Genomic DNA, 57,671 nt, shown 5'->3' on the forward strand with positions numbered 1-57,671 from the left:
ATCGCCGGTTTCTTCCACATCACTCAACGCGCTGCACGTGAGATGCTGAAGCAGGGTGCAGGGCACATCGTCTCGATCACCACCAGCCTCGTCGATCAGCCGATCGCGGGCGTACCTGCCGCTTTGGCGTCTCTTACGAAAGGCGGTCTCAACTCCGTGACGAAGGGCCTGGCGCTTGAGTATGCAAAATTGGGCATTCGCGTGAACGCCGTTTCCCCTGGCATCATCAAGACCCCCATGCATGCCCCTGAGACGCACGAGTTCCTCTCCGGTCTTCATCCGGTGGCTCACATGGGCGAGGTCAGCGACATCGTCAAGGCAGTCCTGTTCCTTGAGGATGCCGGATTTGTAACTGGTGAAATCCTTCACGTCGACGGCGGCCAGAACGCCGGGCGCTGGTAACTAAGTGGGAGAGTGGATTCGGCAACCAATCGCCGGGTTCACCAGTGAAAGGCGACTGATCATGGAACTTGTTCTTGCTGCCGACCCTATGTGCTCCTGGTGCTACGGCTTCGGCAAGGAAATGGAAGTGCTGCTTGAGAGACACCCGGAAGCATCCTTGACGATCATCCTTGGAGGTCTGCGAGCAGGTGCGACCGACTTGCTGGACGACGCAGGCAAGCAATTCCGACTGCGTCACTGGGCGAAAGTCGAAGAAGCAAGCGGTCTACCTTTCAATCGGGAGGGTCTGCTGACTCGCGAAGGATTCGTCTATGACACCGAACCGGTGTGCAGAGCCGTTGTAGCGGCACGAATTTTGAAGCCGGACGCGGACGTATTGAGCGTATTTCGCGCGTTCCAGCATGCTTTTTACGTCGACGCTGTCGACACCACCGACGGCGAGGCTCTTGCCACAGTTGGCAGCGCCGCACTCACCTCGCTCGGCCATTCGGTCTCCGCGTTGGAATTTCTAGGAACCTGGCGCCGTAAGAGCACCGTTGAAGAAGCGGCGGCCGACTTTGCCACCGCGCGCGCGCTGGGCGTGACAAGCTTTCCGACTCTCTTCGTTAGAAAGGATGGAAGGCTTGCGCGGATCGGGGCCGGGTACGCGCAGGTAGACGCTCTAGAAAATCACCTGTCGGCAATGGGCTTTCAGAACCGGCCACGAAATTGAAGGAATTCCACATGCCTATCGTAAACATCCAAGTCACCTGAGAAGGCAAGACGCCATGGATGAGCTCGGTGAATTGAGGAAAAGGCACGGATCATTTGCTGGCGTCAGCAACGTCCTTCTTGAGGTCCTGAACAAGCCGCTGGCACCAACCTTCGTTGTCATAGAGGAAGTCGGTCTCGAAAACTGGGGCTGGGGCGGCTACCGGTAGAGGAATACAGAAAGCAACTTTCCGATGCCAAGCCTTCCTACGAAGCAATGCCTTTCCCCAACGCTGTTGTGACCGCCTCTTCCAGATCGTTCTCGCTGAATGGTTTGTAGAGGCAGTCCACTGCCCCTTCCCGGAGCAGTTCAGTCCGAAGCACATCGTCGTGGATCGCGGTGATGAAAACAACGGGAATACGAAGCCCTCTCCGCACGAGCTCCCGAAAAAGTTCAGGCCCTGACATTCCGGGCATTGTGATGTCGAGGACAATGCATCCGGTCTTCTGCATCGAAGTCGAGTGAAGAAACGCTTCTGCCGATTCGAAGGCTTCTGCCGGAAAGCCTAAGGACTTCAAAAGTGGCGGCAGGGACTCCCGTACCGACACGTCGTCGTCAACGACCGAAATCAAATCGTGAAACCCTCCCATATGCAACTCCGTTGCGCGACCCTCCTGAAGGATCGCAAGCCTCGTTCGACAAAAACGGCCGCCATGGTTTCAAACTAGGATTCCTTCAACCTGCAATACATTATACCTTGGTATCGGTCGGAGGATTATCAGCAGGGGAGTGGTCCACCCTGCTGTTCTGCCTCAATGTACGCCGCGTACCATTCAGGCCACGTCTCGTCGTGATTGCCTTCGTTTTGCGCTTCATGCCTGCCGTGTGCAGCCGCGGCTCTACGCAGCGCCGCGGCGATATCGGCTGCAGAGGAAAACATTGCGCCCCTCGGCTCGATACGACCCGCCAGTCGGGTCGTAACTTCCTGGAAAAGCCAGCCATTACCGTCCGGATCGCTAAATGATGCGAAGGAGCCATAACTCGCTCTGGATGGGTGTGGCCCCGGCAGCCGCGCATCGTTGCCCTGGTGGTGGAACACTCCGCCGGTATCGTGGAAGACCCCGCTCATTTCCGCGCCTCTGGCCGCAAGGGTCGCGTGAGCGATTTCGATGTCTGACACAACAAGATGGAGTCCCTGCGCTGAACCGGGCGCCGCTGAGGTCACCTTAGATCCAAAGATCACCGAACATTGGGATCCAGGCGGCGTGACTTGGACGACCCGAAAACCATTATCTCCGGGCACGTCTGCGTCGAGACGCCATCCCAAGCCCGTGTAGAATTTCTTGGCTCTATCCACATCCGAGACCGGGATGACCACGACCTCCAGTTTCATGTCCATTTCGGTCGCTGCTTTCGGTGCGACTGTCTTTGGTTGCTTCCGATCATCCATAATGAGCTCTCCTCGTCAGCTAGGGTTTCTGCCATCATGCTGCGCCTTTGGGCGCGCGGCGTCCATTGTCCAATGGTGTAGCTCTGGCCCATTGGGAGCGTCGCAGCGGAGAACTCGAAGGTGTCTAAGGCGCCACAAAAGCGTTCATGCTGGCAAGGACGCTGTCGCTCCATGAGCGAGTTCGCCAATCGGAACGTTCGCTTCCAGGCGATCCGCGAAATGGTCGATTCTGCTGTTCAGGGTTAGATCAAGGCGAACTCATCGCTCTGCCGTCACTTCCTCCTAACGTCGCGGACTGGGTCGCCTATGGGGCCGCAAGACAAGGGCTGCTGCCGAACCTGTCGCTCAGCGTTCCGGGTGGAAGTATCGGTTGAGGGTCGTCTGAGGGCCATCCGGGCGTTATCGCAGAGTAGAAGAAACGCCGCCCTGGGTGAGGCGGCGTTTTCCTTGATCTGGGGACGGCTGCGTCAAGCGCCGAGCTGATTGGCGAGATCGATCAGATCGGTTGCGATCACATCTATGAATTCCTCGGGTGTAGTATCGGCTGCGTGACCGGGGCCGAGTTCCAATGGACGTGGAATGTAGGCCGTCCGAAATCCAGCCTTCCTGGATGCCCGGAGATCCCACTTGTGGGCCGATACCATCAGAAGCTGATCGGCCCTGAACCCAGTGTAGTCTACGGCTAGTCGGTAGACGCGGGGGTCGGGCTTGAATGCCTTGTTGAGCTCACCTGTAAGGATCTCGTCGAAGGGAAGGCCGCTGCCCTTAACGAGGGCGGTCATCTGCGACATCGCAGCGTTGGTCAGCGTGGCGAGGGTGTATTTTTGTCGAAGTTGAGCGAGCCCGGCCTGTGCGTCACGCCAAGGAATCATCTGTCCCCAGACCGAGAGCAGCTCCTCTCGATGACTGTTAGTAAGAATATTCTGGACGCCTCGTTTCGCGAGTAGCGGTCCAAGCGCTTCGCGATAGACCTCGGTGTTGGAGACCCACGGACGTCTCTGCGCCGAAATCTCAACAATGATATCATGCGCTGCACTGCTCCAGTCGCCGGCAAGCGTCACCGCCCAGTCCTGCGCCAGTCCCAGCCGTTCCCCGATTGCCTTCGCCTTTGCAGATATGGGGTCGTAAAAGTCAAAAACCGTTCCCTGCATGTCAAAAGTAAGCGCCTTGACGCCAGAGAGATACGCGCTACTAGCAGCCCAGGACCAGCGCGGGGGAAGGGCTAGCGACGCGGCACTAATTAAGGTCCCAAATAAGAATGATCGACGCGATGGTCTGATATCGTCAAGAGGCGCGGAATCGTTGCTCATGTCGCATCTCCAACCTTTGTCCCGTGTTAGCGCCAGGTCTGTCGGGCGCCCGTCGACGTCCGGCAGACGTTCCCGAAATCAGATCGTCCGACTGAGCATCGCCACCCCGGCAGCGGCGTGCCAGTCTGCGGTTTCCTTTGGGTAAATGGTGCGGAACGGGCCGGTCGACTCCGGAATGAGTTCGACCATCTTGGCGATCATATCGTTCGGATCGAGACGCATCTCGTTCTTATCGATGAGCGCATCTGTCTGCGCCTTATACGAAGCTCGACTAGTGAAGTTGACCTCGTCATCAAGCCAACGATAGGCGGATTCGACCATGCGCTCGTTGAAGCCAGTGAAGTAGGGGCCTGGGTTGATGGTCTGGACCTGAATGTCGAATTCCCTCAGTTCCTCCTGCATTGCTTCGCTGATCGCCTGAAGCGCGTGCTTGGTGGCGGAATAGGAGCCGAGCATACCGGGGCTGACGACGCCGAGAATGGACGAGATGAAAACCACCTTGCCCTTGACCTTAGACTTGACCCAGCGTCGAATAACCTTCTGGGTAAGGTCCAGCAGCGCGAAGACATTGACTTCAAAGTTCGCCTTCACTAGCTCGAGCGGAATCTCAGCGATCGGGCCGCCTTCGCCGATGCCGGCGTTATTGACCAGAATGTCGAAATCGAGCTTCACCGCGGCAGCGATATCGAAGCGATCCAAGAGGTTCAGCTTCGTCACTGTGATGTTCGTCAGACCTTGCTCGACGATCGTATTGCGAAGCGCCGTAACCTGAGGCCATGATTCCACTGTCGCAATGACGGTGTGGCCCTTTTTGGCCAGGCCGATTGCAGCCCCGGCGCCCAGACCTGAGCCAGCGCCGGTAATCAGAATTTTCTTGGGCATTTTCGGTACTCCTGTTTTTGAAGTTGATTACGATCGCTGGACCTCAGCCGATGTAGCTGTAGGTCCACCCGATCGCCACGGCCAACGTGAGCGCCGAAAAGATCGTGCTCGCGATGATGGTTGAATTGGCTTCCACGGAGATCCGGTCGTAGCTGTTGCCGAAGAGGATGCCGAAAAACCCAGAGGGAAGGGCGGCCATGATCACAGACAACTTCGTGATCTCGATGGGCGCGCCAACGCCCCTGCATATGAGAAACGCCAGGATGGGCTGCGCCACGTTAGAGACGGCAACGCCAACCGTCGTATTGAGCGAAAGACGAAATCTGCTTTGGGAAAGAACTACGCCGGTCACAAGAAGACCCATGCCACCCGCGGCGACACCGATCTGGCGCAGAGATGCAGCCACGACGTCCGGCAGATGCAGTCCGCTCAGCGAATAGAGCATGCCGAAAACGGGGGATAGAACGATCGGCTTGGAGAAAGCGAGGGCGCAGGCTTTGGCGATCTGTGTCAGCCCTCCGGCCCCACTGGCGCCGGTTTTCGGTTTGTCGAGTTCGAGCAGCGCCAACGTCAACGGGGAGGGCAGCGTTGATCCGACTGCTATGCCTACCGCTACCGTGGAGAGGTGATCCGCCCCGAAGAGGGCCGTGATCACTGGGAAGGCTGCTGCTGCAAAGTTGGGCTGACCGACGGCGAGTGCCTGGAGAGCAGCTTCGCTCGAGTGCTGGCCCCGCAGGCGGCACTCATAACCGTACCAGAGCAGGTAGATGCCCATCATCACGATGCCCAAGGAGAGCAGGACCGGCCACTGGGCTACCAGGTCCCGCCACTGGGTTGATGCGGTGGCGACGAAGAGAGACGACGGAAGGCAGTAGTTCATCACGACGATGTTCAGTTCGGTCACGTGCTTGTTGTTGATGCTGCCAGTTTTGCCGGCGACGTAGCCAAGCAGCATGACGAAGAACGTCGGCGCGAGTGCTAGCGATAGGACCGTGATCATCGCGGACCGCCATCTCGGTAGAAGTGAGGACGCCGTGTCATCGTGCTGATTCCAGGGATTTTTTCTTCTCGTGGGGATAGAACGGTCGGATGAGAAGGTGTTGTGCACCCCCGCCTAGCAGACCGCCGACCGTTGGACCTACGATAGGCACCCACCAGTAGTTCAGATTTCCGGGGAGCGCGGCCCGGTCCCAGCCCGCCAGCCATGCGAAGAACCTCGGACCGAAGTCGCGCGCCGGGTTGATCGCCCAACCCTCGAGATAGCCCGCGGACGCCCCAATCACGGCCACGATCAGCCCGATAACGATCGCTCCGAAATTCGCACGAGGCGCGATCGTGTTAAATTCATCGGTGACCGCGAAGATGCCGAAGACGAGCAAAGCGGTGATGATGATTTCATTGACCAGCGCCTTCGCAGGCGTAACAGCCACGCCCGGCGATGTAAAAAACACTCCAGAGGCTCCACCGTCGCTCCGAGCGAGATGCTGCGCAGCCGTGTAATGATCGATGACCGCCGAATAGAGCACATAGACGATGGCGGCGCCGATGAACGCACCGAGGACCTGAGCGATCCAGTACGGAACGACTTTCTTCCAGGAAAAGCCGCGGAAGACAGCCAGCGCCAATGTCACCGCAGGATTCGCGTGCGTTCCGGAAACGGCCCCAGTGACGTAGATGGCGATCGAGACTGATAGGCCCCATGTGATACAGAGGCCCCAGTAAGCCGTCTTGTAGGGGCTTGGGTCGTAGAGGAAATACATCGCAGCGGACGAGCACCCGATGGTGATGATGATAATCAGCGCGACGGCTTCCGATATCAGTTCGCCGACCAGGTCGTGATAGCGTCCCATTTGTTCTGGCTCCGGGTTATCAACGCCGTGCTCCGTCCCGCGGACCTTTCTCATCGGCCACCAGGAAGTCGGACGTCTCTGATTGATGTGCATTTTGGATCGACGGCCCCGCGGGTCATCCGCGCTTGGAACGTGGCTCATGGCTGACGTCGGCGCGCCATTTGCCGCTCAGGTGTGAGAAAATTTCCGAGGCGAAAATCTGCGGCGCCTCCGTCGGCGAAAAGTGACCGACACCAGGCATGAACTTGAAGGAGAAGTTGCTCAGGAATTGGTCGAGCGTGTCTGACCATTCGGTCGGAAAGAGAGGATCATGCTCCGGCCACAATACCGACACTGGCTTGTCGAGCCGATCCGAAGGCGCTGGAACCGTCTCCATCGCATAATCCGAGACAGGATTTCCTTCGACGGTCCGGAACCAGGACACGCCCGCCGTGAAAGCGCCGGGCGCGGAGTAGACTTCGACCATGTGATCAAGCAGTTGCTCGGTGACAGTTGACCCAGGGCCGGACCATCCGTCGAGATGCACCTTCAGAAGCGCGCGTATCGCGTCTCGATTGCTATCGAATACTTGCTCCACGAGTTTTGTTCGGAAGAACGTCGCATGCCAGAACTCGTTGATGGCGGTGACCTCCAGGATCCGTCGTCCTACGCCTGGAAGCGGTGGTGCGAGGACAAGGGCGGCGATCAGGTCCGGCCTACGGCGTGCTACGGTCTGGACGGTGAAGCCGCCGATGTCGTATCCCACTAGCACGACGTCTCGCAGCCCGAGTTCTTCGATTAACGCGATGACTGCCTTGGCCTGGCCGTCTAGCGAAAGCGCAGAGGCTCCCTTGTCGAGGTGCTTGTCCGAGAGTCCGAAGCCGCGGAGGTCTGGAACGACCGTCAACGCGTGCGGCGCGACTAGCGCGACCAGATTGTCGTATTCGTGGCCATCGCCGGGCGAACCGTGGATCATGACCACCGCTCGGCCAGAACCATTCTTGCGGTAGGCCAAGCGGTAGCCGTCAGTCGGTTTTGTGTAGAGCATCGAATTCTCCATACGCTGTCGAGTGCAGGTGTCTGATGTCAAGATCACGATGGATAGAGTGGCCGAAACGAGGTGCTACAGCGATGGTACTATGGTGTCGGATATACGATGGTATCGGCTCCCTTCCGTCTTTCGACAGCACGTCACCGTAGATCTAAGACTCTCAACGTTCACCAAAGAGAGTAATGGTTGGATTTCGAAGAAATCAGTGGTTAACCAACCAGTCGATCGGAGTTTTGAAGGTTAACTCGATCATCATGCTCATTTTGCGCGGGTGAGGATAAGTTGCGAGGACGCTGAACGATGGGGCAAGCTGTGGTCGATGGAGACGCCTTCCAAGATATTGGTAGAACTCATCAAGACAGCGTTGCGATCACGAGACAGCCGCCACAATTCTCGCCGGATTACGTTACAGCCTCGGAGAGCGCCCGCGGAAGCGTTGGACTTAGAGGCGCTTGATCACCTGCCTCTCGCTCGGGCACGCAAAGAGGCCGAGCAATGGCGAGATAACATGCAGCCAGAATTTAGGGGCCGGGCCTTTTAGACCTGGTGCTCGATCGTGGGCTTGCCGATGCACGTGGTGTGATAAGACCATCTTGCGGTTTCGCATCGTCTTGGATGAGGGGAATGGACGCAAACGCCGGCCATTACGTGCGGAAACCCGCCCGAAGCCACTCCTGCCCGATTGAACCGCGCTGAACCTCCTGGGAGAATGCCGGACCTCGTAACAAGGGACGCGCTGAGGATGCTGCTGCGCTATCAAGCGTGCTGCTTCGTAGCCATATGGCGCGACCTCAGGCACCTCGAAATCGGCCCGCGCTCCTAGTGGCGCAGCGCTGCCCGCGCGATACTCGCCGCGAAACGAGGAGTCTCCTGCTCGTTATGAGCAATCCCGATCGGCAGGTTCTGCGAGCGGAAAAGGTCGAAAGGTATTCCCTGGCGATTGAGCAGGCCCAGCATTTCATCGGTCGCAAATGACTGCACATGCGTTGTCAGTTCGCAGCGATCTTCGCTGACCTTCTTGACCGTAAGCTCCCATTGAACATGGACGGTGGTCCTGCCGTACGGCGTAAAGACGTCGGAATCGGAATTTAAAACAAGATGGTCCTTCTGACTAAGGGTTTCGACGAAATGCTGCACCATCAAGCTGCCGCCGATCGTTTCAACATTGATGCAAACCCTTTTTCCGTCGGGGGTCTTCGTGGAGCCGGCTGCGACATGGGCAGGCGAGCAGCCCATGTACTCCTCTTCGGTCAGCCCAAAGCACCAGCTCGGAATGTCAACCTTTTCGATCGGTGCGTTGACGATGGCTGAGGACTTCACGTCAATGATCTGGTTCGCTTGCATTCCTCTTACTCCTATTTGAATGGGTGGCTCGCGCCGCCTGATAACAGGTAACGACGGGGCGGTTTGCAGAGCCTCGGCGTCAGGCGCCGCCGGTGGTCGCAAAGAACTCCCGAAGCCGTGCTGGTAGCCTTTCGCGCTGCTCCTCGGCGATCCAGTGCCCCGAGTTCTCAACCGACGATACCGTGACGTCTTCCGCGACCTTCAGAAGCATCTCCCGCGCGATCGGCAGGAAGAAACTTGCGGTGCCCCCGAGCCCGAAGACCGGCATCTTCAGCTTACCTCGTGCGGCGAGGATCTTACGGTTGTCCTCCGCGTCTCTCTCGAACGCCGGTAAGTTCCAGACCTGCCCTCATCGCTCCCGGCGCCATGTAGTCGGCGACGTAGCTCTCTACATCGGACAGCGAGATCACATCGGGTTGGCACTCAACCGGAGATAGAATGACCTGAGGTAATGGAACTCGTTTCCCGAAATCAGCATTTCCGTGACATTTCTGGACGCACCATGGAGATGAAAGTGCCAGAGCTTCGACTGGCTGAATTTCATGGTCGCCACGCTCTCCATGCCCTTGGTACCGGCTAGCGGCGCCTCATCATCACCAGGCGCTTGACAGCCTCAGGGAAAAGCGTCGCGAAGGCATATCCCACCGGCATACAAGGGTCATGACAAACAAGGGTGATCGGTTTGGATACTCCTATGTGGTCCACCAAGCCCTTGATAGCCGTTGCTATCCTCTGCTTGTCATAGCCACCCTCGGGGTTGGACGATCCGCCCGCACCTCGGTGCGCGACGACGAACCAAACATCCTCGCGAAGCGGCGCGATTACGTGGCGCCACCCCACCAGGTTTGCGGCCATCCGTGAATCAGCACCAGGGTGCGACCGTCGTCCTGCCCTCTCGGCACTCCTGAGGTGACATGGGGCAGCTAAACATCGGGCGCGCCGAACATGTTATGGTAGATACCTTGCATCTCTACCTCCTGAAAAACTGGCCAACCAGGTCAAAGACGCCGCAGATCTATCGGTTGGCCAAAGTCCCCGTATATTGACCTAGCTTCGCTTCCACGTCGGCTTTGGATTGAAGTCCCATGTTCATGAGTCTTTCAATATTGGCTTGGGCCGCCGGCCGCCTAACCGACGATATAAAGGCGTCCCATCCGGCGCCGATCTCGGGGTCCGTTGGAAGGCTTGCGTAGTCCACGAGCCGTTTTGTGTCTGCGATGGCATCGCGATCAAACCCCGAGATCCGCCCCGCGAGTCCGTCTACGAATGCGTCTAGCTGACTGTCCGGAAGTGACCGGTTCACATATCCGTACTTCTCGGCGAGCTCTCCATCGATGTCATCCGAACCGAGCAAGACCTCAAGAGCTCGCCCGCGCCCCATCAGACGGGGAAGCCGGGCCATAGGGCCTCCGCCCGGTACAAGCGCCGCTCCCACCTCCCATTGCGACAGGATCGCTTTTTCTCTGCTGGCGAACCTCATGTCGCTGGCTAGGGCCAACTCGCTCCCGACGCCTGTGGCACGGCCCCGGATTAGGGCGATGGAGACCACAGGCGCTTTGCTGATGCGGACCAGCATGTCGGGGAGGGGGTGAAGCCCAGTTTTACCTGAAGGGAGTTCGGTCGATGCCGAGAGCGGAGGGACGAAATCGTAGTGGGTCAGGAAAAAACCTGGCACCGAACTATCGAAAACCACCACTCTAAGGTCGGGATCGTTTTCGATGGCGGCCACGACCTTTTCCATCTGGGGGATGGTCTCCGGTCCGAAGATGTTGAATGGCGGGTTGTCGAATGTAACCCTCCAATACGCAGGCGATCTCTTTTCGATCCTGATTTCCGCCTTCTCAGACCGCAGAATGCCATTGCCATTGGTTGCGGTTGTCTTCTCTGGAATTGCCCGCTGACCGGACAATGCCAAAGCTGGAAGCATCAAGAGTGCCGCTGCAGTCACCAACCTGGAGGATACAGCTACGAGGTTCGTGGAATTTGCTGATCTTTTGTTCATGAGAAACTCCCATTTGTGCGTTTTGTGACACTTCACTGCATGTCGGTTTCGAAGACGAGCTCGACCTCGATCGGCATTCCAAGCGGGATACTAGAGACGCCCAGAACAATGCGGGGAGGTACCAGCGCCTGGCCGAACAGTTCCATAAGCAGATCTGATGCTCCGTCAGCGACCTTCGGGTGGTCCCGAAAATCCTCTGGTGCCGCGATGTAGACGCCAAGCTTCGCTATGCGGTTGATGTAGTCCAGCGAACCGAGATGTGCCCTCGCGGCTGATATGCCGTTCATGCAGGCAATTCGCGCAGCATCGTATCCTTCTCTGATGGATAGTTCCGAGCCAACTCGGCCCAGATAAATCGGTTCGTGGTCGACGACTGGCAGCATTCCGCTGAGGAACAGCAGTGCCCCCGACCTGACGGCTTCCGAGTATGTCCCGAAAGGCGTCGGAGCTGGAGGGAGCGTGATTGCCATCTCCCGAATACGGGTTTCGATGCTCGGGTTCACCATCTTCCGATATGTGCGCCGCTGTCCACGTGCAGCACCTCCCCGGTGATGTTTGACGATTCCGTGAGGTAGACGACCGCATCGACGATTTCCTGGACGTCCGTCACGACGCCCATCGGCGACAGCGTTCGAAGGAAATCCTTCTGCCGTGAGGCATGCAGCGGCGTGTCAACGACGCCGGGCGACACCGCATTCACTCGGATGTTGTCCATCGCGAATTCGAGCGCGAGGCTCTTCGTGATGGAATTGAGCCCACCTTTGGTGATCATCGGCAGCGATGCAGTCACACCGCGGATCGGATGATCGGCAAGCGAAGCCGTGATTGACACGATGCTCCCGCCGGATTTTTGCCGGAGCATCTGCCGGACGGCATGCTTTGTGAAATGTATGAAACCTTCGACGTTTGTGGCCGACAACTTGTGGAAATCGTCGATCGTGTAGTCCAGGAAGGACTTGGGGAAGAAGACGCCCGCGTTGTTTACCAACGCGTCGATCGAACCGAATTGCTCGATTGCGGCGAGCGCAGCCCGCTCCGCCGTCGATGGGTCCGAGACGTCGCCATCTAATAGCTCAAGATGACCGGCTCGGTCGAAAAGCTTGCTCTCGCTGATACGTCTCGACGTCGCGACTACATTGTAGCCTCTTTCAAGAAACGTTTTCACGATGCCTGCGCCAATACCTCGAGAGGCGCCTGTCACCACCACGGTCTTGTGTACGCTCATTCAGGCCTCCGTTTATGGCACGCCTCAACCCATGCCTCTGCCATGTTTCAAGGCAGTGCTATCAAGTGTTCTGACAACTCTCAGACGGGCGGCTCTCTGCTGGCCCGCCACGAACTTCTCGCTGGACGGCTCGTGGAGCTATTGTACCAAGGTGTCCCCGATACCTTCGGATTGGTAAGGGCGGATACCTTGGTGCAATAGACGCTGCACCGTTTCAGACCTACGAGAAGGCAAATACTCTCGAACGGAGCTGGACGATGAACGCATGGCCGGATAGACGAGCACTCGACCTGTTTGGGATTGAACTCCCAGTCATTCAGGCACCAATGGCTGGCGCTACGACCGTTGATATGGCTATCGCGGCAGCCCGCGCTGGGGGGCTGGGCTCCATCCGAGTGCGCTTTTCTCCGTTGAACAGTTGAGGGAGGCATTCCGGCAGTTTCGCTTAGCAACCAAGGCTCCTGTCAACGCGAATTTCTTTGCTCACGTGTCGCCGCCGGCGAATCCTACTGCTCAGATGCGTTGGCGAGCTGCGCTGGCGCCTTATTACGTGGAAGCAGGATTGGACCCGGCGGTCCCTATAGCGGCTGGAGGACGAGCTCCATTTGACAGTACCTTTTGCGAAGCCGTGGAGGAGTTTAGACCGGAAATAGTCAGCTTCCACTTCGGTCTGCCTGACCAGGTTCTGGTCAGGCGGGTGAAGGCAGCCGGCTCCAAGGTGATCTCGTCTGCCACTACCGTAGCCGAGGCGGTTTGGCTGGAGGACAATGGCGTGGACGCCGTGATCGCGATGGGATACGAGGCGGGGGGCCACCGGGGCAACTTTCTTACCCACGACATGGCAACCCAGGTTGGGACGATGGCTCTCGTGCCCCAAGTGGTAGACGCCGTCGATGTGCCGGTGATCGCCGCAGGAGGAATTGCCGACGGCCGAGGCGTCGCGGCGGCCATCATGCTCGGTGCCAGCGCGGTCCAAGTTGGGACGGCATACCTGTTCACGCCGGAAGCGAAGATCGCTGAAGTCCACTTGACCGCAATCGAGGCTGCTGGCGATGACGATACGGCTGTTACAAACGTGATGACCGGGCGCCCCGCCCGCGGGGTGATCAATCGCTTGATGAAAGAACTTGGACCGCTTACTGAGATAGCTCCCGACTTCCCGACCGCAGCCTCAGCATTAGCGCCGCTGAAGGCCGCGGCCGAAGCCGTTTGCAAAGATCATTTTACAAACTTGTGGGCTGGTCAGTCTGCCAGGCTGTCTCCTCGGCTTGGATCGGAAGAATTGACACGGCGGCTATCCGACGAGGCGCTTGCGGTAATCGCAAAGTTCTCCTTTCGTTGAAGCGGCTGCCGTAGCCGAACTCCTCGAAAACGGAAACCGTCCTCATTGAGCCTGTATGATCCTAATATCTCGTTCGACAGCGCCAGTTACCAGAGCCAAGGCTTCCTGGTAGGCCGGGCTGTCATGGGCAGCTTGAGCTGCCTCGACGCTCTCGAATTCGATCAGGACCGTTCGCTGATGAATGCCTGCTTCGTACACGAGAGCAGGCATACCCCGAGCGAGAACCCGACCTCCGCCCGCCTCAATCGCCGGCCCACTGAGCTTTGCGTAGGCCGCCAGGGCATCAGGGTTGGTAACGGAACGATACGTAGCTATCCAATAAGCTTTTGCCATGCTTGATCAGATCCTATTTCAAAGGGATCAGAGCCTTCGATTTGGCCACTGGCGTCGATCAAAAGCCCCAAGTTTACGTCCAAAGCCGATCTGAACGTTAAATGAACGATTAACGTGCTCCGGCTAACGAATCTCGTTCTCGTTTCTCGGCCGAGTGTCATCTGCGCCATGAAGCAGCGTTGCCATGTGCACGAGATCCGGCACAGATCGGGCGCCCATCTTCCGCATCATCTGGCCGCGATGCGCTTTCACGGTGATTTCACTTATCCCCAATTGAAAGGCAGCCTGCTTGTTCAGAAGCCCTTTCACGACGCAAGCCAGCACCTCTCGTTCCCGCTGACTCAGGCCTTGATAGCGGGCTTTAACGCGGCTGATCTCCTCGTCTTCGCGCACGCGAGCAACGCTTTGCTCTACGGCGCTACCGATAGCAGTGAGGAGGGCTGTAGTGTCGATTGGTTTGGTAAGGAATTCGAACGCGCCTGCTTTCATGGCACGTACTGTCATTGGAACGTCGCCGAAACCAGTGACGAATATTATTGGAACCCTGCGACCGTGCGAGGTGAGCATTCCTTGTAAATCTAAACCAGTTAGGCCCGGCATGTTGACATCAAGTACAAGACAACTTGGAGGCTCGGCCGGAGAACTGTCCAGAAAATCCTTGGCGGACGAGTAGGTGGCGGGTTGCCACCCCGCCGATGCAATTAGAAGTTCGAGCGATTCCCGAACCGATACATCATCGTCGATAACGACTACCACCGCCTTGCCGGACGGGGCGTCGAGACGAGGACGTGTGCGGTCTTGGCTTGCGGAACTCAAACTGTACACTTCAAGTACTCCTCGAAACCGGCTTCGCTCCTTCAACGGCGAGAGACCGGACGGCAAGACGGAAGAAGAGTACCGATATTTTAGAGCATTTGCGAGCGCGTTGTCCGTCGGTCTGAGGTCTGCGACTTTTTTTGGCGGCGAGAAAGAGCGCTGAGGATTCGTGCGAAAAGCCAGGCAAGCAACGAGGGACGGCGTGTCGCTCAATACTAAATCCCCGTGAATACTGGACCATAAAGGCGGTCAATTTCCGAATCGATAGACCAAGTGCCTGGCGGCGTTTATCGACGCCGCGCGCATCATCCACCCCGTTTGCGTCCGCCGGCTTGACAATCGGCTTCCTGCCATCTTGTGCCGCGGGGATTGGCGCTGTTCCTTGAACGATCATTGCTTCCCCAATCGAAACTATATCGCGGTCGAATCTTGGCCACGAGGCCCTCACTCCGCAGCCATTATCCCCGAGTTTTGCCTCGCTTCAATTGTACGATGGTGTTGGTCGATCACCGATCACCCGTAGGCCGAGACACGTTTGTGTTATGGATAAACTTCGAATTTTTTAACATCGTTCTCCCCCTACAGTCGTCGAAGACGCTTTCACGAAAGAGGACATGCAATGCAATGGCACCTTGTCGAAATATGTGGAAATGAATCAAAAGCCGGCGATGGAGGGCCGCTGGATGCACTTATCGAATTTTACCGGTCCTTCAATGAAAAGGATCTCTCAGGGCTGGAAGGCGTCTGGTTAGCCGGCCACGACCCGAGCATGGACAATCCAATCGGCGGCATTCGTCGCGGCTGGCGTTCGATCGCTGAAGGCTACACGAAGCTGTTCGACGGCCGAGCGGAGGTCAATGTGACGTTTCATGACTTCACGAGCCAAGGCGGACAGGATTGGCATCTTTTCGTTGGGCGCGAACGAGGAGAATGCAGAACACCAGAAGAGCGCATGGACCTGGCGATAAGGACAACGCGATGGTTTGTACGAAAAGAGGGCGCTTGGCAGCTGCTGCATCATCACGGATCCATTGACGACCCAGATATGCTTTCTCGATATCGCCGCCTCATATTCGGGGCGGGAAAGATAACGTCAACGTAGCTCGGTGAAAGAGCGGATTGTATCCAAAGTTTCAGAAGAGAGTGGATACGGACAGTGCACTAAAACTATCTTTCTGCCCATGCATCCTCGTCAACGACTGCCGAAACGAATCCGTCGGGCGCCGCGTGGCAGATTGTGCCCGATGCTGCCGATGAGTGGAAATGGCCAGGCGCCGGCGCCGAGTGCCGTCATCAAATGATCGGCGTTAGTCGGGGGATACGCAGGTGTCGGTGATCGGAGGTGTTTCTGGAGCACGACACAGACGGTCACCTCCGACCTCTCGGCGATATTCATCGACGAGGGCTCAAACAGAGGCGCAACCGTCGGATTTTCACGTCCGCTCGCTTCGGCTTGAGATCTCATCCACTCGCGACCGCGGAAGAGCCGCCCCCGGCGGAGGGGGACGGCCCAGCGGACCTTGGGAGGATCGTCCGCCACCTCCGGCGTAAGGGAGGAGGGCCGGAGTACTTCTAGTCTTCGTCTAGTCTCCGGTAAGGGCCCGGGCGACCGATAGTACCTTAGCGCCGGCAGCCTTCATCCGTAAGTGAACTAAGGTATTGCCGTGCGATACCTCGGGATCGACGTGGCCAGCTTGGCCATGTCTAGTAGTGTGGGTGCGGTATTCGAGCAGGTGCCGAATCCTTGCCGCGATTGAAGTTGGATGCCGATCCGGCCTCTGTTCCAGTTCTTGCCGGAATCGAGACTCCGCCTCCATCCGCTTTGCAAGCAGAAGGCCAGCGCGGGTTTCTGGCGCATGATCACGGCGAGATCTTCTTTAGGAACCTCGTATACGACGACGGACGTTAGTGATCGGGAGTGCGCGATCTCGACGGCGCCAGTCAGCACCCGGCACTCTCCGATCATATCGCCGGCGGGAAGATGCCCGAGTTCCACGGATCTAGCCCGGTCCGTTTGCTCCATCACCACCACACCGCTGCGAACGATGATAAGAGAGTTCATCATCGTGCCTTCACTCACGATTGTCGAACCGTTGCTGTAGGGGAGTCTTTTCATACTTTTCGCGAGAGATTCCCTTCCATCCTCATTAAGCGCCGCGAAGAGGGGAATGAAGGACAGGAGCCCCCAGGCACCGCCCGGGTGCGTGAGATCTTGCACTCCATTGATAATGCCCTAGGTCGGGGCAAAGGGATACGCTCAACTGTCAGAAACAATCTAACCGCATACGACAGAACCAATGCTGCCGCGACCCACCATGTGGTCTTAATCACGCCGACGGGAATCTCCTGACTTATGGTTGGAGAGCGTCGGTCTGGCACCCAGGGGCGCTGTAATTCCTGAGCAAAAGCGCGCTGATGGCACCAAAGAAAAGGAGGTGGATTAATGGGCGAACGTCGTCCTCCGTGGTGCAAAATGCGAGCCAAAGGCGAGCATCATCAACATTGCGAACTCGATGCCGGGGTTGCCGAAGAAGATTGAAGATGTCCTTAAATACATCATCCAACGGCGTTTCAAGCCTAACGGTTCGACCAACTAAAAAGGTAGGTCAAGCCAACAGCGTGGGTCCAGTCTGGATCAGCGAACGCCAGCAAGGCACCGAATGCTAGGGTAAGACCAGCCCCGAACAGAATAACAGCAACTATCCCACTTCCGCTCGGGTCATCGTGGGATCGGTCCTTTGTCTCATGAACGTGTTCCTCGGCAGTTCTTATCCGCCGAATGTTCGAATTGGCGTGCTCGATTGGCTGGAACCTGCCGCTGAGACCGCCCGGTCGTCCGAGCCGCCGGTTCGTGGAGATCTCTGAGATTCTCATGGGTTCCTCGCAGATTGATCGGCATGAGGACGTCACTATGCAACCAACATCGGCGGTTCTGAATGAGACGATGGTATCGCCCCTTACCTTGTTACCGATGGCAATCGACACGATTGTCCCGGATTCCGGGAGACTGCCTGCCGCCCGGCATGAATTCTCGCGGTGCCGGATCCGTTCTACTCACGGTCCCGTGACGCATTGATGCGAGCGAAATGATGATTGTCTCGAGTTCCCGACAAGGTCGGTGGCGCCTAAAGCCGGCAGACGACGGTCGGCAGTACTTTGGTATCGCCCATACCAAAGTAGGAGTGCGCTCCCAGGCAAACACGCTCACAACCACTCTGCCGCGGCGTTCACTTTCGCAGTCGGCCAGAATGACCGGCGTTTCGAAAGCCGCGGAAGATTGCGTCTAATGCTTCCACTGGACGGGGCGAGCAAGCCCGCGTTCCGGGGGAGGCTCCGTGAAAACTGAAAAGAGGACTATCTCATGCCGACCATCGCAAGAGGCTATGCGGCGACTGACGCATCGAAGCCGTTGACACCCTTCACCTTCGAACGCCGCGATCCCAATCCGGACGACGTCGTTATCGCGATTAAATACTCCGGCATCTGCCACACCGACATACATCAGGCACGGAATGAGTGGGGCAATGCCGTATACCCGATGGTTCCAGGTCACGAGATCGCTGGCGTCGTTACGGCCGTCGGTTCCAAGGTGACAAAGTTCAAGGTCGGCGACCATGTGGGCGTGGGCTGCTTCGTCGATAGTTGCGTCGGCTGCGCCACACGCGATCTCGACAACGAGCAGTACATGCCGGGTCTCGTATTTACCTACAATGGGCTCGAAGCCGACGGGAAGACTGCTACGCAAGGCGGGTATTCTGATTCGATTGTCGTCAAAGAAGGCTACGTACTGGCGATCCCAGAAAATCTCCCACTAGATGCGTCGGCTCCGCTCCTTTGTGCCGGCATAACCCTATTCTCGCCGCTGCGTCACTACAACGTCGGCCCCGGCAAGAAGGTCGCGATCATCGGCATGGGCGGTCTTGGCCACCTCGGCGTGAAGATCGGTTCAGCGATGGGGGCCGACATCACCGTCCTGTCGCAGACACTCTCGAAGAAAGAAGACGGACTAAAGCTCGGCGCGAAAGAATATTATGCGACGAGCGACGCGTCGACGTTCGAAAAACTCGCAGGCGCCTTCGACCTGATCATTTGCACCGTCTCAGCTGAGATTGATTGGAACGCTTACCTGGGCCTTCTCAAGGTCAATGGCACGATGGTACTGCTCGGGATTCCGGAGAAGGCCATTCCCGTGCACGCGTTCTCCTTGGTGGCGGGACATCGCAGCCTTGCCGGATCGATGATAGGCTCAATCAAGGAGACACAGGAGATGCTCGACTTCTGCGGGAAGCATGGCATTGTCTCTGAAATCGAAAAGATCGGTATCAAACAGGTCAATGAAGCCTTCGAGCGCGTCCTGAAGAGCGACGTGCGATATCGCTTCGTCATTGACATGGCTTCGATCCCTTGACGACAGGCTGCAGGCGGCTGACCACCGCCTGCAGGGGCCAAGCATTTGACCACAAAAGTTCGACCGATTGGCCCCAGCGGTTGAACTGTGACTCGCGACACAAGAGGCGCTTGCTTGAGTGCGACGTGAGTGCGGATGTCGCTTGGCCGCGGGCGTGGAACCGCGCTCTCCATCCAGTGACCGTCGTATCTATTCGACACCAAAGTACAATGGCGTCGCGAGCAATCACCTTCTCTTCTTGTTGGGTCCGCCAGGAGTGGCACATTAACCGAAAGGCACTATAACATGCGAGCCGATATTGTGTCCGGCGGGGTTTTTCCGGATTACGAACTAAACGATCACATTGGAAAGCGCCGGAAGCTTTCGGATCTTCAAAGCATTTATCCCATGGTGCTGGTTCTCAGCCGGGGAAGCTACTGCCCTAAAGATCGGCGTCAGGCGGAGGGCTTACTGCAGCTTCATCGCGAGATGGGTGTGGGGTACTGTAGAATGGTGACCATCAGCACTGATGCCATCGCAGAAACGCGCGAATACCGAAGCGGCGTTGGCGCCCATTGGACGTTTCTCGCCGACCCGAGAAGAATAGTTCAGAAGGACCTGGACATCGCCGAATATACGGATCCGGTCCACAATCCGATGATACCCCATGTCATTGTCCTCGAACCTAAACTGATCGTTCACAAGGTTTACAATGGCTATTGGTTCTTCGGCCGTCCGACCGTCGAGGAACTTCGTCAGGACCTTCGTGCGGTCTGCATGAAGTGCTTTGCGGACTGGGATATTACTCGGCCGGAGCTTCGAAAAGCCTGGAGCGAAGGCCGGAAGGAGCTTTTTTTTCCGTACGGCCAGACATTCGCGCAAACGCTAGGCGACGAGTGATATCACTCGTATGAGAATGAAGGCCTGCGGCGGGTGATAGTAAGACTGGAACGGGTCTACGACGCTCCGGAGGTGAAGGAGGGTGAGCGGATCCTCGTGGACTGACTGTGGCCGCGAGGCTTGGCAAAGAGCGATGCGAAGCTGGGTCGATGGCTAAAGGACGTCGCATCGAGCACTGATCTCCGTAAATGGTTCGGACATTGTGCCGACCGATGGGGCGAATTCGCGGTTCGCTATCGGAGGTAGCTGGCGGACAACGAGGCATTCAGCGAGCTTCGAGGGGTGCGACGGCACACGCTCTGGTGTTTCTGAGGGAGCTCGTGGATGCGTTACGCCGTGGTGGGCATCGGAGCCGATACCATAGTGCTGAAGAGATGTGCAGAGGTGCAATTTCTTGCCGATCAGGAACTCGCTAGCCTTCCCTCAATCAAACGGACTGAAGGTCTCTAATGCGCAACATAGCTTTTATCGTCGTCGCGACGGTTATCACAGCAAAGGTGACGAACGCCAGCGAAACGCTTCAGGCGTCGCGGGGCACATGTGAGTAGGCGCATTCGCGCTATCGGTTGGCGTAACCGCCTTTCGCCGAAGGCTTCGACCCGAGCATCCCTGAACCAACCCCTAATGGAGATCCAACATGAAGGTCCTAATGGTCTTTACCTCGCACGACGTCCTCGGCAACACCGGTCGAAAGACAGGGTTCTGGCTGGAGGAGGGGGCAGCACCTTACTATGTCTTCAAAGACGCTGGCGTCGAGCTAATCCTTGCGTCCCCAAAGGGAGGACAGCCTCCGGTGGATCCAAAGAGCGACCTTCCAGAGAACCAGACGGAGGCGATGGCTCGCTTCAAGGCCGATCCGTCCGCGCAGAAAGACTTCGCCCACACCAAAATGCTCTCGGACATGCGAGCGGAGGATTTCGACGCCGTGTTCTACCCCGGTGGCCATGGTCCGATGTGGGATCTTGTGGACGATCGACATTCAATCTCGCTTATCGAATCCTTCTATGAAAGCGGCAAGCCCGTAGCGGCGGTCTGCCATGCACCGGCCGTCCTTCACAAAGTCATGCACAACGGGGCGCCTATCGTCAAAGGGAAACGGGTGACAGGATTCGCCAATACCGAGGAGGAAGCGGTCCAGCTTACCAATGTGGTTCCATTCCTGGTCGAGGACGAGCTGAGACGCCTGGGCGGCTTGTTCGAAAAGGCAGCAGATTGGGAAAGCTTTGTCATCACAGATGGTCGATTGATTACTGGACAGAATCCTGCATCGTCAACCGCAGGCGCACAGGCTCTGGTCAAGCTGCTATTCAGCGACAATTCGGGCGCCGGTGCGGCAGTCTGACCAGTTCCGCACATTGTGAGTTATCAAGCCCAGATTAAGGAAGCTCCCCGTTGAGGGACGCCGCGATGCGGCGCCCCTGCTTTCAGTCATCAAAATCAGTGTTTACAGACACGTCTTTCCAAGCCTCAAAGTTCTCGCTTAAAGCAGACAGACGCTTTTGTGCCATCTGATAAGCGTCTGGTCCAAGCAGGAGCCGAAGCGGGGGGGCAGATGCATGCACGGCTTTGATGATAGCGGCAGCTGCCTTGTTGGGATCCCCTGGCTGCGTTCCAGAGTATTCGTGAACTTGTTTGCGACGAACACCTGCCGTCTCCGCGTAGTCATCAATGACTGTTCTTGATTCCACCATCGAACGCCCCGCCCAATCGGTACGAAAACGCCCTGGCTCTACGATGGTCACTTTAATGCCTAGGGGCGCAACTTCCTGAGCCAGCGACTCGGAATACCCTTCGACCGCGAATTTGCTTGCATGGTAGTATCCAGTGGCAGGGAATGCCATCAGCCCACCTATGGACGAGATCATGACGATATTACCGGACCTTCTCCTTCTCATGCCGGGCAGCACCTGCTTGGTCACCTCGAATAGACCGAATACGTTTGTCTCGAACTGTCTCCGGATCTCGGACTCTTCTCCCTCTTCGATCGCCGAAAAGTAGCCGTAGCCTGCATTGTTGACGAGCACGTCGATTTTGCCAAAGTGCTTTTCGGTTTTGTCGACGGCTTCTGCGATCATGTCACGTTGGGTCACATCGAGCGTCAGCGCCAGCGCTCTCTCACCGAATCGCTCTGTCAGTTCCCGTAATGCTTCCGGATTTCTGGCGGAGACTGCGGCCCGGTCACCGCCGTCAAGAACCTGCTTCGCAAGTGATCGACCGATGCCAGTCGAACCGCCGGTTATAAGCCAAACTCGTTCAGACATTCCATTACCCCTTTGGATCATTGGTAGGAGATTGTTGCCCCGATATAATCGGAGTGAGCAATTGCTCGGCGTCGGATTTGGGAAAGGCGGCCCCTCGAAACTACGGCGATCGTGCTAAAATGTTGCACGATCCTGCCAAACACCTGAGTGCCCCGAAACAGGATACGTGTCTTATGACCGATAATGGAGATAGTCTTATCGAGGAGATGCGCGAGATCGTCGAGCGTCATGCGAACCAATTGCGTACGCCGACGACGTTGGAAGGGCTCACGCTTTACCAGCTTCATGACAGCTTTCGTGCGTTTCATACACTTTATAACCCACGCCTTTGCGTAGTCTTGCGTGGGGCAAAGGAAGTGTCGCTTGGCGACCAGAGCTTTGCCGCGGATGAAGCCGCTTTCTTGCTTGTAACAGTTGATCTTCCCGTAGTCTCCAAAGTGTTTAGAGCGTCTGATGGACGATCACATTTAGCATTCACAATTGATCTGGATCGTCACCTCCTTGTAGACGTCCTCCAGAAACTCCCAACGAGCATCGACATCCCCGAAGAGACGCCTGCCGGTGTGATCGCGGCGCCGATGAGGCCGCCGATGCTGAGTTCTTTTGTGCGGCTCTTGCGACTCCTAGATAATTCGGACGACGCGCGCTTTTTCAGGCCGTTGGTACTTCAGGAGATTTACTATCAACTGGCAAAAATGGGACTGGGTAATATCTTGGCTCAGTTTGCCTCCGCCGGAACCCGGCTTTCGCAGCTCGGTAAGGCAACAGCCTGGATAAAGTCGAACTACCGGGAGTCCATGAGCGTCGAGGAGCTGGCGGATCTGGTGGGAATGAGCCTGTCCTCATTTCATCGGCATTTCAAGGCGGTCACATTGATGACACCGCTTCAGTACAGAACCCAGGTGCGATTGCAAGAAGCGCGACGGATGCTTCTTACGGAGCGCACCTCGGCCGGTCAGGTAGCAGCCGCTGTCGGTTACGATAGTCAATCGCAGTTCTCCAGGGACTACAAACGCATGTTCGGTGCACCCCCCTACCATGATGCAGCGAAACTACTGCGCGCGAGTTGAACCGCTAGGGGCTTCGAAATTGGCTGATTGCTGCAAGCCGAAGGGTTCATGTATGCCGAATATGCTCTGTACCACCGATAATCGGTTCCTGGGTGGGCGTGCTACTACAGGAGATTTCGTTACTGGGAGCTCTCGGTGATACTTTTGACCTCGCTCCGTGAGACGGTTGATTTTAAGCAAGCGACGCTCGATCCGCGAGGGGGCTCTATGGGTGAGGGTAGGGGAATGCGGAGACCACTACGACATGGCCTCTGAAAAGTATGGGTATGCTATCGACCCCGGAACCGTTCTCGAGGCCCTACCGGCCCTGATTCTGGTCACACAGTCGGCAGGCAACATCGTATATTCAAACACCGCATGGCGGGAATTCACCATGGCAATCGACATGTCTCCTGGCGGCGGCTGGAAGGAGTCGATTCATCCGGATGACTTGACTGGCTTTGCCGAAGTCTTCGCACATATCGTTGAATCGCGCGAGGCCGGTGAGATCGAGGCGCGCCTCCGGCGAGCTGATGGCGAATACAGATGGCATCTGTTCCAGATCTCTCCACTGCCTGCGGTGGAAGCGGAGGACGATGGAAGATGGTGTTGGCTCGTCACGAACAGTGACGAAGGCCCTACAGGCAGAAATCGGGCACCCGACGGTCGGTTGAGGCGGTTCATGGATATGCTGCCGACGCAGATTGTCTTCATGTCGCCTGATCTCGAGCTCGAATTCGTCAACAAGCGTGTCACGGAATTTTATGATCGGGACCTTGAGCAACTCCGGAATTACGCGGCTGCTCCGGATACTGTAAATCATCCGGACGACTTGCCCACTATCTTTGAAAAGCTCGATCGCCTGGTGAACCATGGAGAGGATTGGATCAATCAAAGCCGAATGTTGCACCATGACGGAACCTACCGGTGGGTGGGGTCGGAGATGGTCGCGTCGCGGGATGCCCAAGGCAATATCGTAAGGTACTGTTCGGTGCAGACCGATATCCATGAACTTGTCCAGACAAGAGCACTGCTTGCGGGCGAAGTTCGTATTTTGAAGATGGTGGCCTTACGAACGCCGCTACGGGATATTCTTAGCGCCGTGGCCCGACTTGTTGAGGAACTCGGCGTCGGCTCGTGTGGGATTCTTATCATAAATCGGCAACAGGATTTATTTGAGTACGGCGGGTGCTCCAACCTGCCGCCCGATTTCCGACGTTTCTTCACCGGGCGAAGGATGTCTCAAGTCGACGCGCCGTTCGCACGTTCCGCTATCGAGAACTCAAGGGAAGACGGGATCGATTTAGAGCACGACCGCCGGTGGGCTGATACGGAGTGGGCTGCGCTCGTACGAGCCCACGGTTTTCATTTCTGCTGGTCGGTCCCGGTCTTGTCGCCCAGTGGTGACGCAGCCGGTGTGATGGCAATCTATCGACGCCGACAATCGCAATTTCGCAATGAGGAAGAGTCGATCATCGAGCGTGTCACGACGCTGATTGGAATTGTGATCGATCGCGCGAGAGCTGACGAAGAACTGCGGGCCAGCGAAGCAAGACTACAACGCGCAAACGCGCAACTTGCCCAGGGCGAGCGAATTAGCGCGACCGGAAGCTTCACAACTGATCTGTGGATTGATCAGCAGGTCTGGTCCGATGAGCTCTATCGCGTTTTCGACATACCCCGCGAAACCGTACCAAGCCTCGATGCAGTTCGAGAACGCGTGCACCCGGACGACCGTGAATTCTACGAATCGCAAATAGAGCAGAGTCACAATGGTGCACCGGCCGACTTCTCCTTTAGGATATTAACCTCTAGTGGGGACGTAAGGTATCTGCACGGCATCGCTGAGGTGGTCGACCATGTCGAAGGGCGACCGATCTTCATGGGTGTCGTACAAGATATAACAAAAATCAAAATGGCTGAGATGGCACTGACTGCACGCGAGGCTGAGTTGCGTCAGGCATACAGCTACCTAACGGAAGCGCAGCGGATCAGTAAGACCGGAAGCTTTACCTGGGACGTCCACGCTGATCAGCACAACTGGTCGGACGAAATACGCCGCGTTTTCGGCTTCGATCTCGAAGTTCCGATCACGCTGCCCATGATTGAGGCGGTTATTCATCCCGACGACATGGACGAGGTCGCAAAGGTAATCGGAGGAGCTTTTGAGGGACGAGATTTCGATCTTGTTTTCAGAATTCGTTTGGAGGGAGGAGAGATCCGATTTGCGCACGTTGTCGGCCATAGAATAGAGAACATCACTGAACGCCCGGTATTTCTGGGCGCTTTGCAAGACGTTACGGATTCGAAAGTCTCGGAAGCTGCGTTGCGAGCGAGCGAAAGTGAATTACAGAGGGCAAACAGCTATCTGATCACGGCGCAGCGTCTCAGCAAAACGGGCAGCTTTTCCTGGCATAGTGGCTCTGGAATGGCGAACTGGTCTCCGGAAATGGAGACGATCTTTGGCAGCAGCTTGCCTGCGGAAGGCCAGCCGTTCGGAGTATCGATTGAAACCGTCCATCCTGAAGATCGAACTATATTCGACAGGCTAAAGAGAAGCGCGCTTGAGGGGCAGAACTTCGATGGAGAGTTCCGGCTGTTGACGCCGGAGGGCGGTGTTAAGAACGTCCAATTTGTCGGTCATGTCCGCGAGAAAACTGAAAGCGGATCATTGTTTGTGGGAGCGGCGCAGGATGTGACCGCTCTCCGTCAAGGTGAAGAAGCCCTAAGCAGGGCCCGCGCCGAACTCGCCCACGTTACGCGCTTCACGGCGCTGAGCGCACTCACGGCTTCGATAACACATGAAGTCAGCCAGCCACTCGCAGGGATTTTGAACAATGCGAATACTGGACTGAGGATGCTGGCAGCAGATCCTCCAGATCTGGCGGGGGCATCTGACACGATTAGTCGTACGCTCCGCGACACCAACCGAGCAGCTGAGGTCATCAAGCGGTTGCGGGCGATGTTCGCCAAAAAAGACCCAGTGATTGAATTAATAAATCTTAACGATATCGCAAAAGAGGTAATTGCAATAACCGCAAGGGAGCTCCAACGTAGCCGCGTGGTCTTGCAAACAAACCTTTTCGATGAGATCCCGCTTGTAAGGGGCGACCGGATTCAGTTCCAGCAAGTATTACTAAATCTACTCTTGAACGCGGCAGACGCTATGGCGCTTCTTGAGGACCAGCCTCGGTCTCTCGTTGTTGAAACCACCATCGATGGCGAGGAAGTAATTCTTTCAGTGAAAGATCGTGGGGTCGGCCTTGACGCCGAAGCCGTAGAAAAGGCTTTTAATCCCTTCTATACCACAAAGGCGGCCGGCATGGGCATGGGGCTGTCTATTAGCAAGTCGATTATCGAGTCCCATAAAGGGCGGATATGGGCGGTAGCGAACTCTGATCATGGTGCTACCTTTTTTATCGCCGTGCCCGCAGTTAGACAGCCCTAGCAGTCGCGCGTCGAGGTTGGTCACGTTGAACTTCAAGCGAGCGAGGGCATTTGCGAAGATTTCGTCGGCCTCGGATCTAAAGCATCGGCGCCGAGGGGCGGGACTACTGGACCAAGGTAGTGGCGATACCATGGTTTCCCCTATTCTGCCGACGGCGCATACGAGCCTTCTCGGAGTGCGAAAACGGCCCTGAAAGCGTATTGACAGCGCGCAAAGCTGGTATTTACCTATCGCTCCGGCGGTGCGATCTCCGCCCAGCTGGATTGGTGGCTCATGACGGACGGGCGATCGACCGCATCTTACGCGGCCTTCATGTGGCAGCCGCTCCGACGAGGGGCGGATTTCACCCTCTACAGAGGCCGTGGGGCAGGAAGTCGCCGGTCGCTGCTCGGCGTAACGACAACGGCAAGCCGCCCGTCCGCGCACCTTGTAGAGCAACTCCATCGAGAGTACGCCCTCGCGTCGAAGATACAATCCGGATGGGCCGCGAAACCCCTGTCGATCGAGCGCCACGACGGCCGAGAAATCCTTGTTCTTGAAGATCCTGGAGGGTTGCCGCTCGATATGCTCATCGAACGTCGCCGCGGTACCCCACTCGACGTCGCCGACTTTCTTCAAGCCGCCATCGGTCTCGCGGAAGCCCTTGTCGCTGTCCATCGCCAGGGGTTGGTCCACAAGGACATCAAGCCCGCGAACGTGCTGATGCATAACGACGGGCGCGCCTTTCTGCTCGGTTTCGGCTTGGCGTCCGAGCTCCCAAGGCAGCGGAACTCTCCCAACCTGGTGCAATCCGCCGCCGGGACCCCAGCGTACATGTCTCCGGAACAGACCGGGCGGGTTAGTCGCGTTCTCGACTCCAGGAGCGATCTCTACTCGTTGGGGATCACTCTTTACGAGCTTCTGACGACGCGGCTCCCGTTCCAGGCGTCCCACCCGATGCAATGGATACACTGCCATGTGGCCCGCAAGCCGCATGACCTGAACGAATACGTCCGGGACGTTCCCCAGGCCGTCCGCGACATCATCATGAAACTGCTGGCGAAGCCCGCGGAGGAACGGTACGCGTCGGCCGAGGGCCTTGCGTCGGACCTGCGACGATGCCTTAACAACCGCACGTCTGACGGAGCGATCAGCACTTTTTCTCTTGGTCTGCACGATAGCCCGGACCACATAGTTGTTCCGGAAAACCTATACGGAAGGAACCACGAGCGTGCGGCGATGCTCAGGTCCCTCGAGAGGGTCGTAGCCGGTGGGAAGCCGGAACTTCTTCTCGTCTCTGGCGATCCTGGAGTAGGAAAGACGGCGCTTGTGCGGGAAGTTTTCGGAGTATCGCGAACCGAGGAGGTGGTCTTCGCCGAGGGCAAGTTCGAGCAGCACATGGTCAATATGCCGCTCGGTTGCCTCGCGCACGCGTTTCAGAACCCTATTCGCAAGATCCTAAGCGGCAGTCAGGAAGACTTGGCAAGGTGGCGCCTCATGCTGCAAGAGGCGTTAGGCTCGAATGCAGGCGTCGTGATCGATCTGATCCCCGAAATCGAGCTGATAATAGGCCCGAAGCCTAATCTGCCGGAGTTACCTCCGCTTGAGGCGCGGGACCGCTTCAATTCGGTGATGCGCCGCTTCGTCGAGGTCTTCACGAAGAGCGGTCGCCCGCTGGTGATCTTCTTTGACGACCTGCAATGGGCCGACCAGCCCACGTTGGATCTTCTCGAAGAGCTGTTGACTGAAGGAGAGACCAGAGGGTTGCTCGCGATTGCTTCCTATCGCAGTCGTGAGGGCGAGCACAGGTTGGCACCGATGATTGCCAGGCTTCAGACGCAGGAAGCGACCGTCTCGAAGATCGAGCTGACCAATCTGGACGAGGAAGTCCTCAACCACTTGATCGCCGACACGCTTCGTTCCGATCGGGATTCCGCGCGGCCGTTGACCACGGTCGTCCATGGAAAGACCGGGGGAAACCCGCTGTTTGCAGTGCAGTTTCTTCAATCGTTGGAGGACGAGGCTCTCCTCAGGTTCGGATCGGCCGAAGCTCGGTGGACATGGGATCTCGGCCCCATTCGGGCCAGGCACGTCAGCGACAACATTGCCGAGCTGCTGGTAGCGCAGATTGGCCGGTTGCAGACGGAGACGCAACGGGTGCTTCAACAGCTCGCGTGCATCGGCACAGAGGCGGCTCCTTCCTTTCTGGCAGATGCCTGTGAATGCTCTCAGGATGCTTTACACGCACTTCTACGGGAGGCGGTTCGCGACGGGATCGTCATCTACACTGAAGGCAGATACGCGTTCGAGCACGACCGGATCGCGGAAGCCGCCTATTCCCTCGTGCCCAATGACGCAAAGACGACGATCCATCTGGCTATCGGCAGACTGTATCGGCAGAGCTTCGATGATCACGAACAGGACGGCCGGATCTTTCAGACGGTGAGCCAGTACAATCGGGGAAGGGTGGCGATAGAGCGTCCTGAAGAGAGGCTGGCGGTCGCGAAAATGAACCTGATAGCCGCCAGACGATCACAGAGCGCCGCCGCCTACGCGTCGGCGCTTTCCTATCTCGACCTCGCCGATGAACTCCTTTCTGAAGATCGATGGAATGTCGATCATGCCACGTCCTTCGAATGCGATATCGTCCGGTCGGTATGCGAGATGCTTACGGGCGATTTGGAGTCCGCGGGGAGCAGGCTTGCCGACCTCGGTCGAAGGGCCTCGACGGTCACGGAAAATGCGTCCGTTGTGTGCCTCCAGATCGATTTGAATATCATCAAAGCTCGGGCTGACCTCGCCGTTGAGGCAGGCGTCGATTTCCTGGAGTCGCTGGGTTACGTCATCGACACGACCCCGTCGAAAGACGACGTGAAAAAGGCCTTTCAAAGGGTGAGGGAAAGTCTCGGCGACCGGCCGATCCACTCGCTTAAGGATATGCCTTTGCGCCCTGACGTCAATGCGGACGCCGCAGTCGACGTCCTCAATCGCCTCGCACTTTCGGCGCTTTATCAGAATCTTCGGCTCCATCAAATGCTGATAGCGCTGATGGTGCAGATTAGCATCGCAAACGGCATTAACGCCGCGTCCGCCTTCGGATACGTCTCGTTCGGGAGGGTGCTGATCACGGAGTTCGCCGACTATTCCAGGGGGCTGGAATTTGGTCGGCTTGCGCTCGACCTCGTCGAAAGGCCCGGCCTGGACGCGTTCAAGGGACGCGTCTTTTTCAGCTTCGGAACTGGGATCAGCTCATGGTCGCGTCCTCTGCAGGAGGGCCTCTCCTATATCCGCATGGCGCTGGAGGAGGCGCGGCGGAACGGCGACCTTCCCTATATCGGGTACAGCCATAGCAACATCGTCGGCAACCTGTTGTCGTCGGGAGAGTTTCTGCCGAAGGTCGACAGGGCAGCGGTCGAAGGCCTTGATTTCGCGATCTCTTCCGGTTCACGCATCGCTGTCGCCTTCCTTACCGGGCAGTTGCGGCTGATCCGATCGTTACGTGGCGAGGCCTGCGATTTCGCAGGCCTTGATGGCAGGCCCTTCGATCCCGCCGCCTATGAGAAACATCTTATCGAAGCGCGAGAACCAGACGTCGTCGCCGATATATACTGGAGTCGCCGGCTTCAGGCGCTCGTCTTTCTCGGAGAATACGCTGAAGCGATGGTCGTCGCGGACAGGGCGCGCACGTTGAGCGTTGCGCCCTGGCCGAACATCGAGGGGCCGGAGTATCACTTTTACGCCGCGCTCGCCTGCGCCGGGATCGGCAAAGAGTTTTTAGGAAAGCTGATGGAACATCATCGTAGGCTCGAGGAGTGGTCGGCAAACGCGCCGCACAATCTCCAGTGCCGAGCGGTCCTGGTCTCGGCGGAGATTGCTCGTCTGGAGGGACGGCCGGACGACGCGGCGCTGCTTTTCGATCGGGCTGTCCACTCGGCGCGAGCAACAGGCTTCCTCCATGTCGAGGCTTTGGCGTGGGAGAATGCGTCGCGGTTCTACGGCGCTCGCGGTCTTAAGGAGATCGCTCAGTTTCATTTGGAAAGAGCAAGGGCGGCTTACGAGACTTGGGGAGCGGACCGCATCGTCGATCGTCTTCGCCGCATTGGGGGCAAGGTCAGTGTTTCCCGATCGTACGGACGGGCCCCCTCGCGCCGGCACTTCGATGTTGCCGCCGTGTTGAACGCCTCTCAGGCTCTCTCCGGGGAGATTAGGCACTCCGAACTCGTCGACAAGCTCATGCGGATCGTTCTCGAGCACGCCGGGGCGGATCGAACCATGCTCACGCTCACTCAGGATGGCGAGCAGCAATTGGTAGCGGAGGCGCGGACGGAAGCCGGCGACGTAAAGGTGGTGCCCAGGCGTGGATCTATAGGCTCCTCCCTTCCACAATCCGTCGTCCGATACGTCATGCGGACAGGGGAGCGCGTCATCCTCGACGACGCCACAGTCGACGAAATCTATTCGACGGACGAGTATGTTCGTTTTAGGGCGCCGCGGTCGCTCATGTGCATGCCGATCCTCCGGCAGGCGAATGTGATCGGCATGCTATACCTTGAGAACAGCCTCACGCCGGGAGCCTTCAGGGAGGACAGCCTCGCCGTGATCGATCTCATCGCCTCCCAGGCCGCCATCTCTCTGGAAAACGCCCGCCTGTTTTCCGATCTGCAGCGGAGCGAGAGCTTTCTCGCGCAGGGGCAGATGATCAGCAGGACGGGAAGTTTCGGTTGGAGCGCAGGTTCGGGAGATTTTTACTGGTCGCGAGAGCTTTATAATATTCTCGAATACGATCCATCGGTCACGCCGTCCCCAGAACTCACAATGGAGCGTGTACATCCCGAAGACCGGGATCGCGTCGCTCACATGGTCGACCACGCAATAAAGTTTGGAAAGGATTTCGAAAGCGAACACAGGCTGTTGCTGCCGGACGGGTCAGTCAAATTCGTTCACACCCTCGGGCGTGCGACCGGCACTGAAAACCTCGACTTCGTCGGATCGGTTCTGGATGTCACTGATCGTGTCCAGGCGGAGGAAGCGCTGCGCGAGGTTCGAAATGATCTCGCCCACATGGCGAGAGTGACGACGCTCAATGCGATGACGGCCTCGATCGCCCACGAAGTCAACCAGCCGCTGTCTGGGATACTGACAAATGCAAATGCAGGGTTAAGGTTTCTGAATATGGACCCTCCCGACATTGCGGCGGTGACCGAGACCTTGCGCAGAACGATGCGGGACGCAAAGAGGGCGTCGGAGGTCGTCCAGCGACTGCGTTCAATGGCCCAGAGGCAGCCGATAACCGTCCGGCCGGTCGACGTCAACGAAGCGGCCCAGGAGGTCGTCGCAATTCTTGGAGGCGAAATTCTGAAGGCGAGAGCGGTGCTGCAGACGAGCTATTCTGTGGGCCTTCCACCCGTTGACGCAGACCGCGTCCAGCTTCAGCAGGTTATCCTCAATCTTCTCATGAACGGGATAGAAGCGATGGCATCGGTTTCGGATCGACCAAGGATCATCGCTCTGCGGACGTGGCGGGTCGACGATAAATTGGTGCGTTTGGACGTCCAGGACGCTGGAACCGGGCTCGCTCCGGAAGCGGCAATCAAGCTATTCGAACCATTCTTCACGACGAAGGACTCGGGCTTGGGCATCGGCTTGTCGATCTGCCGGTCGATCATAGAAGGTTTCGACGGTCGACTTTGGGCGTCTCCGAACGACGGGCCCGGAACGACGTTCAGCCTGACTCTTCCGAAATCCATCGAGAAATGAGATTGTTATTGGCGTCGTCTGGAGCGGCGCTGATGAACATCAAGCAAGCGCTGCGGTACAAATTGGATGGGGCGGACCATGAGCAGGCTTGTGTCATCTAGCTCGAAAAAGGCAGTTTCTTTCACTGGGACTGTGGGGATCCTGCTCTCCCTTGCCATGTTCATTAACTACCTGGACCGAGGAAACCTCGCGACGGCGGGGCCGGTGTTGAGGGACGAGCTTGGGCTCTCGAACACGGAGTTTGGAGTACTCATTTCGGCGTTCTTCTGGATCTACGTGCCAGGGCAGTTGTTCGCGGCCTGGATGGTGGCACGGTTCAACGCCTACCGCACGCTCGTCGCCGGCTTGATCGTCTGGTCTGCGGCGACGCTGCTTACGGGTTTCGCAGGAAGTTTCGCCTCGCTTCTGCTACTGCGCGTCTTACTTGGGCTTGGCGAAAGCGCCAGTTTTCCCGCGACGTCGAAGCTGCTCGCGCAGAATCTTCCCGTCGACCGCCTTAGTTTCGCCAACGCCGCGGTCAGCGCCGGCATCATCCTCGGACCCGCCGCTGGAACATTCTTCGGCGGGATGCTTATCGCCGTGTACGGCTGGCGTGTCCTGTTCATACTTGCAGGAGTCCTGTCGCTTCTGTGGCTGATCCCATGGTGGCACGTGACCCATTCCGTTCTGATCGATGTGCGCCGGTCCCCGCTAATGCCCGAGCCTCCCTTTCGCACCTTGCTGACGTGCCGAGATCTTTGGGCGACATCCGTCGGCCATTTCGCGAACAACTATACGTTCTACACGATCAGCTCCTGGCTGCCGTTATACCTTGTCAAGGCACAGGGCTTCACGCTGCCGGAGATGGCCCGGTTGGGCGGCATGGTCTATGTCGCGACCGCGGTCATCTCGCTTGTCGCCGGATGGGGCGCCGACCAGTTGATGATCCGGGGTGCAAGTCCGAACCTCGTCCGCAAGACATGCATGGGAGTCGCCTGCGTCGTCTCCATGGTCTGTATGCTGATGTGCGCCTTCGGGAGCGCCGAAATTGCTGTCGCGGGCCTGTTTCTCTTGCCCGTCGGGCAAGGGCTCGGGGGCTTCAACCTTTATTCGATCGGCCAGACGCTCGCAGGGCCATCCGCGACCGCCAAGTGGATCGGAGTTCAAAACTGCATCGGCAACATCTCGGGGATCGTCGCTCCGATCATGACCGGCGTCATCGTCGACGCGACAGGTGCGTATGGGTCTGCCTTTCTTCTGGCCGCGCTCATGTCCGCGGTTGGATTTCTGTCATGGACCATCGGCGTCCGGCGTATCGAACCTCTTCGTTGGAAACCTTGATCATCCCAGTCATCTCGTGGTCGCCGCATCGCCCAAAAGGCCCGACGCTAGTTTCCTAACATAAACCATCGTCGCTGTTTCCACGCCATCGACCCTTCGCAGCTTTGGCCATGCCTGGAGTCGTGCGCGGGAATGGGGGTACCGGCATCGCCGGGTGGATTCGTTGACGGTCTGCGCGCAGGCGAAACATCACTGATGAACTTTTGAAGGATAAACTCTGGCGTGCTGGCTACATGTCCAAGTCAGAGCCTCGCATATCTCAGATCAGCCCGCGGCGGGTCGCCAGATAGATCGCATTCGACGTCGTATTGGCTTCGAGCTTGCGCCGTGCGTGGTCCAGGTAGTAGCGAACGGTCACCTTCTTGATCCCGAGAATGTCGGCAATCAGCGACATCGATTTACCGCGTGCGGCCCAGCCCAGGCATTCCTTTTCCCGCACTGACAGGCTCACATCCGGTCTGCGCATGATCAACGGGTCGGCGCCTTTTAACCTTGTATGGACCATCGCTGTGGCGGTCGCCGCGCGAATGTCATCGATGGCGCCCTCGAATCGGAAATCCGGAAGCTTCGACGCCAGTGTCAAAATTGCTGTCCGACCAAATTCGGTCGGTATCGGCATGGAGAGCCCGGAGACGATGCCGAATTGACGGGCATGCGCATAGAATTTTCGTTCTTCCGGGGAGGAGGACCACCACAGCGGCGCAGACCAGTGAAACGGCTTCAGCAACCGTTTTGCGAAGGTGATGACGGGATCGACCGTCTGATACTGGTTTGCGAAGTAGATATCCTGCCATTCCTGCGGATAGCTAGAGAAGGCTTCGGTATCACCGGCACGTACGTTCACATAAGCAAAATTGTCAAAGCCGCATTGCTCGGCGAATGACAAGAGCGCGTGGTGGGTCGACCGTTCGTCGGTCGAAAGGCTTAGAACATCAATCAGATCATCCAGTCGTTTCTTCAATGCACATTACTCCCGTTGGTCGGCCGGCGACCAAAGACAATCGCCCAACCGGGCTCCTCGCTACTCCCACATGCCTGCAACCGGGATTAAACACCTACGGCACGATAATTGGAATCCGTACTTATTCAGGGTTGATCTTCCCGATGAAGACATAGCCGCCCAGGCGCACGGTTTGGATGAGTTCGGCGGCATTTCCGCCCTGTGCCAGCTTGCGGCGCAGCCGGCAGATGTGGACGTCCACACTGCGCTCGAGTGGCCTGCCGAGACCGATATGCGTGGCGTCCAAAAGCGACCGCCGTGACAGGACGACGCCTGGCTGTCGGCAGAGGGCAATCAGGATCTCGAACTCTGCCGCAAGTAGTGCGACATGCGAGCCATCGGGCGCCAACAACTCTCGACGGCGCGGATCGACGCGCCAGCCCTCAAAATTGAGGGTGAGCCGCCGCTCGTCCTCATTAAAGTCGGATCTGCGCAGGAGTGCGCGAACGTGGACCATCAGCCGGCGCATGTCCGTGTGAAAAGGAAGGCAATAATCGGCTCCCGCCTCAAGACCGTCGAGCTGCTCCTCAGCTCCGCTCAGAAGGACGATCGGTATCGAACTTGTAGTGCGGATGTGCCGGCACAGGTCGAGGCCGATTTCGGCCGTTGTGGACGCCACGATGATGAGGATCCGAAAGCGGTCGCCTGAGCGCACTTGATCGGTAGCTTGGGCGAGCGCGACGACCGCGCTTGCGAGACCGTGTCTGCCGAGCTCCTCCGCAAGCGGTGCGGCGAAGGCGAAATCGTCGGTCGCAATGAGTATCACGGACTTCCGTCGCGGCGTTTCCATCCGGTCAGCACAGCACAGAATGCGGCACCTTCAAGTCGCAGATGTGAGGGGATCAATCCGCGCGGCGAAAGGTTTAGTTCGACTGCCATTGAGGGAAATAATATTTAATATCATAGCCTTTGCAGCCGATGGCCGTTTATGGCATCGTTGCACTCAAGAGTTGTCGGATTCGAAAAGGAGCTCGATTTCTTGCGGTCCGCCAGTGAAACCCAATATCGTCATAAGCTCGCTCGATGCCGACTTTTCGCTGACGCTGCGCCATATTCTCGAGGTTGAGGGATTTTCGACCGACCTTGCCATGAGCCCGGCTGAAACGGTCGACGCGATCAGGCAGAAACAAACTGTCGGGCTCGTCCTCGATGGCAGGAACGAGTTCGCAATCAGCTTGTGCAGGTCACTCAAATCGGATGCAGGGACAGGCCAAGTTCGCATTGTCGCGCTCGTCCCGAAAGAAGCGGAGCATCGTTACGAGGCGTTTCTCAACGCCGGCGTGGATGAGATCTTTATCCGGCCGATCGAGCCCGAGCGATATCTGCGCGCGCTCAAACGGCTGCTTGGCGGCAACGGCCACCGATCGTGCACGCATCGGGAACAAGAGGCCGTCACTTACGGCGGGCTGACCGTCGATACGCGCGCCCATCGTATCACCTATGACGGTCGCGACATTCATCTTGGGCCGATCGAATTCGCACTCTTGCGGACGATGACCGGCGAGCCCACCCGTGTCTTCCGGCGCGACGAGCTCGCATTCAGGGCCTGGCCGCAAGGCGTGTTCGTGGACCCGAAAACCGTCAACGTCCATATCGGCAGGCTGCGAAAGGCGCTCTTAGCCGTCATGACGAGGGACATCATCCGTACCGTTCGCGGGATTGGCTACGGCATCGAATTCGACGGCGATCGAAGAAAGGAAAGTCTTTGAGCCAGGTCCGTCCGATTGCGATCATCAATGGGAGCGTCATCACGGGTGACGGCGTAACTGTGCTCGACAAGGCGAGCGTACTTCTTGCGAATGGCCGCATCGAGGCGCTCGCGGAGGTCGATCCGGCTTCGCTCTCGCCGGACTATCTTGTGCTGGACGCGTCGGGCTGCACCATCCTGCCGGGAGTGATCAACGCTCATGCGCATGGCTGCGTCCTCGGTCCTTCAATGCCAAGCGGATCGCCGCCCTTCGATCAAAGAGAGGTCGAATACCAGCGTAACCGCCACCTTCTGTCCGGCACGACGACGCTCTTGAACGTCTGCGGCCTTGCCCTCGACGACGAGATCGATCCCGGCCCGAACGGAGGCCATGCGCTCGACGTCCACATCAGCACCGCTCACACGCCAGCCAGCCTCGCCGCCGCTCGGGCAGTCGATGGCGAGGGGCTTTCGGACAGACACATGAGAGCAAGGATCGATGACCTTCTTAGCCGCGGCGCCAAGGCGCTCGGGGAGGCGGGCGGTGGCCAGACGCTTGGCGGCGGCGCCCAGGACTATCGGTTTCTTCCTGCCGTGATCGAAAAAGCCTCCGGCCTCCTCGTGCATCCGAATCTTGCGAGGCTCCTCAAAGAGGCAACGCTCGGGCGCAATCTAGACGGCGCGGACAATCCGGGCGGCGAAGCGCTGGCGCGGTTGATCGAGGAGAACGGGCTCGGGCGGCATTTCACCGTCGAAAGCCTGTCCAGTCTGATCCGCGAGACTGTGATGCCGCCAGTAGCGCTCGCCCGAAAGGGTCTCGCCGAAATCGCAGCCGAGGCGGCCCGCACTGCGATGCCGGCTATTTTTCACACCGCAGCACCAACTGCCAGGCAGCTGATCGATCTTGCGAGAGCCCATCCGACGGCGAGGATCGTCGCCGGCCATAGCAACCATCCCTCGTTCACGGCCGAGGAAGCGTTGGCGACCGCCGTGGCGCTGCGTGATCTCGGCGCCAGCATCGACGTCTCGACACTCGACTGCATCTCGACACGCTGGCGCAATCAGCCAGGCAATTTCGATGTCCTTGTCGAAGCCGGTCTGGTCGATACGATTTCGACCGATTTTGCCGGCGGCGACTGGGACGGTATCCTCGAGGCGGTTCATCGCCTGGTGAGAAAGAGGCTGTGCCTGCCGGCGGAAGCAATTGCCAAGGCGACGGGAAACGTGGCGCGGGTCTTTCCTGAGCTTGCCGGCGATCGCGGCTTGATCACCAGAGGCAAGCGGGCCGACATCGTCATCTGCCACTCGCACAATCTCGCGCGGGTCCGCCACGTCCTGTGCGCTGGCAGGATCGTCGTCTCCGACGGAAAGCTCCTATCCGGCCCCCTCTCATCTCAGGCGGCGTCAGACGGCGCTTAAGACGATCGGGGCACGTGCTCCAGCAACCTTGCAATTGCGGCGGGTTTTCCGTCCGGCAGTGCCGCGACGGCATCGATAAGCTCCTGCTGGTGCTTTTCCTGAAGCCGATGTCGGGTGACGGTCATAAACTTCCGCACGATCGCCGACCAGTCCATCGGTCTCGTCGGGTCTCCGATCGGCGTGTGGACTGACGAGACGAGCTGCAACGTCCGAGTTCTTACGATCACCCGCGCCAGGGTTTGCGCCGGGAAGGATCGATCGATCTGCTGATCCACGCTCAGCCGGACCTTGCGTGCCAACCGCTGCAGGTCTTTGCGTCCAATCGTACCGGCATCGATCGGCGACAAAGCCCGGCCGCCGTCGATGGCAAAAATAGCCAGGCAATAGGGAAGGCTATATTGCACGTCGACCAGGTTTTGCGGTTCGAGACTGTTCGCAAGTTTCTGGGCCCAGGCAAAGCTCTGAACCTCGATCTCGACGATGTCCTCGGCGTCGATCGTATCCGCCGCGGCGATTTCGCCATAGGCGTCAAGGGCTGCATGAATATAGCGGCAACAGCCATAGGGCTTGAAATAGGTATCGGCGATTTCCCATCGTTTTCCGAGGTCCGCAACGATGCGGCCGCCGTCGTAATAGTCGGAGTGGTCGAGAATATCCAATGGACCCGTAAACCCGGCACCTCCCAGATGGGCGGCCGTCAGCCCGAGAACACTGCTCCAGGCAATTCCTTCCTTCACATCGTTGCCGGTCATGTTCGAATAGCCCGAGCTGCCATTGGCAAGCTGGTTTGGCGCAAGCACGCCGGCGATGGCGAGCGCATGGGCAAGGCAGTCGGGTTCGAGCCGCAGCAGACGGCCGACGGTTGCAGCGGCCGCAAAGCTTGCCCACCGCCCCGACTGTCGCGTGCCGATCCGTTCACCGATCTGGCCCGCGGCAATCCGTACCCCGACATCATAGCCACAGATGACGGCGCTCAGCATGTCCGCCCCGGTTGCACCGGCCCGACCTGTCAACATCAGTGCTGCCGGAATGACGGCGGCACCCGGATGGCCGCGCGCCGCACGATGTCCATCATCGATGTCGAGGGCCGTCGCAGCTGTTGAATTGCAGAACAGTGCGCCGGCCAACGAGCTGTTGCCTGTCAACCAGATGGTGTCGGCGCCGCTCCCAAAAACGGACGAGGCGATGGCGCGTGCTGCAACCGCACCCGGCATTTCGGCGCCGGCGACGGCGGCCCCCACGAGGTCCAGGATGCAACGTCGCGCGACATCGTTCAGTTCGGCCGGATAGGCGGCCGGGGCCTGGCATACATGGTCGGCAAGAACGCGGCTCAGACAGTGCATGCGTCGTTCCGATCAAGACCCACGGCCCGGCAATATTTCTCGTAGCTTGCCTGCGCAACGAAAAGATCGAGCACGGGCAGGCCGACGCACGTAATACACGTCGGCCCCTCCGCATCCACGGACCAGTCGCCCATTTGACAAAGCGAACGAATGCCGATCAGCGGCCCGACGGATTCCAGCGACAGGCCCTGGCGGGAGAAATGCAAGGCGATGCTCTGCGAGTTGCGGCGCGAGACGGTCTGCAGATCGTCGCAGATGACGAGCCCGGAGCGCAGCGCCCGCCGCAGGTAGTCGGCCGGCGCCTCGTCACCGCCGAGATGCAGGGTCGTCGCGTCCTCTGCAAGTTCCTCGTCGCCAAAGACGGGGCCACGGGCATTGGTCGCGGTGACAACGAGCGCGCAGTCGCGCATCGCGTTGTTATCCTCGACGCAGCGAAGGGGGATCGTCGTCTCACCCGAAAGCGCGATCGCCAGGGCACGGGCGTTTTCGATCCTGCGGCTGCGGATGAAGATCTGCTCGACCCGAGTTTGACACGAATAGGTGAGCGAGCGGATCACGCTGCGGGCAACCGGCCCCGATCCCAGCAGGAAGACGGAGACGGTGGCCCGACGGCGCAGGCATCGCTCAGCGACGATCGATGCGTAGGTTCCGGTCCGCTCGGCCGATAGCGCCGTTTCGTCGAGGATGGCGATCGGCCGAAGCGTATATTTGTCGAAGAGGATGAAGGTCGATGTCGATCGTGGCAGCCCAAGGCGCCGATTGAAGGCGTTTGCCCCAATGACCTTCACGCCGCCATATGTCGAGTTGATGCCATAAAGCGACGACAGTTTCCAGCCAAGCCGCTCGTCGGCAAAATCCCCCTTGAAGGGAGCGAAGTCCGGCCGCGACCAGAACTCCTCTTCCAAAAGCGAAAAAACGGCCTTTCCGCCGCGCGCCGTTCCGGATCGAATCTCATCCCAGGCGTTCGTCGTGGCAAGGTGAATCTCGCCGATCGTAAGCGCGCGATCGCCTTGCTCCAGGTCCTTGGCATTCAAAAGCAAGATATCGTCCGATGCCTTCATCGTCGTCTCCTCCCTTGTCAGCGATCTAAGGCCTGCACGAGTTCAGCTTACGGCTTTTGCGGGCAGCTGCGGGTGAACATTCGGCCAATCTTTGTGCTTCACGACGCAGCGAAAACAACGGTTCGGGAACCTTTCGGCGACGTTTCGGGTGATCGCGGCCGCAGCCGTGATACGCCGTGGCCCGCGCCTTCGACTGGAGGTGGCTTGGCCCCTGCTGCGCGTTGCGGGAACAAAGAGGCGTGGTTGATGTTTGCGGCCAAGGAGGTGCCCATGCCGAAATTCTTCTTTCAGGTCATCGATCGCACGAGCCCCGAACCAACTGAAGTCGCGAACGAATTCCCGAGCCTCGACGACGCCAAACGCGAGGCGAGGCTGGCGCTGGCGCAGATGGCTTGCGACGGACTGCCGGAGGCTCCGCTCAACATGATCTCTGTCGAACTCTTCGATGAAGATCGTGTTCCGATCGCCGAATTCCGGCTGCTCCTCGAGGAAATCTCGAAAAAGCCACCTCCTTTACCACCCGCCGGGCAATGACATCCCCGCATGCCGCCGGCAGTGCGACTCCCGGAGCGCCGCGGATCGCCTGCTGCGGTCTTCTAGGCTGCCGGGCGAGCCCGCAGCTGTCGCCTGAACCGGGTGGTCCATAAGACCGGAAGGCTGGAGGATGAAATCCTTGCGCTCGGAAGCACACACGGGAACTTCGGGGTTTTCAGCGACGTTAAGCGACGAAGATATGGAGGAAGACAATGATCCAATCGAAATCCCCCGCCGTGGAGGCTTACGAACTCGACAAGGCAAGGAAGCAGGAGCAAGAAAGAGGCGGCGAACTCGACCAGGCGCTCGAGGATACCTTTCCTGCCTCCGACCCGGTGTCGCACTCGATCACCTCCGTGGCTGGCGCGCCGGCCGCCACCACGCCAACGGATCGCCAAGACCTGCTCGGCGGGGTCAGGGCCTGGGTCAAGGATAATCCGATCGCAGCCGTCGCCATCACGGCCGCCGTCGCCTGGATGATCGGCTCCAGTCGATAAAAGCAGCCTCGGCCTTCGCCCCGTCAGATGGTCCTGGAAGAATGGCCGCGGTCTCATATGGCGCTTTATCAAGACCTTGAGGCGCATTGCCTCTCCCGGAATGGGGAGCGGTAGCAGCTGCGCCGCCGGCTGGTGGTTGGTTGTCGCATGGATCTGACAAGACCAGGCGCTCGGCCAGCTGATTGGTCCCGGTGCGTGCATCATCTGTCGCGGTGAGTGGAACAAGTAAAGCGCCAGCAGGTTCACTTCGGCAATCTTCAAAGACTGTTCATGCGACTTGACGCGCGGAGACAGACCGAGTGATGACAACAGCAATCTCTTCGACCGCTTTCTCCCGATCTCCGCGGATCTATTACGTCAACCCGCTTCTGCTGTCCGGCAGAGACCGCTGGGTTGAGATGTTCGACCACACAGCCTCTCTTGGCTTTGATACCGTGCTGTCGGCCCCACCGTTTCAAAGAACAGCCGAAAGCCTCTTCTCGCCGCTGGAATACGACAGCTTGGATCCGGCCCTCAGCCTTTCCGGGAATGCCGAGGAGGCGCTTGCAATGCTGGCCCGCGAGGCCGAAGACCGCGGGATCAAATTGATGCTGGACCTCGCGATCAGCGCAGGGGCCGAACGGAACGATCAGAGGCTTGCGTCTCTCGACCCACGGCGATCGCCGCTCATCCCATTTCGCGACCCGTCCGCCTCGGCCTCCCCCGGCCTTACCGACGCCTGGCAGAAGAGGCTTTCTCGTTTCGCCGCCGCCGGAATCGCTGGCTACCGCCTTGTCGGCCTCGATGTCCTGGAAATCGCCGAATGGCGGCAACTGATTGCCGCTGCCAGAGCCGCAAACCCGTCAACGGTTTTTCTTGCCTATACTCCCGGCACGGACTTTGCCCTTCGAAAAAGCCTGGGCGATTGCGGGCTCGACGCCACGTTCACTTCGCTTGCCTGGTGGGACCTGCGGGAGAGCTGGATCCTTGACGAGTACCGGCTGCAGCGCTCGCTCGGACCGCAGATAGCCTTTCCGGAGCCCCCCTTCGGCAAGCGGCTCGCGCATGGCACGGAGAGCCGAGAGATCCGCGAGCGACGGTCGCGCCGCGCCCTGCGCCTGGCGGTGGAGATCGGTGACGGTCTTCTCGTGCCGATTGGTTTCGAATTCGGAGCGGTGCTGTCGCTCGACGCGACGCATGGACATGGCGAAGGCCTGCGCAGGATGAGAGCCGAGGCCACGTTCGATATGACCGGCGAGTTGCGCGATCTCATGGCAGCCCGCAGCAATGGGGCAAAGCAGCTCCTCACTCGCGAAATCGCGAGCCAGGTTACCGTCATCTCACAAGCCGACGCGGCCGACGTCAGGAGCGCCCGCTCGGTACAGCTGATTGCCGTCAATCGAGACCTGCGTCATCCCGCCATCCTTCCCGAGACTATTCTCAATCGGGCCGTCGCACCTTTCGTTCCCGTGGACATAGCGCCATCCGGACTGCACCTGAAGCCCGGCGAGGCCCGCTTGATCCTCACCGAGGCGCGCGCCGCCATCACGGCCGAACAGGGTGACCTGCCGCTTGTCCAGGCGACGTCCTCGCCGCGCATCGCGATCGAAAAGGTCGCGCCGGCGGTCGATGACGGTCGCTTCCCGATCAAGCGCATCGTCGGCGAGACGGTCGTCGTCGAGGCCGACATCTTTGCCGACGGGCATGATCTTCTGTCGGCAGCGCTTCTCTTCCGCCCGCGCGGACAAGACGGGTGGGGCGAGGCGCGCATGGGCCTTTTCGAAAACGATCGGTGGAAGGGCAGTTTCGTTCTCGATCGTGTCGGCCGCTTCGAGTTCTGCGTGGAAGCCTGGAAGAACCCATTTGCAATCTTCCGCTACGAGCTCGTCAAGAAACACGAAGCCCGCCTCGACCTCAGACTGGAAATGATCGAAGGAGAAGAGTTGATTCGCAGCGCGGCGGCCGAACCGGCGGCGACGATGACGCCCGAGGAGCGGACCGAGCTTGAGGCGCTTCTCGGCGAACTGGAGCGCGGGGAGGGCGCCGCAAAGCTTGACATCCTGCTGGCACCGCGCACCGCCGAGCTGATGAGGCGTGCCGACAGGCGGCCCTTTGCCTGCCGCACAGGTGTCTACGGTGTTGAATCGGAGCGGCGCGAGGCCGGATTTGCGAGCTGGTACCAGATCTTTCCGCGATCGCAGAGCGGCGATCCCAATCGTCACGGCACCTTCGAGGACGTAATCCCCCGTCTGCCGGCCATTCGCGATATGGGCTTCGACGTTCTCTATTTTCCACCGATCCACCCGATCGGCCGCACCAACCGCAAGGGCCGCAACAATTCTCTCGTTGCCGCACCCAATGATCCGGGCAGCCCCTACGCCATTGGCTCGGAAGAAGGTGGCCATGAGGCCATTCATCCCGAGCTCGGGGAATTCGATGATTTCGAACACCTGGTCGATGAGGCGAAAAAGGTCGGGCTTGAGATCGCCCTCGATCTGGCGATCCAGGCCTCGCCCGACCATCCGTGGCTGAGCGAACATCCCGGCTGGTTCGACTGGCGTCCCGACGGCACCATCCGTTACGCCGAGAATCCCCCGAAGAAATACGAGGATATCGTCAACGTTGATTTCTACGCTCGCGATGCCATCCCCTCGCTGTGGGTGGAATTGCGCGATATCGTCGAGATGTGGGTCGACGAAGGCGTCAGGCTGTTTCGCGTCGACAATCCGCACACAAAGCCTTTTCCGTTCTGGGAATGGCTGATCGGCGACATTCGCGCGCGCCACCCGGACGTGATCTTTCTATCTGAGGCCTTCACACGCCCGAAGGTCATGTACCGGCTGGCCAAGATCGGCTTCTCGCAGTCATACACGTATTTCACCTGGCGCAACGAAAGGTGGGAGCTCGAGCAATATATGCGCGAGCTGACCGCAAGCGAGGTGCGCGAGTATTTCCGGCCGCATTTCTTCGTCAATACCCACGACATCAATCCGGACTTCCTGCAGAACGCGCCGCGGCCGGCTTACGTCATTCGCGCCGCGCTCGCGGCCACGCTGTCGGGCCTTTGGGGCGTCTACAACGGGTTCGAGCTTTGCGAGGGACGTCCAGACGCCAAGCGCAAGGAATATGCCGACAGCGAAAAATACGAGATCCGCGCCTGGGACTACGACCGGCCCGGCAACATCAAGGCGGAAATCGCCATGCTCAACCGCATCCGCAGGGACAACCCGGCACTCCATTCGCATCTCGGCCTGTCGCTTTTGCCCTCTTCCAACAGCAACGTCATGTTTTTCGAGAAGGCAGATGCCGGACGTCACAACGTGCTGCTGATCGCCGTCAATCTCAATCCCCACGGGATCGAGGAGAGCAGCGTCGAGTTTCCGCTCTGGAAGTTCGGACTCCGCGACGAGAGCGCGATTGCCCTCGAAGACCTCGTCACCGGCCAGAATTTCAAGCGCACCGGAAAGTGGCAAACGATCAGGCTGGACCCGGCCCATTTGCCCTTCGCCATATGGCGGGTCAGGGCAGGAGAGGCCTGAAATGGATACAGCCTTCATAGAACACGACAAGACGACCACCGATGATGGGCTCTGGTACAAGGATGCGATCATCTACCAGCTGCACATCAAGTCCTTCTACGATGCAAACGGGGATGGCATCGGCGATTTCGAAGGCCTCTATCAGAAGCTCGACCATATCGCCGCTCTTGGCGTCAACGCCATCTGGCTTCTTCCCTTCTTTCCCTCGCCGCGACGCGACGACGGTTACGACATTGCCGATTATCGCAATGTCAGCCCCGACTACGGTACGCTCGACGACTTCCGCCGGTTCGTCGAAGCCGCCCATGATCGTCACATCAGGGTGATCATCGAACTCGTCATCAATCACACCTCCGACCAGCATCCCTGGTTCCAGCGTGCCCGCCAAGCGCCAGTCGGCAGCCCAGAGCGCGATTTCTATGTGTGGTCGGACAATGACCACAAATTCCCGGAGACCCGTATCATCTTCCTCGACACCGAAAAGTCCAACTGGACCTTCGACCCAGTCGCCGGCGCCTATTACTGGCATCGCTTCTATTCCCATCAGCCGGACCTCAACTTCGACAATCCGAAGGTGTTGGAGGAGCTCATCGATGTCATGCGCTTCTGGCTCGAAACCGGCATTGACGGTTTCCGCCTCGATGCGATTCCCTATCTGGTCGAGCGTGAGGGCACGAATAACGAGAACCTGCCCGAGACTCATGCAGTCCTCAAACAGATCCGTGCGGCCCTCGACGCCACCCATTCCGGCGTCATGCTATTGGCCGAAGCCAATCAATGGCCGGAGGATACGCGGGAATATTTCGGTGACGGGGATGAGTGCCACATGGCGTTCCATTTCCCCTTGATGCCGCGCATGTACATGGCGATCGCCAAGGAAGACCGCTTCCCGATCACCGATATCATGCGACAGACGCCGGATATCCCGGAAACCTGTCAATGGGCGATCTTCCTGAGGAACCATGACGAGCTGACGCTGGAAATGGTGACGGATGCCGAGCGGGATTATCTCTGGGAGACCTATGCGTCCGACAAGCGGGCCCGGATCAATCTCGGAATCCGTCGGCGGCTGGCGCCGCTCATGGAGCGCGACCGGCGGCGGATAGAGTTGATGAATGCGCTGCTCTTGTCGATGCCCGGTACACCCGTCGTCTATTATGGAGACGAGATCGGCATGGGCGACAATATCTATCTCGGCGACCGGGATGGCGTGCGCACGCCGATGCAATGGTCGCCCGACCGCAACGGCGGCTTCTCCCGCGCAGATCCGGCACGCCTCGTCCTGCCGCCTGTCGCCGATCCCCTTTACGGCTTCGAGGCCCTCAACGTCGAGGCACAGGTCGCCGACGCTCATTCGCTGTTGAACTGGACGCGGCGCATGCTGGCGCTGCGGCGCCGTCACAGCGCCTTCGGGCGTGGGTCGTTGCGGTTCCTGACGCCGAGCAACCGCCGGATCCTCGCCTATCTGCGCGAATATCAGGACGAGGTCATCCTGTGCGTTGCTAATCTCTCGCGCCTTCCCCAGGCCGTCGAACTCGATCTGTCGGCTTTCGAAGGCCGCATCCCGATCGAACTCACCGGCATGTCGCCCTTTCCGCCGATCGGCCAGCTGACCTATCTCTTGACGCTTCCGCCCTACGGCTTCTTCTGGTTTCAGCTCAACAGCGAGGCGGACGGCCCCGCCTGGCGCACGGCGCCGCCCGAGCAGCTGGCCGACTTCGTCACCGTTGTTATCCGGCGCAGCCTGACGGAACTTGTCGAACAGCCCCAGCACGCAGCAATGCTCAGCCGCGACATCCTGCCGGCCTACCTGTCCAAGCGGCGCTGGTTCGGTGCCAAGGACCAGCCGCTTCAAGAGGCTCGGCTCGTGTCTGCCACGCCTATTCCCTTCGCCGATGGCGTGGTGCTCGGCGAGCTTGAGGCCGTGCTGCCCGATCACGTGGAGAGCTATCAGTTGCCGCTTGCGGCCGAATGGGATGATACCGCGCCCAACGTACTCGGCCAGCAGCTATCGCTCGCGCGCATCCGGCAGGGTCGGCGTGTCGGCTTCCTGACGGATGGATTTGCTGTCGAGACGATGGCGCGCGCCATCCTGCGGGGCCTGCGCGACCGGTCCGTTGTCAGCGGGCGGACGGGACAGATCGCGTTCATCGGCACCGACCAGCTCGACCGCCTGGCATTGTCTGACGACATGCCGATCCACTGGCTATCGGCGGAGCAATCCAACAGTTCGCTCATTGTCGGCGACGTGGCAATGATCAAGCTGATCCGACATGTCTTCGTCGGCATTCATCCGGAGGTGGAGATGACCCGCTATCTGACGGAGCACGGCTACGAACATACCGCTCCGTTACTGGGGGAGGTCGTCCGCACCGACAGCGACGGGCGGCGATCCACGCTGATCATCGCCCAGGGCGCGATCCGCAACCAGGGCGACGCTTGGAACTGGATGCTTGCCAATCTCAGACGTGTGGCCGACGAGATCGTCATGACGGAAGCCGCCGTCGAGACGGCCGACGAGCAGCTGCGACCGCTTGTCAGTTTCGTCGCAATGATCGGCGAGCGGCTCGGCGAGCTGCATGTGCTCCTGTCGCGGCCGACGGATGACGAAGCCTTTTCGCCGCGCCGGGCCGACGGGTCCGACGTTGAAGCCATCCGGACATCCGTCACCGGTGAAATTGCCTACGCCTTCTCCAAGCTTACCGACCTCGGTGCAGAGATCGATGATGGGGTGGTTGGTTTAGTCGGATCACTCCTTAAGCGCCAGGGCGCCATCATTGAGCGTGCCGCAGCGCTGGCGGACGGAGCCAAAGGGACGCTGCTCACCCGCGCTCATGGCGATTTCCATCTTGGCCAGGTTCTGGTGACGGAAGCGGACGCCGTCATCATCGATTTCGAGGGTGAACCGGCCCGCAATCTTGCCGAACGAAGGGCAAAGACAAGCCCGCTGCGGGACGTCGCCGGGCTTTTGCGCTCGCTCGACTACCTGTCGGCGACCGCGACACTCGAAAACGATGCGATCTCAGACCATCATGACGCGCGTCGGCGCGAGGTCATTTCGCGCTTTGGAGCCAGCGCCGAACAGGCCTTCATGCAGGCCTATGCACAGGCGCTTTCGGCCTCGCCGGATCTGCCCAATTCGGAAGCTGAGGTCAGACGCATCCTCGACGTCTTCCTCTTGGAAAAGGCGGCTTACGAAATCGCTTATGAGGCGCGCAATCGCCCGAAGTGGCTACCAATACCGCTGAATGGCTTTGCCGACATCCTGACCCGCCTCTCGGAGACCCGCTCATGACGACGGACCTCGCCGACATCTTCTTCGGTGTGGCGTCGGATGCCATCCAGGCCCTTGCCGAGGGACGCCATGGTGATCCATTTTCCATCCTCGGCCCGCATCAATGCGGCGATGGTCGCTACGCTGTCCGCGTCTTTTTGCCGGGGGCGGCGGGCGTCGACTTGATCGCCAGCGAAAGTGACCGTCTTCTCGCCTCTGCGGATCTCGTCCATCCGGCCGGCCTGTTCGGCACCGTGCTGCCGGAACTGGTCTCCTATCGCTTGCGGGTGCACTGGCCCGACGCGATCCAGGTCACCGATGATCCCTACAGATTCGCTCCATTGCTCGGCGACCTCGACCTCCACCTCGTTGCCGAAGGCACTCATTACAATCTGACGCGTGCGCTCGGGGCCAATCCGATGACGATCGACGACGTTGCCGGCGTGCGCTTTGCTGTCTGGGCGCCCAATGCAAGGCGCGTTTCCGTGGTCGGCGACTTCAACAGCTGGGACGGCCGGCGCCATCCCATGCGCCTTCGGCCACAGGCAGGTGTCTGGGAAATATTCATTCCGCAAGTGACCGTCGGCGAGCGTTACAAATTCGAGATCCTCGATCCGTACGGCAATCTGCTGGCCCAGAAGGCCGATCCGGTTGCAAGAGCGGCGGAGCCGGCGCCGTCGACGGCATCGGTGGTCGCCTCCACCGATCCCTTCGCCTGGACCGATGCGGCCTGGTTGAGCGCCCGCCGCAGCGCCGACAAACAGACAGAGGCGATCAGCATCTACGAGGTGCACGCCGGTTCGTGGCTGCGCGACATGAGCGATGGCGCGCGCGCGCTCGACTGGGTCGAGCTCTCGCAGCGCCTCATACCCTATGTTCGTGACATGGGCTTCACACACATCGAGTTGCTACCGATCATGGAGCATCCCTTCGGCGGCTCCTGGGGCTACCAGCCGCTCGGCCTGTTTGCGCCAACCGGCCGCTATGGGACGCCCGAGGATTTTGCCTATTTCGTCGATCGCTGCCATGGCGCAGGGATCGGCGTCATCCTCGACTGGGTGCCGGCGCATTTCCCGACGGATGTCTGGGGTCTGGCGCGTTTCGACGGGACAGCACTCTATGAACACGAAGACCCTCGTGAGGGTTTTCATCAGGATTGGAATACATTGATCTACAATCTCGGTCGCAACGAGGTCAAAGGCTTCCTGATCGCCAGCGCCCTTGAGTGGCTCGAGCACTATCATGTCGACGGGTTACGCGTCGATGCGGTCGCATCGATGCTTTACCGCGACTATAGCCGGGCGGCGGGCGAATGGATCCCGAACCGCTACGGCGGTCGCGAAAACCTCGAAGCCATCGAGTTCTTCAAGCATCTCAACAGCATCGTTCATGAACGGTTTCCGCATGCGCTGATGATCGCCGAGGAATCGACTGCCTTTCCCAACATTACCAGGTCACCGCATGACGGTGGGCTGGGATTCGACATGAAATGGAATATGGGGTGGATGCACGACACGCTTCATTACATGTCCGACGACCCGGTCTATCGCAAATACCACCATGGTTCGATGACCTTCGGCATGATCTATGCTTACAGCGAGCACTTCATTCTGCCGTTCTCGCATGACGAGGTTGTGCATGGAAAGGGATCGATATTTGCCAAGATGCCGGGAGACGCCTGGCAGAAGATGGCCAATCTACGCGCCCTTTTTGGCTTCATGTGGGGCCATCCGGGCAGGAAGCTCCTCTTCATGGGCTGTGAGATCGGTCAAAAGACGGAATGGAGCCACGACGGCTCGGTGGAATGGGATCTCCTTGATGATCCGCTTCATTTTGGCCTGCAGCGACTGATGCGCGACCTCAACCGCATCTACCGCCATTTCGCCTGCCTGCACTATGGCGACAGCGAACCGTCCGGGTTTGAATGGGCTGTCGCCGACGACGCGGAAAATTCCGTGCTCGCCATGCTGCGCTATGATCGCGAACGCCGGTCCGTCGCTCTCGTCATTTCGAACTTCACGCCGGTCCCGCGTCACAGTTACCGGGTGGGCGTTCCCTTGCCGGGCCACTGGCGGCAGATCCTCAACACCGATGCATCGATCTATGGGGGCACTGGCGCGGGCGGTGGAGATCGCGGCAGCGAGAGTATCGTTGCCCATGGCCGCGCCCAATCGCTTCTACTCGACCTTCCGCCTATGTCGACGATGGTTTTCGTCCGTGAGGACAGTTTGCCCGCGTGAGCCCTCGCCGAGCGATCGAGCCCAGACGGCTCACCCGGTGCCGGCAGGGCTCGCTCTCTCTCCGCGCTTGAGATCCGAAGATCCCCATGGCCGCCGATGGCGCACAGCGGCGGCTTAAAGCACAGACGCTGGCGTGGCCGGCGAACGGGCTCTGGAACCAGAAGCCCGGGCGACAGTTCATTCGATACTGTTGCCAGGGTTGGTGCCTGCGGATCGTCGCTCGCGCTGCAGGCAACTCGGGAGACACGGATGGCGCCGAACCAGGGACAAATATCGAACCGCATGCTGACCGCGCTCGATCTACGTGATTTTGCGCTGCTTGCACCATATCTCGAGCGGGTCGATCTTCCCGCTCAGTTCCAGATCGCCAAACCGCGCGAAAGGCTCGAGCACGTCTATTTTCCCGAAAGCGGGATCGGAGCGGTCATGACGGTCTCTTCCACCGGCCAGATTGCGGAGGCCGGAATGTTCGGCTGGGAAGGCTTCGTGCCGACCGCCACCATCATCGGCGACAATGTCGTTCCCTATATCGTCGAAATGAACATCGCCGGGTGGGGGTATCGGGTGCCGATCGAGGCAATGCGGCAGGCGACGATGGAGAGCTCTTCCTTCCAGGTCCCGCTCATCAAATACATGCATGTCTTTGCCACGCAGGTCGCCTACACCGCGCTTGCCAATATTCGCTATCTGCTCGAGCAGCGGCTCGCCCGTTGGATTCTGATGTGCCACGATCGCCTTCGCAGCGACGAGATGTGCATCACGCATGAATATATCGCCCTGATGCTCGGCGCCAGGCGCCCGGGTGTGACGACGGCCCTTCATATCCTGGAAGGGCATCGTCTGATCCGCTCCCTGCGCGGCTCCGTCGTCATCCGTGACCGCGAGGGGCTCGAGGCCTTTGCCGCCGGGTCCTATGGAGTTCCCGAACAGGAATTCGAGCGGCTTATCGGGAGCCGCGCGATCAGTCACAAACCGGCATGAGCGGCGCCGAGATCCAAGAGACAATCAGACGGTGAAGCATGCGGTATTTTTTCCACATACGTGACGGCGAGGATTTGATCCTGGACCAGGAGGGAAGCGACTGCGCGAGCCTAGCGGCTGCCATCGAGGAGGCCAAGGCCGACGCCCGCGAACTCATGGCCGAGCGGTTGCGGTCGGGCCGCGAACTCGACGGCCAGTCCTTCGAGATCGTCGATGATGCTGGACTATTGGCAGCCGTCGTGCGGTTCAAGGACGCCTTGCCATTATGATCGTGACGGCTCGTAGCACAGGCGCCGCGGGCAGGAGGGCGCATCGAATTTCACATCACCCTTCGCCAGACGTGCGACCTGCGGCAGCTTCGTCATTGCTCAGTTCGCGATTATCCGGCTTTACGAAAGACACCTCAGCGCAATTTGGGAGCAGGCGTACAGCGGCTGGCGCCAAGGCGCTGCCGGACAGACCGACTTCAGCGCGTCAACGCCAACTGCGCCCTAAATAGGGTGCCATTCATGCGCTCGATCGTGAAGGTCCCGCTCAGCTCGGTGACGAAGGCTTTGATCAGCCGGCTGCCCATGCCCGCCTTTGTCGCGGTCGGATCATATCCGATGCCGTCATCGGCAAATTCGAACAGCACGACATCGTTCGGCTGTCGCAAAAGCCGGACGCGGATCTGCCCCTGAGATCGATCGGCGAAGGCGTATTTTATGCTGTTCGTCAGCAGTTCGTTGAGCAGAAGCGCAAAAGGCGTCGCCTTCTCCGCATCGATCTCGATATCGTCGAGTTCGAACGCCAGGTCGATGGGGCGATCGTTGAGCCCAACCAGCGTACGCGCGAGGCTCGGAACGAGCTGGCGGGCATTGACGCTGCTGAACTGATCGAAGCCGTACATCTGCTCATGAACGGCGGACATGGCCTGAATCCGGTCATTCAACTTCTGGACCGTTTCCGGCCTGAGGCCCTGCAGGCGCACGAGTGCCATGACGGTCTGCAGGTTGTTCTTCACGCGGTGGTGAATTTCACGCATCAGAATCTGATTGGTGCGCAGGGCTTCTGCCAGTTCGGCCATGTGATGGGCGTCGGCCCGTGCCAGGCTCAGGATATTCCATCCGACGGCCAGGCTTGCAGCAAGGGCGACCGTAGTGATGAGTGCCACGATTGCAACATCCGTCCAGAAGGGTTTCAGAATAGCGAAGTCTCGGCGGAGGCGATCGCCACGAATGGCGTCCGCTCGACAATGCGATAGGCCACCAGACGCCGCACCTGGTCGACAGGCGAGACTGAAGTATAGGTTCCGGTAGTGGCCTTGCGCATATAGTCGGTAAACAGCACGTAGTTTCCGAGATCGACCATTTCCTTTGGTTCGGGATGGCGCGCGATCAGTTTGCCATCTCGCCGAAAGATGCTGACGGTCGAACCCGGTCCAAGCGGCGACGCGTCCCAGATCGAACGCAACATCCCGACATCGAAGGCTAGAACGGCGACCCCTAAGAACTTACGGTCGCGCTCGATGCGTGCGGCCGACAGGAAGACGCGCCTTCCGGTGTTGGCCATCTCGGTCATCGCCGACGTGTAGGCTTCCGCTCCATTGGCCAGCCGCTGGAAATAGGTCCGATCGACGATGTCGGCTGGCGTGCTCTCACGGTCTGTCGAATAGATAAGCGAGCCGTCGGAAGCCAGGACATAGGCTGTCGCTGTGCTTGGCAGCTCTGCCGTCGCAATGTTCAGCCGCCTCAGGCGTTCACCGTTATCCGGGCCAATTGCCGCCCCGAAGGCATCGTCCATTCGAAAAAGGGTCTGACGCGCGAGAGAATTGATCCAGACAGCGTTGGCCGCGACGATTTTGGCGGTTGCAACAACCTGTTGCTCACCACTTTTGACCGCCGCCGAATAGCTCGAATGCAGCCAGACTGCCAGGACGAGACACAACGCGGTAAACAGGCAGACAACTGCGGCGATGGCGGCCCTGCCGACAATTGTGAAGCCGCTGGTCAGGCCCATCCAACCCTCATGATCTGACGAAGCGGTACTGTCGGATGGCACGCCATTGGATGTCAAGAATTAGTACGTTTGGAATCAATTGGCGGCGTCTTATTCGCGATCCAGCCGTCACGTGACCATTGGCCTCCGGCGCCGTTTTCACGCCTGTCGTTTCTGCGGAGACCGACTGGAGGGTGGAGCGGCTGCGGAACAATCAACGGCATAGGCCATTGCCTTGTCCAACAAGGAGGGATCCGATGATCAACGATCTCTGGTACAAGAATGCCGTCGTCTACTGCCTGTCGGTCGAAACCTTCATGGATGCCAATGGTGACGGGATCGGCGACTTCCAGGGTCTTGCACGCCGTCTCGACTATCTTGCAGGTCTCGGCATCACGGCGATCTGGCTCATGCCGTTCCAGACGTCGCCCGGCAAGGACGACGGCTACGATGTCTCGGACTATTATAACGTCGATCCGCGCTACGGGACGCTCGGCGACTTCGTCGAGTTCACGCATGGCGCAAAACAGCGCGGCATCAGGGTCATGATCGACCTCGTCGTCAACCACACCTCCGATGAACATCCCTGGTTTCAGGAGGCGCGCAAGGACGAGAATTCGCCTTATCGCGACTGGTATGTCTGGTCGAAGGAAAAGCCCGAAAATGCCAGCCAGGGAATGGTCTTTCCCGGTGTCCAGAAGACCACCTGGTCCCGCGACAAGGTCTCTGGGAAATATTATTTCCACCGCTTTTACGATTTTCAGCCCGATCTCAACACCGCCAACCCGCATGTGCAGGCAGAGATCCTGAAAATCATGGGCTTCTGGATCCAGCTCGGCGTCTCCGGCTTCCGGATGGACGCCGTTCCCTTCGTGATCGCAAGGAAGGGTGCCGACATAGACAAACCGGTAGAACAATACGACATGCTGCGGACCTTTCGTGAATTCCTGCAATGGCGCCAGGGCGACGCGATCATCCTGGCCGAAGCCAACGTCCTGCCGAAAACGGATATGAACTATTTCGGCGAGGACGGTGACAGGATGCACATGATGTTCAATTTCCAGGTCAACCAGACGCTCTTCTACGCCCTTGCAAGCGGCGATTGCGCACCGCTTGCTAAGGCGCTTGAGGCGACCCGGACGCGACCGCCGACCGCCCAGTGGGGCCACTTCCTGAGGAACCACGACGAACTCGATCTTGGCCGATTGAGCGAGGCGCAACGCAACATGGTTTTCGCCGCCTTCGGCCCCGATAAGGATATGCAGCTTTATGACCGCGGCATCCGGCGCCGCTTCTCGCCGATGCTCGGTGGCAACCGTGACCGCATGCGCATGGCCTATTCGCTGATGTTCTCCCTTCCGGGCACGCCCGTGCTGCGCTACGGCGACGAGATCGGCATGGGAGAGGATCTTTCATTGCCGGAACGAAATTGTGCGCGTACACCGATGCAGTGGTCGACCGAGCCGCAAGCCGGTTTCACCAAGAGCGACGCGCCCGTGCTGCCGGTCATTTCCGACGGCGCTTACGGATTTCAGCATATCAATGTCGCTGATCAGCGCAGAAATCCGGATTCGATGCTGAATTGGATGGAGCGGCTCATCAGGATGCGCAAGGAGGCGCCTGAGATCGGCTGGGGAGACTTCCGCGTTCTCGATGTTGAGGAAGACGGTGTGCTCGCCATCCGGTATGACTGGCGCAACAACGCCGTTCTGATCGTTCACAATCTCAACGAAAGTCCAATCGAGGTGCGGATCGATCCGGGCCCGGGGGAGGGGAGCCAATTGCTTGTCGACATTGCGGACGGCTCCGACAGCCGAGCAGACGAGGCGGGTCTCCACCGCCTTTATCTCGAAGGCTATGCGTATAAGTGGTTCCGCGTCGGCGGTCTGGACTACCTGCTTCGTCGCACGGAGATTTGAGATGGTGATCTGATGCCGTAACAGGCAGTGGGCCAATCGGGATAGGGGGCGAATTGCCTGTGTCAGGGCGCAAGGGGCTCCACTTCGTCGAACGGCCTGGAGCGCTAGGCACTAGAGATCGAAGGAATGGGCCGGCCTCGAATTCCGGCGCCATGCCTCAGCTGTGCAGTTCAGCAGTCTTGCCGCTGGCAGCGTCGAACGCAACGACGCTGAAGGTCACGATATCGGCCTCCCTGGCGGCACGCAGCAGCGCATGCCGAAACTCTTCGATCTCGATATTTCCGCTGATCGCGTCTACGCAGGCTTTCACAGCGGTGACGTATTCCTCGCCGTCGTCTATCGGCCATTCCTTGATCAGGACGTAGGCCGCATCTCCGAGCGTGCGCACGATCCTTTGCGTCGACCGGTTTCGCAGAACGAACCCGATCGGAGCAATCGCAGAGGCCGCATTCCAGTCCATGGTCTTCAATCCCAATCAAGGAAATGCAATTAAGAGGCGCATCATAGGCACGATGTCTTAAAGATTGGAACTGGGTTTTCGTCTGGGTGATTTTTCCCAGACGGCTGCGCTCGCGGTGGCTCAATTGGTGTTGCCGCTCGCTCGCCTCGATTCATAGCATCGAGGCATGAATGCGAGTTGATTGTTATTAGACCTATGAAGTCGGCGTCGGCACCATTTTTCCGGGAACAATATCAACCGGGAGAAACCAACGTGCGACCATTCCAGCCACCTTCCATTCTGTATGCAGCCTTTGCCCTGTGTCTGCCGCAGCTCGCGCATGGGGAAACGCTTGTCGTCAACAGCTATGGCGGACCCTACGAGACAATCATTCGGCAGGCCATCATCGAGCCTTTCGAACGCAAGACTGGAATCGACGTCATCTACGACGCGGTCGGCTCCGCCGCGCAGGACTATGCCAAGATAAAGGCGACGAAGGGGCGGCCGGGCTTCGACGTCGTCGTCATGACAGCCTCGCAATCGCTTCAAGGCTGCCGCGACGGCCTGCTCGACAGGCTGGACGTCGCTTCGATCCCGAACCTCGCTTCCCTGACGACGAGCCTTCAGGAGGTTGCGGGCTCCTGCGGCGCGGTCCACGAGGTCCAGTACATGTCGCTCCTCTACAGGACCGACAAGCTTGCCTTAGCGCCGAGCTCTTGGAAGGATCTGCTCCGGCCGGATCTTGCCGGCAAGGTGGTCCTGCCGACCTTCCAGAACGTCATGGCCGTCTATCTGCTGGAAATGATGTCGGTCACCGAAGGTGGCGGGCTGATCGACAATATCGACCCCGGTTTTGCCGCCATGGCGCGCCTGGCCAAGCAATCGATCGGCTTCGAACAATCCTCCGCCATCCTCGAAAGCTACATCAAGGACGGTACGGTCTGGGCGATGCCCTTCTGGAACGGTCGCGCTCAGCTCCTGGTCGACGAGGGTCTGCCCGTCGACTACGTGCGGCCGAGGGAGGGAACCATCCCGCTGATTGCGACGCTCAACATCCCCGTTGGCGCCGAGCACAAGGCGGCGGCGAGATCCTTCATCAATTTCTTCCTGGAAAAGGCCAGCCAGGAAGCCTGGGTAGCCGGTTACAAGGTCGGAAGCGCTCGCGCCGACCTCGAGATCCCCGAAGCCCTTCGCCGCCGACAGGTCACGTCGCAAGAGGATCTCAGTTCGCTCAAGTTGCCCGATCTGACCAAGCTCGGCGACAAGCTTCCGGAATGGGGGGAACGATGGGACCGGGACGTCGTCTCGCAGGCGCGTTGAGGAGTGTCCATGACAACGCTTACCGCTACTGCCCCGGCCGTTTCCGGGCGACTTGCCGTGCGAACGTCGGCACCGATGTTGCTTGCGCCGTCCTTCCTGCTGCTGCTGATCTTCTTCGCCCTCCCAATGGGCATGATGATTGGCATGAGTTTTCTCGACAGCCGAACGCTCACGCCGACATTTGGAAATTACGAACGCTTCTTCCTCGACGGCTTGTCGCTTGCCGGTTTTGTCCGCACCGCGGTCATGTCGTCCGTGGTCGCCGTTGCCGTCACGCTTCTTGGCTATCCCGTGGCCTATTTCCTCGCCCGGTCACAGTCACGCTGGCGCACCGTCGTCTTCGCGCTTGCCTTGGCGCCCGAGCTTGCCGGCGTGGTGCTGCGCACCTATGGCTGGCTGATCATCCTGGAAGATCGCGGCTTCATCAATGATGCGCTCATTCATCTCGGCATCATCTCGACGCCTCTTCCCCTCTCAAAGAACCTGTTTGCAGTCGTCGTCGGACTGACGCATGTCGTGCTGCCCTTCGGCATATTGTCGTTGATGACGAGCATCCAGGGGATCGACGTCAACCTTGAACGTGCCGCCCAGATGCTCGGAGCCTCCAGAGCGGCCGTCATCCGCCACGTCGTCGTTCCGCTCTCCGTGCCGGGCATCGTCAGTTCACTGTTGATCAGCTTCACC

Annotated in this window: 45 protein-coding genes and 2 pseudogenes (2 of these 47 cut by a window edge); 24 read left to right on the forward strand and 23 right to left on the reverse strand. The window is 59.0% G+C overall.

The window, feature by feature from the left end:
• From EV281_RS28350 to EV281_RS31885, 3 genes and pseudogenes are all read left to right on the forward strand, one after another.
• On the forward strand, positions 1-402 hold the 3' portion of the coding sequence (locus EV281_RS28350; protein ID WP_207896909.1) for an SDR family oxidoreductase. Its footprint begins 312 nt before the window's first position; 402 of the gene's 714 nt are visible here — the last part of the coding sequence; its start codon lies beyond the left edge, outside the window; its stop codon occupies positions 400-402.
• 61 nt (positions 403-463) lie between these two features.
• Entirely contained in the window at positions 464-1,114 is a 651-nt protein-coding gene (locus EV281_RS28355; protein ID WP_132657923.1) for a DsbA family protein, read from the forward strand.
• 59 nt (positions 1,115-1,173) lie between these two features.
• A pseudogene (locus tag EV281_RS31885) lies at positions 1,174-1,351 on the forward strand (tautomerase family protein); the annotation flags it as partial.
• Between the two features lie 8 nt (positions 1,352-1,359).
• Here EV281_RS31885 and EV281_RS28365 read toward each other — a convergent pair.
• The 12 genes from EV281_RS28365 to EV281_RS28420 all read right to left on the reverse strand — a co-directional run bounded on the left by EV281_RS28365 (position 1,360) and on the right by EV281_RS28420 (position 12,186).
• Positions 1,360-1,743: a response regulator gene (locus EV281_RS28365; protein WP_132657925.1), complete on the reverse strand. Its 384-nt coding sequence runs from the start codon at positions 1,741-1,743 to the stop codon at positions 1,360-1,362.
• 128 nt (positions 1,744-1,871) lie between these two features.
• Positions 1,872-2,543: a VOC family protein gene (locus EV281_RS28370; protein WP_132657926.1), complete on the reverse strand. Its 672-nt coding sequence runs from the start codon at positions 2,541-2,543 to the stop codon at positions 1,872-1,874.
• Positions 2,544-3,010: 467 nt separating this feature from the next.
• Positions 3,011-3,853, reverse strand: coding sequence for a haloacid dehalogenase type II (locus EV281_RS28375; RefSeq protein ID WP_132657928.1), 843 nt, complete (start codon positions 3,851-3,853; stop codon positions 3,011-3,013).
• 78 nt (positions 3,854-3,931) lie between these two features.
• On the reverse strand, positions 3,932-4,735 hold the full coding sequence (locus EV281_RS28380; RefSeq protein ID WP_132657930.1) for an SDR family oxidoreductase: 804 nt from the start codon (positions 4,733-4,735) through the stop codon (positions 3,932-3,934).
• Positions 4,736-4,778: 43 nt separating this feature from the next.
• Complete coding sequence (locus EV281_RS28385; RefSeq protein ID WP_132657931.1) at positions 4,779-5,735, reverse strand: AEC family transporter; 957 nt, start codon at positions 5,733-5,735, stop codon at positions 4,779-4,781.
• A 37-nt stretch (positions 5,736-5,772) separates the two neighbouring features.
• The gene (locus EV281_RS28390; protein WP_132657933.1) at positions 5,773-6,585 is read right to left on the reverse strand and encodes an MIP/aquaporin family protein; all 813 of its coding nucleotides are present in this window, start codon (positions 6,583-6,585) and stop codon (positions 5,773-5,775) included.
• A gap of 115 nt (positions 6,586-6,700) precedes the next feature.
• Positions 6,701-7,612, reverse strand: coding sequence for an alpha/beta hydrolase (locus EV281_RS28395; RefSeq protein ID WP_207896907.1), 912 nt, complete (start codon positions 7,610-7,612; stop codon positions 6,701-6,703).
• A gap of 822 nt (positions 7,613-8,434) precedes the next feature.
• Positions 8,435-8,959 carry a hypothetical protein gene (locus EV281_RS28400; protein ID WP_132657935.1) on the reverse strand — a complete coding sequence of 175 codons (525 nt, stop codon included), beginning with the start codon at positions 8,957-8,959 and terminating at the stop codon, positions 8,435-8,437.
• 79 nt (positions 8,960-9,038) lie between these two features.
• Entirely contained in the window at positions 9,039-9,227 is a 189-nt protein-coding gene (locus EV281_RS28405) for a hypothetical protein (RefSeq protein WP_132657937.1), read from the reverse strand.
• A gap of 747 nt (positions 9,228-9,974) precedes the next feature.
• Positions 9,975-10,961 (reverse strand): enoyl-CoA hydratase/isomerase family protein, encoded by a 987-nt coding sequence (locus EV281_RS28410; RefSeq protein ID WP_132657938.1) that lies wholly within the window; start codon positions 10,959-10,961, stop codon positions 9,975-9,977.
• 32 nt (positions 10,962-10,993) lie between these two features.
• Positions 10,994-11,467: a RidA family protein gene (locus EV281_RS28415; RefSeq protein WP_132657940.1), complete on the reverse strand. Its 474-nt coding sequence runs from the start codon at positions 11,465-11,467 to the stop codon at positions 10,994-10,996.
• The gene (locus EV281_RS28420; RefSeq protein ID WP_132657942.1) at positions 11,461-12,186 is read right to left on the reverse strand and encodes an SDR family oxidoreductase; all 726 of its coding nucleotides are present in this window, start codon (positions 12,184-12,186) and stop codon (positions 11,461-11,463) included. The genes EV281_RS28415 and EV281_RS28420 overlap by 7 nt, the downstream gene beginning before the upstream one ends.
• A 257-nt stretch (positions 12,187-12,443) precedes the next feature.
• Between EV281_RS28420 and EV281_RS28425 the strand changes: the two are divergent.
• A pseudogene (locus EV281_RS28425) lies at positions 12,444-13,528 on the forward strand (nitronate monooxygenase family protein).
• A 42-nt stretch (positions 13,529-13,570) separates the two neighbouring features.
• Here the strand turns inward: EV281_RS28425 and EV281_RS28430 are convergent.
• The gene (locus EV281_RS28430; protein WP_132657944.1) at positions 13,571-13,861 is read right to left on the reverse strand and encodes a DUF1330 domain-containing protein; all 291 of its coding nucleotides are present in this window, start codon (positions 13,859-13,861) and stop codon (positions 13,571-13,573) included.
• A gap of 123 nt (positions 13,862-13,984) precedes the next feature.
• Complete coding sequence (locus EV281_RS28435; protein ID WP_245508395.1) at positions 13,985-14,617, reverse strand: response regulator; 633 nt, start codon at positions 14,615-14,617, stop codon at positions 13,985-13,987.
• Positions 14,618-15,296: 679 nt separating this feature from the next.
• Here EV281_RS28435 and EV281_RS28440 point away from each other — a divergent pair.
• Positions 15,297-15,779, forward strand: a complete 483-nt coding sequence (locus EV281_RS28440) for a nuclear transport factor 2 family protein (protein ID WP_132657945.1) — start codon at positions 15,297-15,299, stop codon at positions 15,777-15,779.
• A gap of 549 nt (positions 15,780-16,328) precedes the next feature.
• Here the strand turns inward: EV281_RS28440 and EV281_RS28445 are convergent.
• Entirely contained in the window at positions 16,329-16,793 is a 465-nt protein-coding gene (locus EV281_RS28445) for a cyclic nucleotide-binding domain-containing protein (RefSeq protein ID WP_132657947.1), read from the reverse strand.
• Positions 16,794-18,038: 1,245 nt separating this feature from the next.
• Between EV281_RS28445 and EV281_RS28450 the strand changes: the two genes are divergently transcribed.
• The 3 genes from EV281_RS28450 to EV281_RS28465 all read left to right on the forward strand — a co-directional run bounded on the left by EV281_RS28450 (position 18,039) and on the right by EV281_RS28465 (position 21,306).
• Positions 18,039-19,085, forward strand: coding sequence for an NAD(P)-dependent alcohol dehydrogenase (locus tag EV281_RS28450; protein WP_132657949.1), 1,047 nt, complete (start codon positions 18,039-18,041; stop codon positions 19,083-19,085).
• Between the two features lie 285 nt (positions 19,086-19,370).
• Positions 19,371-19,964 (forward strand): redoxin domain-containing protein, encoded by a 594-nt coding sequence (locus EV281_RS28455; RefSeq protein WP_132657950.1) that lies wholly within the window; start codon positions 19,371-19,373, stop codon positions 19,962-19,964.
• A gap of 637 nt (positions 19,965-20,601) precedes the next feature.
• A complete protein-coding gene (locus EV281_RS28465; RefSeq protein ID WP_132657952.1) occupies positions 20,602-21,306 on the forward strand; it encodes a type 1 glutamine amidotransferase domain-containing protein in 705 nt (234 codons plus the stop codon).
• 82 nt (positions 21,307-21,388) lie between these two features.
• On the opposite strand, the gene EV281_RS28470 is transcribed toward EV281_RS28465, so the two are convergent.
• Complete coding sequence (locus EV281_RS28470; protein ID WP_132657953.1) at positions 21,389-22,225, reverse strand: oxidoreductase; 837 nt, start codon at positions 22,223-22,225, stop codon at positions 21,389-21,391.
• A gap of 173 nt (positions 22,226-22,398) precedes the next feature.
• On the opposite strand from EV281_RS28470, the gene EV281_RS28475 reads away from it, so the two are divergent.
• The 4 genes from EV281_RS28475 (at position 22,399) to EV281_RS28490 (ending at position 33,778) form a co-directional block, all read left to right on the forward strand.
• A complete protein-coding gene (locus EV281_RS28475) occupies positions 22,399-23,295 on the forward strand; it encodes an AraC family transcriptional regulator (protein ID WP_165911979.1) in 897 nt (298 codons plus the stop codon).
• 244 nt (positions 23,296-23,539) lie between these two features.
• The gene (locus tag EV281_RS28480) at positions 23,540-26,722 is read left to right on the forward strand and encodes a PAS domain-containing protein (RefSeq protein WP_132657957.1); all 3,183 of its coding nucleotides are present in this window, start codon (positions 23,540-23,542) and stop codon (positions 26,720-26,722) included.
• Between the two features lie 312 nt (positions 26,723-27,034).
• A complete protein-coding gene (locus EV281_RS28485) occupies positions 27,035-32,458 on the forward strand; it encodes an AAA family ATPase (RefSeq protein WP_165911980.1) in 5,424 nt (1,807 codons plus the stop codon).
• Positions 32,459-32,536: 78 nt separating this feature from the next.
• Positions 32,537-33,778: an MFS transporter gene (locus tag EV281_RS28490; protein ID WP_165911981.1), complete on the forward strand. Its 1,242-nt coding sequence runs from the start codon at positions 32,537-32,539 to the stop codon at positions 33,776-33,778.
• Positions 33,779-34,037: 259 nt separating this feature from the next.
• Here the strand turns inward: EV281_RS28490 and EV281_RS28495 are convergent, their stop codons facing one another.
• Positions 34,038-34,739: an autoinducer binding domain-containing protein gene (locus EV281_RS28495; protein ID WP_132657962.1), complete on the reverse strand. Its 702-nt coding sequence runs from the start codon at positions 34,737-34,739 to the stop codon at positions 34,038-34,040.
• Between the two features lie 121 nt (positions 34,740-34,860).
• Positions 34,861-35,544: a response regulator transcription factor gene (locus EV281_RS28500; protein ID WP_165911982.1), complete on the reverse strand. Its 684-nt coding sequence runs from the start codon at positions 35,542-35,544 to the stop codon at positions 34,861-34,863.
• A gap of 226 nt (positions 35,545-35,770) precedes the next feature.
• Between EV281_RS28500 and EV281_RS28505 the strand changes: the two genes are divergently transcribed.
• Together EV281_RS28505 and EV281_RS28510 are read left to right on the forward strand one after the other, a co-directional pair.
• Positions 35,771-36,487 (forward strand): response regulator transcription factor, encoded by a 717-nt coding sequence (locus tag EV281_RS28505; RefSeq protein ID WP_165911983.1) that lies wholly within the window; start codon positions 35,771-35,773, stop codon positions 36,485-36,487.
• Positions 36,484-37,884, forward strand: a complete 1,401-nt coding sequence (locus EV281_RS28510; protein WP_132657968.1) for an amidohydrolase family protein — start codon at positions 36,484-36,486, stop codon at positions 37,882-37,884. The genes EV281_RS28505 and EV281_RS28510 overlap by 4 nt, the downstream gene beginning before the upstream one ends.
• Here EV281_RS28510 and EV281_RS28515 read toward each other — a convergent pair.
• Entirely contained in the window at positions 37,881-39,227 is a 1,347-nt protein-coding gene (locus tag EV281_RS28515; protein ID WP_132657970.1) for an MmgE/PrpD family protein, read from the reverse strand. The genes EV281_RS28510 and EV281_RS28515 overlap by 4 nt on opposite strands.
• Positions 39,215-40,288: an ornithine cyclodeaminase gene (locus EV281_RS28520; RefSeq protein ID WP_132657971.1), complete on the reverse strand. Its 1,074-nt coding sequence runs from the start codon at positions 40,286-40,288 to the stop codon at positions 39,215-39,217. Before EV281_RS28520 ends, EV281_RS28515 begins: the two co-directional genes overlap by 13 nt.
• 270 nt (positions 40,289-40,558) lie before the next feature.
• Here EV281_RS28520 and EV281_RS28525 point away from each other — a divergent pair, with 270 nt between their 5' ends.
• From EV281_RS28525 to EV281_RS28555, 7 genes are all read left to right on the forward strand, one after another.
• The gene (locus tag EV281_RS28525) at positions 40,559-40,822 is read left to right on the forward strand and encodes a hypothetical protein (RefSeq protein ID WP_132658063.1); all 264 of its coding nucleotides are present in this window, start codon (positions 40,559-40,561) and stop codon (positions 40,820-40,822) included.
• A gap of 212 nt (positions 40,823-41,034) precedes the next feature.
• Positions 41,035-41,319, forward strand: coding sequence for a hypothetical protein (locus EV281_RS28530; RefSeq protein ID WP_132657973.1), 285 nt, complete (start codon positions 41,035-41,037; stop codon positions 41,317-41,319).
• A 302-nt stretch (positions 41,320-41,621) separates the two neighbouring features.
• Positions 41,622-44,837, forward strand: coding sequence for a maltotransferase domain-containing protein (locus EV281_RS28535; protein ID WP_132658064.1), 3,216 nt, complete (start codon positions 41,622-41,624; stop codon positions 44,835-44,837).
• Between the two features lies 1 nt (position 44,838).
• Positions 44,839-48,132 carry a maltose alpha-D-glucosyltransferase gene (gene treS / locus EV281_RS28540; RefSeq protein ID WP_132657975.1) on the forward strand — a complete coding sequence of 1,098 codons (3,294 nt, stop codon included), beginning with the start codon at positions 44,839-44,841 and terminating at the stop codon, positions 48,130-48,132.
• On the forward strand, positions 48,129-50,351 hold the full coding sequence (gene glgB / locus EV281_RS28545) for a 1,4-alpha-glucan branching protein GlgB (protein ID WP_132657977.1): 2,223 nt from the start codon (positions 48,129-48,131) through the stop codon (positions 50,349-50,351). The genes treS and glgB overlap by 4 nt, the downstream gene beginning before the upstream one ends.
• Positions 50,352-50,600: 249 nt before the next feature.
• Positions 50,601-51,332, forward strand: coding sequence for a Crp/Fnr family transcriptional regulator (locus EV281_RS28550; protein ID WP_132657978.1), 732 nt, complete (start codon positions 50,601-50,603; stop codon positions 51,330-51,332).
• Positions 51,333-51,370: 38 nt separating this feature from the next.
• Positions 51,371-51,601 carry a hypothetical protein gene (locus EV281_RS28555; RefSeq protein ID WP_132657980.1) on the forward strand — a complete coding sequence of 77 codons (231 nt, stop codon included), beginning with the start codon at positions 51,371-51,373 and terminating at the stop codon, positions 51,599-51,601.
• A 197-nt stretch (positions 51,602-51,798) separates the two neighbouring features.
• Here EV281_RS28555 and EV281_RS31895 read toward each other — a convergent pair whose 3' ends face one another.
• Entirely contained in the window at positions 51,799-52,485 is a 687-nt protein-coding gene (locus EV281_RS31895; RefSeq protein ID WP_245508390.1) for a sensor histidine kinase, read from the reverse strand.
• Positions 52,486-52,511: 26 nt separating this feature from the next.
• Positions 52,512-53,330 carry a cache domain-containing protein gene (locus EV281_RS31900; protein ID WP_245508391.1) on the reverse strand — a complete coding sequence of 273 codons (819 nt, stop codon included), beginning with the start codon at positions 53,328-53,330 and terminating at the stop codon, positions 52,512-52,514.
• A 236-nt stretch (positions 53,331-53,566) separates the two neighbouring features.
• Between EV281_RS31900 and EV281_RS28565 the strand changes: the two genes are divergently transcribed.
• Positions 53,567-55,228: an alpha-amylase family protein gene (locus tag EV281_RS28565; protein ID WP_132657982.1), complete on the forward strand. Its 1,662-nt coding sequence runs from the start codon at positions 53,567-53,569 to the stop codon at positions 55,226-55,228.
• Positions 55,229-55,385: 157 nt separating this feature from the next.
• Here EV281_RS28565 and EV281_RS28570 read toward each other — a convergent pair whose 3' ends face one another.
• Positions 55,386-55,688, reverse strand: coding sequence for a DUF982 domain-containing protein (locus EV281_RS28570; RefSeq protein ID WP_132657984.1), 303 nt, complete (start codon positions 55,686-55,688; stop codon positions 55,386-55,388).
• A gap of 279 nt (positions 55,689-55,967) precedes the next feature.
• On the opposite strand from EV281_RS28570, the gene EV281_RS28575 reads away from it, so the two are divergent.
• Together EV281_RS28575 and EV281_RS28580 are read left to right on the forward strand one after the other, a co-directional pair.
• On the forward strand, positions 55,968-56,987 hold the full coding sequence (locus EV281_RS28575; RefSeq protein WP_245508396.1) for an ABC transporter substrate-binding protein: 1,020 nt from the start codon (positions 55,968-55,970) through the stop codon (positions 56,985-56,987).
• A gap of 9 nt (positions 56,988-56,996) precedes the next feature.
• On the forward strand, positions 56,997-57,671 hold the 5' portion of the coding sequence (locus tag EV281_RS28580; protein ID WP_165911984.1) for an ABC transporter permease. 225 nt of this gene lie beyond the right edge of the window; 675 of the gene's 900 nt are visible here — the first part of the coding sequence; it begins with the start codon at positions 56,997-56,999; its stop codon lies beyond the right edge, outside the window.

Origin of the sequence: Rhizobium sp. BK418 (assembly GCF_004341105.1) — a bacterium.
GTDB lineage: Bacteria > Pseudomonadota > Alphaproteobacteria > Rhizobiales > Rhizobiaceae > Rhizobium.

Bases quoted from the DNA above. Each gene is read 5' to 3' on its own strand.
- EV281_RS28530 (WP_132657973.1), top strand. From the start codon at position 41,035: ATGATCCAATCGAAATCCCCCGCCGTGGAGGCTTACGAACTCGACAAG.
- glgB (WP_132657977.1), top strand. From the start codon at position 48,129: ATGACGACGGACCTCGCCGACATCTTCTTCGGTGTGGCGTCGGATGCC.
- EV281_RS28570 (WP_132657984.1), bottom strand. From the start codon at position 55,688: ATGGACTGGAATGCGGCCTCTGCGATTGCTCCGATCGGGTTCGTTCTG.
- EV281_RS28535 (WP_132658064.1), top strand. From the start codon at position 41,622: ATGACAACAGCAATCTCTTCGACCGCTTTCTCCCGATCTCCGCGGATC.
- EV281_RS28430 (WP_132657944.1), bottom strand. From the start codon at position 13,861: ATGGCAAAAGCTTATTGGATAGCTACGTATCGTTCCGTTACCAACCCT.
- EV281_RS28550 (WP_132657978.1), top strand. From the start codon at position 50,601: ATGGCGCCGAACCAGGGACAAATATCGAACCGCATGCTGACCGCGCTC.
- EV281_RS28405 (WP_132657937.1), bottom strand. From the start codon at position 9,227: ATGCCGGTCTTCGGGCTCGGGGGCACCGCAAGTTTCTTCCTGCCGATC.
- treS (WP_132657975.1), top strand. From the start codon at position 44,839: ATGGATACAGCCTTCATAGAACACGACAAGACGACCACCGATGATGGG.
- EV281_RS28395 (WP_207896907.1), bottom strand. From the start codon at position 7,612: ATGCTCTACACAAAACCGACTGACGGCTACCGCTTGGCCTACCGCAAG.
- EV281_RS28555 (WP_132657980.1), top strand. From the start codon at position 51,371: ATGCGGTATTTTTTCCACATACGTGACGGCGAGGATTTGATCCTGGAC.
- EV281_RS28440 (WP_132657945.1), top strand. From the start codon at position 15,297: ATGCAATGGCACCTTGTCGAAATATGTGGAAATGAATCAAAAGCCGGC.
- EV281_RS28455 (WP_132657950.1), top strand. From the start codon at position 19,371: ATGCGAGCCGATATTGTGTCCGGCGGGGTTTTTCCGGATTACGAACTA.
- EV281_RS28420 (WP_132657942.1), bottom strand. From the start codon at position 12,186: ATGAGCGTACACAAGACCGTGGTGGTGACAGGCGCCTCTCGAGGTATT.
- EV281_RS28445 (WP_132657947.1), bottom strand. From the start codon at position 16,793: ATGAAAAGACTCCCCTACAGCAACGGTTCGACAATCGTGAGTGAAGGC.
- EV281_RS28385 (WP_132657931.1), bottom strand. From the start codon at position 5,735: ATGATCACGGTCCTATCGCTAGCACTCGCGCCGACGTTCTTCGTCATG.
- EV281_RS28470 (WP_132657953.1), bottom strand. From the start codon at position 22,225: ATGTCTGAACGAGTTTGGCTTATAACCGGCGGTTCGACTGGCATCGGT.
- EV281_RS28390 (WP_132657933.1), bottom strand. From the start codon at position 6,585: ATGGGACGCTATCACGACCTGGTCGGCGAACTGATATCGGAAGCCGTC.
- EV281_RS28525 (WP_132658063.1), top strand. From the start codon at position 40,559: ATGCCGAAATTCTTCTTTCAGGTCATCGATCGCACGAGCCCCGAACCA.
- EV281_RS28450 (WP_132657949.1), top strand. From the start codon at position 18,039: ATGCCGACCATCGCAAGAGGCTATGCGGCGACTGACGCATCGAAGCCG.
- EV281_RS28520 (WP_132657971.1), bottom strand. From the start codon at position 40,288: ATGAAGGCATCGGACGATATCTTGCTTTTGAATGCCAAGGACCTGGAG.
- EV281_RS28365 (WP_132657925.1), bottom strand. From the start codon at position 1,743: ATGGGAGGGTTTCACGATTTGATTTCGGTCGTTGACGACGACGTGTCG.
- EV281_RS28370 (WP_132657926.1), bottom strand. From the start codon at position 2,543: ATGGATGATCGGAAGCAACCAAAGACAGTCGCACCGAAAGCAGCGACC.
- EV281_RS28410 (WP_132657938.1), bottom strand. From the start codon at position 10,961: ATGAACAAAAGATCAGCAAATTCCACGAACCTCGTAGCTGTATCCTCC.
- EV281_RS28565 (WP_132657982.1), top strand. From the start codon at position 53,567: ATGATCAACGATCTCTGGTACAAGAATGCCGTCGTCTACTGCCTGTCG.
- EV281_RS31900 (WP_245508391.1), bottom strand. From the start codon at position 53,330: ATGGGCCTGACCAGCGGCTTCACAATTGTCGGCAGGGCCGCCATCGCC.
- EV281_RS28375 (WP_132657928.1), bottom strand. From the start codon at position 3,853: ATGAGCAACGATTCCGCGCCTCTTGACGATATCAGACCATCGCGTCGA.
- EV281_RS28480 (WP_132657957.1), top strand. From the start codon at position 23,540: ATGGCCTCTGAAAAGTATGGGTATGCTATCGACCCCGGAACCGTTCTC.
- EV281_RS28380 (WP_132657930.1), bottom strand. From the start codon at position 4,735: ATGCCCAAGAAAATTCTGATTACCGGCGCTGGCTCAGGTCTGGGCGCC.
- EV281_RS28415 (WP_132657940.1), bottom strand. From the start codon at position 11,467: ATGGTGAACCCGAGCATCGAAACCCGTATTCGGGAGATGGCAATCACG.
- EV281_RS28355 (WP_132657923.1), top strand. From the start codon at position 464: ATGGAACTTGTTCTTGCTGCCGACCCTATGTGCTCCTGGTGCTACGGC.
- EV281_RS28475 (WP_165911979.1), top strand. From the start codon at position 22,399: ATGACCGATAATGGAGATAGTCTTATCGAGGAGATGCGCGAGATCGTC.
- EV281_RS28465 (WP_132657952.1), top strand. From the start codon at position 20,602: ATGAAGGTCCTAATGGTCTTTACCTCGCACGACGTCCTCGGCAACACC.
- EV281_RS28490 (WP_165911981.1), top strand. From the start codon at position 32,537: ATGAGCAGGCTTGTGTCATCTAGCTCGAAAAAGGCAGTTTCTTTCACT.
- EV281_RS28485 (WP_165911980.1), top strand. From the start codon at position 27,035: ATGTGGCAGCCGCTCCGACGAGGGGCGGATTTCACCCTCTACAGAGGC.
- EV281_RS28400 (WP_132657935.1), bottom strand. From the start codon at position 8,959: ATGCAAGCGAACCAGATCATTGACGTGAAGTCCTCAGCCATCGTCAAC.
- EV281_RS28515 (WP_132657970.1), bottom strand. From the start codon at position 39,227: ATGCACTGTCTGAGCCGCGTTCTTGCCGACCATGTATGCCAGGCCCCG.